40 protein-coding genes, 2 tRNA genes, 3 rRNA genes, 7 pseudogenes and 2 riboswitches are annotated in these 57671 nt (G+C 38.6%); of the genes and pseudogenes, 3 read left to right on the plus strand and 49 right to left on the minus strand.

The features are described from left to right. Nucleotides 1-378 precede the first annotated feature (378 nt). The 32 genes and pseudogenes from rrf to BK574_RS16315 form a co-directional block, all read right to left on the minus strand. Nucleotides 379-494: ribosomal RNA gene (gene rrf / locus BK574_RS16165) — 5S ribosomal RNA — on the minus strand. A gap of 414 nt (nt 495-908) precedes the next feature. Further along, a 23S ribosomal RNA gene (locus tag BK574_RS16170) occupies nt 909-3839 on the minus strand. A 423-nt stretch (nt 3840-4262) separates the two neighbouring features. Further along, nucleotides 4263-4338 (minus strand) — tRNA-Ala (locus BK574_RS16175). 30 nt (nt 4339-4368) lie between these two features. Then, nucleotides 4369-4445 (minus strand) — tRNA-Ile (locus BK574_RS16180). A gap of 265 nt (nt 4446-4710) precedes the next feature. Further along, nucleotides 4711-6262 (minus strand): 16S ribosomal RNA (locus tag BK574_RS16185). Together the 16S, 23S and 5S rRNA genes with 2 tRNA genes alongside form the textbook arrangement of a ribosomal RNA operon. A 575-nt stretch (nt 6263-6837) precedes the next feature. Further along, nucleotides 6838-8151 carry an NCS2 family permease gene (locus BK574_RS16190; RefSeq protein ID WP_078429314.1) on the minus strand — a complete coding sequence of 438 codons (1314 nt, stop codon included), beginning with the start codon at nt 8149-8151 and terminating at the stop codon, nt 6838-6840. A 154-nt stretch (nt 8152-8305) separates the two neighbouring features. Beyond that, nucleotides 8306-8407, minus strand: a riboswitch (purine riboswitch). A gap of 83 nt (nt 8408-8490) precedes the next feature. Further along, entirely contained in the window at nt 8491-10029 is a 1539-nt protein-coding gene (gene guaA, locus BK574_RS16195) for a glutamine-hydrolyzing GMP synthase (RefSeq protein WP_078429315.1), read from the minus strand. 155 nt (nt 10030-10184) lie between these two features. Further along, nucleotides 10185-10287, minus strand: a riboswitch (purine riboswitch). Nucleotides 10288-10320: 33 nt separating this feature from the next. Further along, nucleotides 10321-12480 (minus strand): transglutaminase TgpA family protein, encoded by a 2160-nt coding sequence (locus tag BK574_RS16200; RefSeq protein WP_078430894.1) that lies wholly within the window; start codon nt 12478-12480, stop codon nt 10321-10323. Nucleotides 12481-12500: 20 nt separating this feature from the next. Further along, complete coding sequence (locus BK574_RS16205; protein ID WP_078429316.1) at nt 12501-13700, minus strand: DUF58 domain-containing protein; 1200 nt, start codon at nt 13698-13700, stop codon at nt 12501-12503. Beyond that, complete coding sequence (locus BK574_RS16210) at nt 13697-14653, minus strand: AAA family ATPase (RefSeq protein WP_078429317.1); 957 nt, start codon at nt 14651-14653, stop codon at nt 13697-13699. Before BK574_RS16210 ends, BK574_RS16205 begins: the two co-directional genes overlap by 4 nt. A gap of 241 nt (nt 14654-14894) precedes the next feature. Next, complete coding sequence (locus BK574_RS16215) at nt 14895-15077, minus strand: hypothetical protein (protein ID WP_075388835.1); 183 nt, start codon at nt 15075-15077, stop codon at nt 14895-14897. Between the two features lie 609 nt (nt 15078-15686). Continuing rightward, a complete protein-coding gene (locus BK574_RS16220; protein ID WP_218970584.1) occupies nt 15687-15845 on the minus strand; it encodes a CoA transferase in 159 nt (52 codons plus the stop codon). Between the two features lie 58 nt (nt 15846-15903). Then, nucleotides 15904-16668: pseudogene (locus BK574_RS28470) on the minus strand (acyl-CoA dehydrogenase family protein). Continuing rightward, the gene (locus BK574_RS28475) at nt 16647-17021 is read right to left on the minus strand and encodes an acyl-CoA dehydrogenase family protein (protein WP_238458034.1); all 375 of its coding nucleotides are present in this window, start codon (nt 17019-17021) and stop codon (nt 16647-16649) included. The pseudogene BK574_RS28470 and the gene BK574_RS28475 overlap by 22 nt, the downstream one beginning before the upstream one ends. Before the next feature lie 403 nt (nt 17022-17424). Further along, entirely contained in the window at nt 17425-17970 is a 546-nt protein-coding gene (locus tag BK574_RS16230) for an aromatic-ring-hydroxylating dioxygenase subunit beta (RefSeq protein WP_238458035.1), read from the minus strand. Continuing rightward, on the minus strand, nt 17971-19335 hold the full coding sequence (locus BK574_RS16235) for an aromatic ring-hydroxylating oxygenase subunit alpha (RefSeq protein WP_078429318.1): 1365 nt from the start codon (nt 19333-19335) through the stop codon (nt 17971-17973). It lies immediately after the preceding gene. A 598-nt stretch (nt 19336-19933) separates the two neighbouring features. Further along, on the minus strand, nt 19934-20911 hold the full coding sequence (locus BK574_RS16240; protein ID WP_142247983.1) for a catechol 2,3-dioxygenase: 978 nt from the start codon (nt 20909-20911) through the stop codon (nt 19934-19936). A gap of 405 nt (nt 20912-21316) precedes the next feature. Further along, nucleotides 21317-21838 (minus strand): TRAP transporter large permease subunit, encoded by a 522-nt coding sequence (locus BK574_RS16245; protein WP_218970585.1) that lies wholly within the window; start codon nt 21836-21838, stop codon nt 21317-21319. Between the two features lie 11 nt (nt 21839-21849). Continuing rightward, on the minus strand, nt 21850-22185 hold the full coding sequence (locus tag BK574_RS16250) for a sulfatase-like hydrolase/transferase (RefSeq protein WP_078429320.1): 336 nt from the start codon (nt 22183-22185) through the stop codon (nt 21850-21852). A 661-nt stretch (nt 22186-22846) separates the two neighbouring features. Beyond that, complete coding sequence (locus tag BK574_RS16255) at nt 22847-24307, minus strand: aldehyde dehydrogenase (RefSeq protein WP_078429321.1); 1461 nt, start codon at nt 24305-24307, stop codon at nt 22847-22849. After that, on the minus strand, nt 24304-24504 hold the full coding sequence (locus tag BK574_RS16260; RefSeq protein WP_078429322.1) for a 2-hydroxymuconate tautomerase: 201 nt from the start codon (nt 24502-24504) through the stop codon (nt 24304-24306). Before BK574_RS16260 ends, BK574_RS16255 begins: the two co-directional genes overlap by 4 nt. Before the next feature lie 55 nt (nt 24505-24559). Beyond that, on the minus strand, nt 24560-25360 hold the full coding sequence (locus BK574_RS16265; RefSeq protein WP_078429323.1) for a 2-keto-4-pentenoate hydratase: 801 nt from the start codon (nt 25358-25360) through the stop codon (nt 24560-24562). 21 nt (nt 25361-25381) lie between these two features. Next, nucleotides 25382-26158 (minus strand): 2-keto-4-pentenoate hydratase, encoded by a 777-nt coding sequence (locus BK574_RS16270; protein ID WP_078429324.1) that lies wholly within the window; start codon nt 26156-26158, stop codon nt 25382-25384. Between the two features lie 171 nt (nt 26159-26329). Next, nucleotides 26330-27340 (minus strand): 4-hydroxy-2-oxovalerate aldolase, encoded by a 1011-nt coding sequence (gene dmpG / locus BK574_RS16275; protein WP_078429325.1) that lies wholly within the window; start codon nt 27338-27340, stop codon nt 26330-26332. Next, a complete protein-coding gene (locus tag BK574_RS16280; RefSeq protein WP_078429326.1) occupies nt 27337-28251 on the minus strand; it encodes an acetaldehyde dehydrogenase (acetylating) in 915 nt (304 codons plus the stop codon). Before BK574_RS16280 ends, dmpG begins: the two co-directional genes overlap by 4 nt. A 400-nt stretch (nt 28252-28651) precedes the next feature. Beyond that, nucleotides 28652-29533, minus strand: a complete 882-nt coding sequence (locus BK574_RS16285) for an adenylyltransferase/cytidyltransferase family protein (RefSeq protein ID WP_078429327.1) — start codon at nt 29531-29533, stop codon at nt 28652-28654. A gap of 138 nt (nt 29534-29671) precedes the next feature. Then, entirely contained in the window at nt 29672-30652 is a 981-nt protein-coding gene (locus BK574_RS16290; protein WP_078429328.1) for a catechol 2,3-dioxygenase, read from the minus strand. 44 nt (nt 30653-30696) lie between these two features. Beyond that, nucleotides 30697-31179, minus strand: a complete 483-nt coding sequence (locus BK574_RS16295; protein WP_169917353.1) for a flavin reductase family protein — start codon at nt 31177-31179, stop codon at nt 30697-30699. 20 nt (nt 31180-31199) lie between these two features. Further along, a complete protein-coding gene (locus BK574_RS16300; RefSeq protein WP_078429330.1) occupies nt 31200-32711 on the minus strand; it encodes a 4-hydroxyphenylacetate 3-hydroxylase family protein in 1512 nt (503 codons plus the stop codon). A 202-nt stretch (nt 32712-32913) separates the two neighbouring features. Then, nucleotides 32914-34803: a XylR N-terminal domain-containing protein gene (locus tag BK574_RS16305; RefSeq protein WP_078429331.1), complete on the minus strand. Its 1890-nt coding sequence runs from the start codon at nt 34801-34803 to the stop codon at nt 32914-32916. 32 nt (nt 34804-34835) lie between these two features. Then, nucleotides 34836-35681, minus strand: a complete 846-nt coding sequence (locus tag BK574_RS16310) for a fumarylacetoacetate hydrolase family protein (protein WP_078429332.1) — start codon at nt 35679-35681, stop codon at nt 34836-34838. 46 nt (nt 35682-35727) lie between these two features. Then, nucleotides 35728-36504, minus strand: coding sequence for an IclR family transcriptional regulator (locus tag BK574_RS16315; RefSeq protein WP_078429333.1), 777 nt, complete (start codon nt 36502-36504; stop codon nt 35728-35730). 567 nt (nt 36505-37071) lie between these two features. On the opposite strand from BK574_RS16315, the gene BK574_RS16320 reads away from it, so the two are divergent. Continuing rightward, nucleotides 37072-37302 (plus strand): hypothetical protein, encoded by a 231-nt coding sequence (locus tag BK574_RS16320; protein ID WP_078429334.1) that lies wholly within the window; start codon nt 37072-37074, stop codon nt 37300-37302. A 387-nt stretch (nt 37303-37689) separates the two neighbouring features. Here the strand turns inward: BK574_RS16320 and BK574_RS16330 are convergent, their stop codons facing one another. From BK574_RS16330 to BK574_RS16370, 9 genes and pseudogenes are all read right to left on the minus strand, one after another. Further along, the gene (locus tag BK574_RS16330; RefSeq protein WP_078429335.1) at nt 37690-38490 is read right to left on the minus strand and encodes a (2Fe-2S)-binding protein; all 801 of its coding nucleotides are present in this window, start codon (nt 38488-38490) and stop codon (nt 37690-37692) included. A 79-nt stretch (nt 38491-38569) separates the two neighbouring features. Then, the gene (locus tag BK574_RS16335) at nt 38570-40318 is read right to left on the minus strand and encodes an ABC transporter ATP-binding protein (RefSeq protein ID WP_078429336.1); all 1749 of its coding nucleotides are present in this window, start codon (nt 40316-40318) and stop codon (nt 38570-38572) included. Continuing rightward, nucleotides 40311-41972: an ABC transporter ATP-binding protein gene (locus BK574_RS16340; protein WP_078429337.1), complete on the minus strand. Its 1662-nt coding sequence runs from the start codon at nt 41970-41972 to the stop codon at nt 40311-40313. Before BK574_RS16340 ends, BK574_RS16335 begins: the two co-directional genes overlap by 8 nt. A gap of 285 nt (nt 41973-42257) precedes the next feature. Continuing rightward, entirely contained in the window at nt 42258-43079 is an 822-nt protein-coding gene (locus BK574_RS16345; protein WP_078429338.1) for an ABC transporter ATP-binding protein, read from the minus strand. A gap of 35 nt (nt 43080-43114) precedes the next feature. Next, a complete protein-coding gene (locus tag BK574_RS16350; RefSeq protein ID WP_078429339.1) occupies nt 43115-44155 on the minus strand; it encodes a FecCD family ABC transporter permease in 1041 nt (346 codons plus the stop codon). Next, nucleotides 44148-45161, minus strand: a complete 1014-nt coding sequence (locus BK574_RS16355; protein ID WP_078429340.1) for a FecCD family ABC transporter permease — start codon at nt 45159-45161, stop codon at nt 44148-44150. The genes BK574_RS16350 and BK574_RS16355 overlap by 8 nt, the downstream gene beginning before the upstream one ends. Nucleotides 45162-45254: 93 nt before the next feature. Then, nucleotides 45255-46262: an ABC transporter substrate-binding protein gene (locus BK574_RS16360; protein WP_078429341.1), complete on the minus strand. Its 1008-nt coding sequence runs from the start codon at nt 46260-46262 to the stop codon at nt 45255-45257. Nucleotides 46263-46369: 107 nt separating this feature from the next. Further along, a complete protein-coding gene (locus BK574_RS16365; protein WP_238458036.1) occupies nt 46370-47932 on the minus strand; it encodes an AraC family transcriptional regulator in 1563 nt (520 codons plus the stop codon). Nucleotides 47933-48881: 949 nt separating this feature from the next. Beyond that, nucleotides 48882-49325, minus strand: a pseudogene (locus BK574_RS16370) (ABC transporter ATP-binding protein); the annotation flags it as partial. A 383-nt stretch (nt 49326-49708) separates the two neighbouring features. On the opposite strand from BK574_RS16370, the pseudogene BK574_RS16375 reads away from it, so the two are divergent. Then, nucleotides 49709-50176, plus strand: a pseudogene (locus BK574_RS16375) (Ger(x)C family spore germination C-terminal domain-containing protein); the annotation flags it as partial. 61 nt (nt 50177-50237) lie between these two features. Here BK574_RS16375 and hxlR read toward each other — a convergent pair. Then, nucleotides 50238-50603 (minus strand): transcriptional activator HxlR, encoded by a 366-nt coding sequence (hxlR, locus tag BK574_RS16380; RefSeq protein ID WP_078429343.1) that lies wholly within the window; start codon nt 50601-50603, stop codon nt 50238-50240. Nucleotides 50604-50751: 148 nt separating this feature from the next. On the opposite strand from hxlR, the pseudogene BK574_RS16385 reads away from it, so the two are divergent. After that, nucleotides 50752-51570, plus strand: a pseudogene (locus BK574_RS16385) (acrylyl-CoA reductase family protein); the annotation flags it as partial. On the opposite strand, the pseudogene BK574_RS29255 reads toward BK574_RS16385, so the two are convergent. The 7 genes and pseudogenes from BK574_RS29255 to BK574_RS16410 form a co-directional block, all read right to left on the minus strand. Beyond that, nucleotides 51571-51666 (minus strand): annotated as a pseudogene (locus BK574_RS29255) (ribose 5-phosphate isomerase A); the annotation flags it as partial. A gap of 57 nt (nt 51667-51723) precedes the next feature. Then, nucleotides 51724-52731 carry a DUF3231 family protein gene (locus tag BK574_RS16390; RefSeq protein ID WP_078429344.1) on the minus strand — a complete coding sequence of 336 codons (1008 nt, stop codon included), beginning with the start codon at nt 52729-52731 and terminating at the stop codon, nt 51724-51726. 530 nt (nt 52732-53261) lie between these two features. Next, on the minus strand, nt 53262-53507 hold the full coding sequence (locus BK574_RS28480) for a hypothetical protein (RefSeq protein WP_238458037.1): 246 nt from the start codon (nt 53505-53507) through the stop codon (nt 53262-53264). 82 nt (nt 53508-53589) lie between these two features. Beyond that, a pseudogene (gene gnd, locus BK574_RS16400) lies at nt 53590-54483 on the minus strand (phosphogluconate dehydrogenase (NAD(+)-dependent, decarboxylating)). 47 nt (nt 54484-54530) lie between these two features. Then, nucleotides 54531-55988, minus strand: coding sequence for a glucose-6-phosphate dehydrogenase (zwf, locus tag BK574_RS16405; RefSeq protein ID WP_078429345.1), 1458 nt, complete (start codon nt 55986-55988; stop codon nt 54531-54533). A 52-nt stretch (nt 55989-56040) separates the two neighbouring features. Continuing rightward, on the minus strand, nt 56041-56217 hold the full coding sequence (locus tag BK574_RS27605) for a hypothetical protein (RefSeq protein ID WP_154670430.1): 177 nt from the start codon (nt 56215-56217) through the stop codon (nt 56041-56043). A gap of 336 nt (nt 56218-56553) precedes the next feature. Further along, nucleotides 56554-57354, minus strand: a pseudogene (locus BK574_RS16410) (YitT family protein); the annotation flags it as partial. Between the last annotated feature and the right edge of the window lie 317 nt (nt 57355-57671).

Here is a 57671-nt window from a genome sequence, read left to right on the forward strand (position 1 = left end):
GTCTGCTGACTTCTGACTGTTCAGCTATATTTATCGCTAAATAGGTTACCGAGTGTGCTCGGCTTATCAGTCAGACCTCCCCAGGTAAGAGTACAATCTTTCCTTCCATCTATCTGCTTCATTTACTCTGTATCACCTTTGGCAGAAAGGACTTTGTCTTGTTTAGCAGACTCACCCAATGATACCTAGCCTTATATGAAGTTCGTGTTCCTCAGACCGGAAGTTTGCCGCTCGCTTCCTTCAGATCCTGCGTCACCACAGGCACCCTTGCGTTAAGCTACTGCTACTTCTGCCTTCACAGTTCGGGACTTTCACCCTATAGATTGCACCCATGCTGAGCGCACTAAAAAAGCATAATCCAAATGGATTATGCTTAATGCCTAGCGACGTCCTACTCTCACAGGGGGAAGCCCCCAACTACCATCGGCGCTGAAGAGCTTAACTTCCGTGTTCGGCATGGGAACGGGTGTGACCTCTTCGCTATCGCCACTAGACTTATAAAATTGTGATAAGCTTCGCATTTCTTCGTTGGCTACGCTCCCTGCGTTGCTCATGTACCCTTCAAACGTACATTCCGCTACTCGTGAACTTGCCGCCTCGAACTACTCGCTTCTAACAATTTTCTATTAGGATTTTTGATAAGCTGCGAATTTCTTCGTCAGTTTCAATTCTTGCGGTGCTCCGACGTACAGGATGTACTAGTGCCGACGTTGTCACAGGACGTGACGAACTTAGTCGGTTACCTTTCCGATACGCTCCACTCCTCAGAATTTCACTTCCTCGAACTTCTTGCTTCTGAAAACCCTTTTTAAAATTATGATAAGCTTCGCATTTCTACGATGCTTATGATGGAGAGTCATTCTCTCAAAACTGGATAATGTACTAGAAGAATATCAACGCTTTATGTTTTGGATAAGCCCTCGACCGATTAGTATCTCTCAGCTCCACGTGTCACCACGCTTCCACCCGAGACCTATCAACCTCATCATCTCTAAGGGGTCTTACTTACTTAACGTAATGGGAAATCTCATCTTGAGGGGGGCTTCACGCTTAGATGCTTTCAGCGCTTATCCCGTCCACACGTAGCTACCCAGCTATGCTCCTGGCGGAACAACTGGTACACCAGCGGTGTGTCCATCCCGGTCCTCTCGTACTAAGGACAGCTCCTCTCAAATTTCCTACGCCCACGACGGATAGGGACCGAACTGTCTCACGACGTTCTGAACCCAGCTCGCGTACCGCTTTAATGGGCGAACAGCCCAACCCTTGGGACCTACTTCAGCCCCAGGATGCGATGAGCCGACATCGAGGTGCCAAACCTCCCCGTCGATGTGGACTCTTGGGGGAGATAAGCCTGTTATCCCCAGGGTAGCTTTTATCCGTTGAGCGATGGCCCTTCCATGCGGAACCACCGGATCACTAAGCCCGACTTTCGTCCCTGCTCGACTTGTAGGTCTCGCAGTCAAGCTCCCTTATGCCTTTGCACTCTACGAATGATTTCCAACCATTCTGAGGGAACCTTTGGGCGCCTCCGTTACTGTTTAGGAGGCGACCGCCCCAGTCAAACTGCCCACCTGACACTGTCCCTGAACCGGATCACGGTTCGAGGTTAGAACTTCAATACAGCCAGGGTAGTATCCCACCGACGCCTCCACGTAAGCTGGCGCTCACGCTTCCAAGGCTCCTACCTATCCTGTACAAGCTGTACCAAAATCCAATATCAAGCTACAGTAAAGCTCCATGGGGTCTTTCCGTCCTGTCGCGGGTAACCTGCATCTTCACAGGTAATATAATTTCACCGGGTCTCTCGTTGAGACAGTGTCCAAGTCGTTACACCATTCGTGCGGGTCGGAACTTACCCGACAAGGAATTTCGCTACCTTAGGACCGTTATAGTTACGGCCGCCGTTTACTGGGGCTTCGGTTCACAGCTTCGGCTTGCGCCTAACCACTCCCCTTAACCTTCCAGCACCGGGCAGGTGTCAGCCCCTATACTTCGCCTTGCGGCTTCGCAGAGACCTGTGTTTTTGCTAAACAGTCGCTTGGACCTATTCACTGCGGCTCTCTCGGGCATACACCCTAACAGAGCACCCCTTCTCCCGAAGTTACGGGGTCATTTTGCCGAGTTCCTTAACGAGAGTTCTCCCGAGCGTCTTAGAATTCTCTTCCCGCCTACCTGTGTCGGTTTGCGGTACGGGCACCTCTCACCTCGCTAGAGGCTTTTCTTGGCAGTGTAGGATCAGGAACTTCGGTACTTAATTCCCTCGCTATCACAGCTCAGCCTTTATGGTAAGCGGATTTGCCTACTTACCAGCCTAACTGCTTAGACGCGCATCCATCAGCGCGCTTACCCTACCTTACTGCGTCGCCCCATTGCTCAAACGGTGAGGAGGTGGTACAGGAATTTCAACCTGTTGTCCATCGCCTACGCCTTTCGGCCTCGGCTTAGGTCCCGACTTACCCTGAGCGGACGAGCCTTCCTCAGGAAACCTTAGGCTTTCGACGGAGGGGATTCTCACCCCTCTTTTCGCTACTCATACCGGCATTCTCACTTCTAAGCGCTCCACCAGTCCTTCCGGTCTGACTTCGCTGCACTTAGAACGCTCCCCTACCCCTGTCCGTAAGGACAAGCCGTAGCTTCGGTGATACGTTTAGCCCCGGTACATTTTCGGCGCAGAGTCACTCGACCAGTGAGCTATTACGCACTCTTTAAATGGTGGCTGCTTCTAAGCCAACATCCTGGTTGTCTGGGCAACTCCACATCCTTTACCACTTAACGTATACTTGGGGACCTTAGCTGACGGTCTGGGCTGTTTCCCTCTTGACTACGGATCTTAGCACTCGCAGTCTGACTCCCGAGGATAAGTATTTGGCATTCGGAGTTTGACTGAGTTCGGTAATCCTGTGGGGACCCCTAGCCCAATCAGTGCTCTACCTCCAATACTCTTCCCTCGAGGCTAGCCCTAAAGCTATTTCGGGGAGAACCAGCTATTTCCGAGTTCGATTGGCATTTCACCCCTACCCACACCTCATCCCCGCATTTTTCAACATGCGTGGGTTCGGGCCTCCATTCAGTGTTACCTGAACTTCACCCTGGACATGGGTAGATCACACGGTTTCGGGTCTACGACCACGTACTTATTCGCCCTATTCAGACTCGCTTTCGCTGCGGCTCCGCCTTATCAGCTTAACCTTGCACGGGATCGTAACTCGCCGGTTCATTCTACAAAAGGCACGCCATCACCCGTAAATGGGCTCTGACTACTTGTAGGCACACGGTTTCAGGATCTCTTTCACTCCCCTTCCGGGGTGCTTTTCACCTTTCCCTCACGGTACTGGTTCACTATCGGTCACTAGGGAGTATTTAGCCTTGGGAGATGGTCCTCCCTGCTTCCGACGGGGTTTCACGTGTCCCGCCGTACTCAGGATCCGTCTCGGAGAGACGATCATTTTGGCTACAGGGTTGTTACCTTCTCTGACGGGTCTTTCCAGACCGCTTCGCCTATGATCGTCTTTTCTTACTCCATGTGAGACGTCCTACAACCCCAAGAGGCAAGCCTCTTGGTTTGGGCTAATTCCGTTTCGCTCGCCGCTACTCAGGAAATCGCATTTGCTTTCTCTTCCTCTGGGTACTTAGATGTTTCAGTTCCCCAGGTCTGCCTCCTCATACCCTATGTATTCAGGTATGGGTACCATCCCATTACGGATGGTGGGTTCCCCCATTCGGATACCCCCGGATCAAAGCTTACTTACAGCTCCCCGAGGCATTTCGGTGTTCGTCCCGTCCTTCTTCGGCTCCTAGTGCCAAGGCATTCACCGTGCGCCCTTCATAACTTAACCATTGGATGAATGATAAACGTCGAATCTCTTCGTCAACTTCGCTTTTTGCCCTACTCACGTATCCTTTAAACATACGCTCCATTGCTCAAAAACTCGTTTCCTCGATCTTCTCGTTTCTAATTCATCTCTTTGTGTCTCCTGAATTTAAATCAGGAAATTTATAAAGGTTGTTGAATTCTTGACGACTCAAGTTACTCTTGGTTACACAATGTGCAACCCAGTGAAATCTTGATGTCATTTCTAGTCATTATCCAGTTTTCAAAGAACGAAGTTAGTAACTTCATTTACCTTATACTACCTTGCTACGAAAAAATGCAAATACAAGGGCAAATGATTAATACTATTAGATAGCAAAGACACTTCTAAGCGGACTCAAAAGCGGCTCTTATACTGTAAAATAGAATTATATTGTTAAAAGCATATTGGTGGAGCCTAGCGGGATCGAACCGCTGACCTCCTGCGTGCAAGGCAGGCGCTCTCCCAGCTGAGCTAAGGCCCCGAATTTTCATATAATGATAAGTTGAAGCTATGGTGGGCCTAAGTGGACTCGAACCACCGACCTCACGCTTATCAGGCGTGCGCTCTAACCAGCTGAGCTATAGGCCCTTATTCAACCTGTCATTAAATTTAATTATAGAGAGTTTTGAGTTCTCTCAAAACTGAACAAGGCGACTGATTTCAATCGCATCTTGTATATCATCATCGATTTACTTCATGCTGCCTTGCACCGAGGACGCTTACTTCGAAGCGTTGCTCGTAGACACAGGTGCAAAAAGTTAATCAGTAAGTTTTGAGTTTTCTCAAAACTGAACAAAAAAGACCAAAGCGTACATACTCGAAGTATGCATCGACTAGAGTAAATACTCCATAGAAAGGAGGTGATCCAGCCGCACCTTCCGATACGGCTACCTTGTTACGACTTCACCCCAATCATCTGTCCCACCTTAGGCGGCTGGCTCCAAAAGGTTACCCCACCGACTTCGGGTGTTACAAACTCTCGTGGTGTGACGGGCGGTGTGTACAAGGCCCGGGAACGTATTCACCGCGGCATGCTGATCCGCGATTACTAGCGATTCCGGCTTCATGTAGGCGAGTTGCAGCCTACAATCCGAACTGAGAATGGTTTTATGGGATTGGCTCGACCTCGCGGTTTCGCTGCCCTTTGTACCATCCATTGTAGCACGTGTGTAGCCCAGGTCATAAGGGGCATGATGATTTGACGTCATCCCCACCTTCCTCCGGTTTGTCACCGGCAGTCACCTTAGAGTGCCCAACTAAATGCTGGCAACTAAGATCAAGGGTTGCGCTCGTTGCGGGACTTAACCCAACATCTCACGACACGAGCTGACGACAACCATGCACCACCTGTCACCTTGTCCCCCGAAGGGGAACGCTCTGTCTCCAGAGGTGTCAAGGGATGTCAAGACCTGGTAAGGTTCTTCGCGTTGCTTCGAATTAAACCACATGCTCCACCGCTTGTGCGGGCCCCCGTCAATTCCTTTGAGTTTCAGCCTTGCGGCCGTACTCCCCAGGCGGAGTGCTTAATGTGTTAACTTCGGCACTAAGGGCATCGAAACCCCTAACACCTAGCACTCATCGTTTACGGCGTGGACTACCAGGGTATCTAATCCTGTTTGCTCCCCACGCTTTCGCGCCTCAGCGTCAGTTACAGACCAGAGAGTCGCCTTCGCCACTGGTGTTCCTCCACATCTCTACGCATTTCACCGCTACACGTGGAATTCCACTCTCCTCTTCTGTACTCAAGTCTTCCAGTTTCCAATGACCCTCCACGGTTGAGCCGTGGGCTTTCACATCAGACTTAAAAGACCGCCTGCGCGCGCTTTACGCCCAATAATTCCGGACAACGCTTGCCACCTACGTATTACCGCGGCTGCTGGCACGTAGTTAGCCGTGGCTTTCTGGTTAGGTACCGTCAAGGTACCGCCCTATTCGAACGGTACTTGTTCTTCCCTAACAACAGAGCTTTACGACCCGAAGGCCTTCATCACTCACGCGGCGTTGCTCCGTCAGACTTTCGTCCATTGCGGAAGATTCCCTACTGCTGCCTCCCGTAGGAGTCTGGGCCGTGTCTCAGTCCCAGTGTGGCCGATCACCCTCTCAGGTCGGCTACGCATCGTCGCCTTGGTGAGCCGTTACCTCACCAACTAGCTAATGCGCCGCGGGCCCATCCCGTAGTGTTAGAATTCCCAACTTTTACAATAACACCATGTGATGTTATTGATTATCTGGTATTAGCTCCGGTTTCCCGAAGTTATCCCAGTCTACAGGGCAGGTTGCCCACGTGTTACTCACCCGTCCGCCGCTAACCTTTCAAGAGCAAGCTCTTGAAAGGTCCGCTCGACTTGCATGTATTAGGCACGCCGCCAGCGTTCGTCCTGAGCCAGGATCAAACTCTCCAATAAAGTGTTTGATTAAGCTCACTGTCACAAACGTGACATTTTTAAAACATTGACGAGATATCATGTATCTCTTTATTTCGCTTGGCTTTTTGTTCAGTTTTCAAAGAACTCCAATCGCTCGTTGGCGACTTTTATATTATAACTAAAAGAAAACCTTTGTGTCAACAACTTTTTTTTTGAGGTTTTTTTCCTTCAAAGTTCCTCGCTGACAACGAATATAAATATACCAAGTATCCAAAAAAAGATCAACTATTATTTAAAGGTAATAAATACCAAATGCGTTTCTTCTATAAATTGACTATCACACAAGGCCACAAGAGCTTACTATAATTTGAACCTTTCATCAATGAAGGTTTTCCTCTTCCCCCACTGATGGTTAGTTGAGGCCATACGACCCTGGTCACACCGTCGTTGTCACAGGACGTGACGCATTTAGTCTGTATTCATTTAGTTACTGGCAGTCTCCCATTTATCCTTCTTTGATTCCTCGAAGTCTTGAAGTTGGGGCTATACCCTAAAAACTAAACCAGGATAAAAAAAAAGAAGGACCACAAAATGCTGCGGTCCTCCCAAAATGTTTATTCTGCTAAAAAGGCAAAGAATAGAACGAATATCACGAATAAAACGTACATAATCGGATGAACCTCTTTACCCTTCCCTTTTACAATCATTGTGATCGGATAGAAAATAAAGCCTAGTGCAATACCATGGGCAATACTGTAAGTTAACGGCATCGTAACAACGGTTAGAAACGCAGGTACCGCAATCTCAAATCTCTTCCAATCGATCAATCCTAATGAAGAAGCCATTAATATCCCAACAATGATCAGTGCTGGCGCTGTAACTTGAGCAGTAACAACTGCAAGTAACGGCGAGAAGAATAATGCTATTAAAAAGAAGCCCGCAGTTACTACCGATGCAAATCCTGTACGTCCTCCTGCAGCAACCCCTGACGAAGACTCAATGTAAGCTGTAGTTGTTGATGTTCCTAAAATTGCACCAATTGAAGTAGCACTTGAATCGGCAAGTAATGCTCTGTTAGCACGTGGAAGTTTATTATCTTTTACAAAACCAGCTTGGTTTGCAACAGCATATAACGTTCCAGCTGTATCGAAGAAATCAACGAATAAGAACGTCAGAATAACTACTAGTAACTGAAGAGTTAAAACTTGGCCCCAACCAACTTCACCGATATATAAGAATGCCTGCCCAAATGTAGGAGCTAGACTTGGAACAGAAGAAACAATTTGTTGTGGTATGTCAATTAACCCAACGACCATCCCAGCAATAGCTGTTAAGATCATTCCATAGAAAATACCACCTTTCACTCCACGAACCATAAAAATGACAGTAACAATCAAACCGAATACCGCTAACAGCGTAGTAGGAGCTGTCATGTCTCCTAGTGTAACTGCTGTTGCTTCATAAGGTACGACAATCCCCGCATTTTTCAAACCAATAAAAGCAATGAACAAACCGATACCTGCACCAGCTGCGTATTTCAATTCTGCTGGAATAGCATTAATGATAATTTCACGAATACCAGATAGAGTAATTAATATAAAGATAATACCTGAAATAAATACACCAAATAATGCAATTTGCCAATCAATTCCCATACCAATAACAACAGAAAAAGCAAAAAACGCATTTAAACCCATTCCTGGCGCTAAAGCAATCGGATAATTCGCAACAACCCCCATAATAAGCGTACCAATTGCTGCCGCCAATGCTGTAGCAACAAAAACAGCTCCTATATCCATACCCGTGGCACTCAAAAGATCTGGGTTAACAAAAAGAATATAGGCCATTGATAAGAACGTCGTTACTCCTGCAATTGTCTCTTTTTTATAACTCGTTCCGTTTTCTTTAAAGCGAAAAAAACGATCCATTGAAAATAACCCTCCTCAAAATATATAAAATTATCTTCCCCAGATTTTCAATAAAACATTTGAGACTGGCTCAAAAGCAAAAAAGCCCTAGGTTTCCTACCTAGGGCTTAATCAACAAAAAATCTGGAAGCAACACATACGAAACTTTCGTCTATGTTAACATCCGATCTTTCGTAGTTAAGCCATTTACGGTAGCTTGGTAGAGACTCACGGGCCATATTCCCGCGATTATACGAATGACGGTCTACTGCTTTTCAATAGCATTAGTTTATCAACATAGTATTAATGTGTCAATATAAATTCCGAACATTTTTTTGTTTTATTTCAATATCGTTCGTGTTACTCCCACTCAATTGTTGCAGGTGGTTTGGAAGTAATATCATAAACTACACGATTAACATGTTTCACTTCATTAACAATACGAGTAGAGATAATCTCTAGCACATCATATGGGATACGTGCCCAATCAGACGTCATTCCATCAATCGACGTAACCGCACGAATACCGACTGTGTAATCATACGTTCTCGCATCACCCATAACTCCAACACTTCTCATATCAGGAAGTGCAGTGAAGTACTGCCAAATTTCGCGATCTAATCCAGCCTTTTGGATTTCATCTCGAAGGATAGCATCAGATTCGCGAACAATCTCTAACTTATCTTCGGTAATCTCACCAAGGACACGAATACCTAATCCTGGACCTGGGAAAGGTTGTCTCCAAACGATCTCTTCAGCAATCCCCAGTTCAGTTCCTAGCTTACGTACTTCGTCTTTAAATAATGTGTTTAATGGTTCAATCAACTCAAATTTCATATCTTCTGGTAGCCCGCCAACATTATGGTGCGATTTGATTGTCTGTGCTGTTGCTGTTCCACTTTCAATAATATCAGTATAAAGTGTTCCTTGGGCTAAGAAATCCATGTCAGTTAATTTTGAGGCTTCTTCTTCAAACACATAAATAAATTCATTTCCAATAATCTTACGTTTTTGTTCAGGATCTTTAACGCCAGCTAATTTTGAAAGGAAACGTTCTTGTGCATCAATTTTTATCACGTTCATATTAAACCCTTCACTAAATGTTTGCATCACACTTTCTGCTTCACCTTTACGAAGAAGTCCGTGATCAATGAACATACACGTTAATTGATCTCCAATTGCTTTATGAATAAGAACCGCAACAACTGAGGAATCAACGCCGCCACTAAGTGCACATAATACTTTTTTATCTCCAACAAGGTCACGAATTTTTTGCATTTCAACTTCGATAAAGTTCTCCATTGACCAGTTACCTTCACATTCACAAACTTTGTTCACGAAATTCTCTAACAGTTCATTTCCGTACTGTGAATGACGAACTTCTGGATGAAACTGTACTCCATAAAGTTTTCTCGAAACATCACTCATCGCCGCCACTGGACATGATGGATTTTGAGCATCCACTACAAAGCCTTGAGGAGGAGCAATAATTTTATCACCATGACTCATCCATACCGTTTGTTCTAGCGGTAGCCCGTCATATAACTTTGAAGGGTTTTCTATTTTAATAACAGCTTTTCCGTATTCACGATGTTCGGCAGCTTCTACTTTTCCACCAAAATGTTGTGTCATCAATTGCATACCATAACAAATCCCTAAGATCGGAACTCCTAATTCATAAATTGCTTCATCACATTTAGGTGCACCTTCTACATAAGCGCTATTTGGCCCACCTGAAAAAATGATTCCTTTTGGGTTCATTTTTTTAATTTCTTCTGCTGTGATTGTATTAGGATGTAACTCACTATATACACCTAAATCTCGAATACGTCTTGCAATTAGCTGGTTATATTGACCACCAAAGTCTAATACTACAATCATTTCATTGACGTTCTCCATCATTTCATCCACCTTTTATTATGATTTGCTCATAGACCCTATTAACAAGTCTACATGCCGACTACGAGAAATCGAGTTCCCTTATGTAGTAAAAACTATAGAAAAAGCTAGAATTCCTTCGTTGCTTTTGCTGCGAAGACAGAATCCTAGCTTACTCTCTAATATCCCGCCTTCATAGTCAGATTATTTACGGTAATCTGGTAGAAACACTTAGGCCCTATTCCTAAGGATATTATGAAGGTATAAATTATTAAAATTACGGATATATTTTATCAATGACCTGCAGCATGGTCAAGAACCGATCTTTTTAATTAAATTTTCCCACAATTCTCGATTGTGATTCCAAACCTCTTTGGAGAGCTTATTACCATAAGATACTTTTTCATAGTTTAACGTAATTTCCACCATATCATTCATCGAATAAAAAGAATCAATTCGAGCTGCAAATTCACGTAATGTTTCACTACGTCTTTTAACAATGCCTTTATAACCTAAAAGCCAAATGAGGGAATGGAATGCTAATTCAAACGATCGCTCATTATTTTGTTTTCCATAGCGAAACAATAAATATCGTACTAATATTTTCTTTCTTAAAATAAAGCTAACCATCGCTACTATAATTAATGTACCGAAAACAACAAACCAGAAGGTATAATCAAAGAAAATTCCGTTTCTATTGCCTCCTCCTGCTGCATTTTCATCTTCCTGAACTTCTGCCATTGTCTCTTCGACTTCAGGCTCTATAGTTGGGTTTTCCATTTCACGTTCCCACTGAGCTTCTAATTCAGGTGTTTCAAAAACAAAGTTTGATGCATTATTAAATCCTTGGGTCGGTTCAAACGGTACCCACCCATGCCCTGGAAAATAAACCTCGACCCAAGAATGCGCATTTGCATTTGTCACTTGGTACTGACGGTTTCCATCTCCAAGATCTTGAATTCTTTCTCCTTGCGTAAAACCTTTAACCCATCTTGCTGGTATATCGAGTGTTCGTAACATCACGACCATTGAAGTTGAGTAATTATCACAGTACCCTACCTTTGTTTCAAATAAAAATTGATCCACATAATCCTCGTCAGGACCTGGTACCGCTACGTTTTTCGTCTCGTATCGAAAACCCGCCATACGATAATACCGCTCAATGGCTTTTACTTGATCGTAACGATTACTGAAGTTTCCCGTTATCTCTTCTGCTAATTCTCCTACACGATCTGGCAGTGTATCAGGGAGCTGTAAATAGATGCTTTCGATCCTCTCTGGGTCTCCTCCTGTAACTTCTCTTAACTTCGATACTGAAAACTTCGGTTCTAAAAAAGTTAAATTATAGGACTCAAGATGAATAGGGTCGTTTCCATAATAAGTATTACCTCTTCCTGTATGAGCATCAAAATATACAGAAACATCGATAATGGACCCTACAGAGACATCAAGCGGTTCACCTGCATAAAAAATATGTTGAAAGTTTTGATACGGTTCAAAAGCAACCGAGGCATTCACCCTATTTACATCCACCTCATATCCAAAAAGAGGATAGGACCTTTCTAATTGTTCTTCAGGAGTTGTTACTTCCCAACCTTTCCCTGTGTAAAAGTCTTTAGATTCCCCGCGCCAATACTGACCTTGAGGTGTAACGACTTGAAACACAGGAGTATCATCATCTTCAAATCCTCCACCGAGCCTCCCATCGTTATCTCCATAACCAATTCGCTGATGCAACACTCCCCTGCCTTGACCTGTATTCATCCCAATAGCAGCTTTCATATAAGGAACAGGGTCTTCCCATTGGGGTTCATACTTTGGAGCTGCATAACCAAAGCTACTCGCTAATAAAAGCACGACACATAGAGAAGCGATTAAACGTACGGGTAACACACTTGAGTACGTATTTACCTTTTCACGTTCAATCGTACGATATAACGTCATTAACCCTAAAAGCAAGAAACCAACCATAAAGATTCTGACAATTGAATAACTAGCATCATATGGTGTGAAGGTGTCAATAACTGTAATGTAAATAATCGTAAAAAGTAAGAAAAACAGAATACGTTTCGCATACACAGTCCAAAAGTAGAGCAGATAGCTCATCACAGCTAATAAAATAAAGAACAATAGACTTCGAAACATATCCGTTAGTCCTGTCCAATTTCCTGAAAACATCATCGAAAGATTATGGCCAAAGTCACTTAATAGAAGTTCAAACCATCGAAAAGACAAAAACGATCCTTCTAAAAACATTAAATGTAAACCATATAAAATGATACCTAGTTTTAGCGGAAATGAGATCCATACATTTACTTGCAAAAAAGTTAATAAGAAAAACAACAAGGTAACCCCAATAAAAAAAGAGATAAAACCAGTATCTGTAATATAAGGTAAAGGAAGTAACCATTCTAATAGAAGGACATAACTTAACATATACAGAAAGAAATGCCTTCCTTTATGAGTTTTCATAGTAGTCGTAACCAAAGTCATCACCTGCTTTTCATCAGTTCCATATTAAACTTTTCATCTGTAAACTGATACACTTTCACACTCTGCATTCGAAGCAACTGTAAATAGCTTTGCTCTTCCGTCTGACTAGAGACCCAACAAACGATAACTTGAATATTCATCGCTCTTAAATACTGAAACCACTCATAGTCTTGAAGATTTAAAGAAACGGTTACCACGATAATCGTCCCATTACGGTAAGCTTCCAACAAACTTCCTTCAGTTGGGAGGAATTGGTCCTTTTCACCTTTAACTTTTGCTAGATGATAGTAAAGTGACTGATAGTGTTCTAGAGTTGTGTCTGGAAATAACACTTCAGACTCCTTCCCAATGCTAACAAAGCTCAGCGCATTATGACTTTCATAACAATGTTCTGCAATTGAAGCGGTAAGTTCGACTGCTCTTTCAAACGCTTCTTTAGAATTTTTTCCAATAAATCGGTTAAAAAATAAATGGAAAGCTTCTCCCTGTGATGCTTCAAACTCTTTCGTCATCAATTTCTCACTTCGAGCAGAATGTTTCCAATCAATACTCGTTAAACGATCTCCAGGAATATAGTGACGCACACCAGCAATCGAAAGCTCTTCCTCTAATGAATGTGCAAAAGACATGCTTTCTCCAAAACCACCACTAGAGTGAACATTCCAACTCTTTAAAGATTGATAACTAGGAAAAACTAGTACTGTTGTATCAACTATTATTGTTTTCTTCCGTTCAAAAAAGCCGAACATATCCCCAATGAAAACCTCTACCTCACGAAATCGATGTTCTCCTCTTGGTAAATGACGAATCGTATAGTGGTAGGACAATGTTTTTTTTAATGATAAGAAAAATAGAGCGCTATTATTCATATGATCGCTCATTTCTAGTTCTCGAGGAAGAACATCCTTTACTCTAAGAAAACAAAACGGGTGGATCAATTTATTCTTTACATCTATTACTACTTCTACTTCATCATTAGCCCTTAAGGTATTAGCACTTAATGTTCGTTGCACTTCAATTCGTTGAAAAGTAAAAAGAACAACACTAATCGATAATAAACTAATCACAACAATACTATAAAATAAAAACCAACTAACAAACCCACCTTGAAACATAGCATAGACGAAGAGCGTGATATTCAATAGTAATAAAAACAAAGGCTTCATTGCCTTTTTCATCACAGAAAAGAACAACTTCATCGAGCCGCTTCCTTTTTAGCAGTAGGAACAGGAATTTTCTCTAACATATTTTTTATCACTTGTTCAGATGTCATTTTCGCCATACTCATATCTGTTTTTAGTAGAATCCGATGAGAGAAAGTAAATGGCGCTAAAAATTTAATATCATCAGGAATGACATAGTCTCTTCCTTGTATATAAGCATAAGCTTGCGCTGCTTTCATAATCGCTATGGAACCACGTGGACTAACACCTAAACGAATTCCCGGATTCGTACGTGTTTCGTTTACAATACTCAAAATATAGTTTTTGACTAATTCATCTACATAAATCTCTTTCACTTTATGTTGAATTTCAATCACTTCTTCTAGTGAGATGACGGTTTCGAGTTTTTCAATGGGATGACCTTTTTCGATCCGTTCTAGAACATCTAGCTCTTCAGCAAAGGAAGGATACCCTAACTTTAACTTAAACAAAAAACGATCAAGCTGTGCTTCTGGTAACGGATACGTCCCCGAATACTCTATTGGATTTTGAGTAGCCATAACGAAAAAAGGTTTTCTTAAAGGAATGGTATCCCCATCAATCGTAACATGCCCCTCTTCTAGCGATTCAAGTAATGCTGCTTGTGTTTTCGGAGACGTACGGTTAATCTCATCTGCCAGAACGATATTTGCCATAATCGGCCCTGGGCGAAATTCAAAACTCATCGTTTTCTGATTATATATGGATACGCCAGTAACATCTGACGGTAATAAATCAGGGGTAAATTGTATTCTCTTAAATTCTGCTCCGAGTGTTTTAGCGATCGCTTTTACCATCATTGTTTTTCCGACCCCTGGAACATCCTCTAATAGAACATGCCCACCAGACAGAAGTGCAACAATACTTAGTTCGACTTCTTTTCGTTTTCCTACTACAACTTTTTCAATATTATCTATCGCTCCTGAAAGTCGCTCTCTCACGTTAGCCATACAAGAATACCTCCATTTTCAATAAAACCAGTCTACTATCATCTTAGCATGATAAAACAGGCACGCTACTATCTTATATTTCCAATTTTACTACAGTCTCAATTATATAGGCGAATAATAGTTTAATATTATTGTTAATTTTAAAAAAATTGATAATAACCGATTTTAAAACATAGAGCTAGTGAAAAAGAGCATCTGTAAAAAAAGAAAAAAGCCGTTGATATACAACAGCTTGCAAAAGTTACGTACGTTGAATCCCAGAAGAATAACTTTGGATTAACTTTTGTAAATTTTTGTGTGACTCTCTTAACTTAATCGTTTCATCCATTATCTTTTGAAACCCTTCCAAATCTTTGTCAGATGCGTTTAAAACAGACTTTGGAATTCCTTCGGCGATTTGTTGTAAGGATATGTCCCGACTCACGACAATGACCACCTTCCTGTTCGATAGTTGGACAGTATTTTGTCCTCTATACATATTTACTGAAAGAAAGGATATTTTCCTGCTAGTAGCGACGTAAAATTTATCTACAAGTATCAGCAGTAACGTACAAATTCAGCCGATTTCTAAAAATTATTAGCAAATAACGACGGAAAAACCAAAGAAATTAGAAAAACTTTGAGAAGAACCAATATAATAGTTTTTACTTTATACCTGACACCCCATTGCATATACTATTAAAAAGTTTGATTGTGGAAGTAGCTCTTTAATAAAAATGTTCATATCTTACTGAATGCACATTATCCTTTACTAGCTCTGGCCATTAATGTTCATATAGAACGCATTGACTTTATTGTTGATCTTCAGATATCTCAACTATTTAGCCCTTATTATAAGGTACTAACTACTCCGCAACTTAATCAACCACTCTCTCAACAACTCAAAAATGAATTGAACCCTGCTGAGATGAAACAAATCGCCTATTGGCACCTATAAGCATTAGAGAAATTATGTTTAACTATTGGGATTTATCCTGGTTCAGTTTTTTAGGGTATAGACCGCCCCCAGCGTAGCGTAGGTGGGAAGTTCTAATCAGGTGGAGTCGAGACTTGAATACTCGATTTTCCATCTTACTGGAAGCGTTTCAACTTTAACAGCTTCCGCTCCCATATCAGCAAGCATCATCGTAGCAAAAGTCCCTGGCAAAAGCGTTGAAAAATCTAAAATTTTTAATCCTGATAAAATTCCCACATTCCAACCTCCTGCTTACTTTCCTAAAATGTCCTTACTAATAATTTCTTTCATAATTTCAGAAGTTCCACCAGCGTTGCACCCTTGCATCTACATACGCTCTTGACATAGGGTATTCTTCCATATACCCATAACCGCCAAACAACTGCACACATCCGTCAACCACTCTGCCTTGTGCTTCAGTCGTTGATAATTTGGCAATACTAGCATCAGCTGTAGACAATTGATTTTTCTCAAGCAGAGCTAGACACTGATTGACGTAAGCACGATTCACTTTGTATTCCGTCGTCATTTAAGCCATTTTGTGACGAAGGGCTTGCATCTTACTAAGTGGCTTTTCGAATGCCTCCCGTTCATTTAGATACCTCACCGTGATCTCTAACGCCCCTTCCATTGCGCCACATGCACCAACAGCCAGAGTCGTCCTTTCGCGAGGCAATTCGTTCATCAGCGTAATGAACCCATTATCTAGTCCTCCAAGAATATGACTAGAAGAAACAACCACATCTTCTAAAAATAATTCTGAAGTATCAGCAGAAGCTAATCCCATTTTCTTTAATTTTTTTCCTTTTATTAACCCTTGCATGTTAGCATCCACAATAAAAAGTGTCGTTCCTTTTGAAGCAGGTACATTCTGGTTCGCCTTTGCGACAACGATGACAAAATCGAAATGTTGGCCGTTGGAAATAAATGTTTTCGAACCATTAATGACAAACTGATCAGTTATTTTATCTTTAATTGCCGTTGTTTTTATTCCTTGTAAATCACTACCCGCACCAGGTTCAGTCATGGCGATGGCACCTACAAATTCTCCAGCAGCCATTTTTGGTAAGTAATGAGCCTTTTGTTCTTCCGTACCAGAGTTAAAAGATAATGGGCAACGATGTTCGAGTGAACAGATAAATTACCAGAAATAGAATGATATCCAAGTCTGCTGAATTCATCTACGATACTAGCTGAAAAATGCAATGATGCTCCTAAACCACCGTATTTCTCTGGAATATCAACAAAAGAAATCCTGCTTTTCCTAACTTTCTCCACAGCTCTCTCGGAAGAAGCCCATCCTCTTCCCACTTGCTGTAATCGTCTTCTATTTCTTTTTTTTGCAAAAGCTTCAATAGATACTCTGAATAACGTAATTTCTTCTTCACATTTGTAAGGAGTTTTTTTAGGCAAAGAGATTATTTGCTCTGAAGAAGTTTAAACCCGTAATCTGATGCCCCTTAACTTATACCAATTGTTCAATAAATTTGATTACTCAATCGTTTTCATTAATTTTGCTGATTTTTCTCTGCTTCATCAGTCCATAATCCTTCTTCTTTGAATCGCCCCTGGGTGGTATGTCGCTGGGGGATTTGCTGTAAAGATTTCGTCACGATTCACGGTTTGGAACCAGTTAAGGGCATTTGGAAAAAACTCCTAAAAGTTCCAAACCAAATACCCTTAAAGTTAAGTTGCTATCGCTTCACACTAGTTTGACTGATAGATAAACATTTTTCCTAATCTATTGAAGGAATAGTCTATAACGTATTCATTACAAAGTTTTCATTCAACGTCTCCTTATTAATTGGGAGTACTATTACAAAAACATACTTAAATTGATCGTTCCTAAAACCACCTGATCAGGATAGATAATTCGAGAGGCGATCTTCAATTCTCCATTTTCTCTTCTTATGATATCTTCACGCCCACCAAATAATTCTTCAGAAGTAGTAGCAGAGCCCCTATTGCGCTTGTATAAGAAGTTGCTTCTAACAAAGTACTCCTCATATCCGTCATAAACAATTCCTTTTTCAATAAGAATGTTACTGATAAAATGGCGCTGACGTGGTCCCGAGACTTCTGCCCATGCAGAAGAGGTATCCAAACGCTTTACTCTTGTGCTCAGTGATAACTTTGTTTCGTCAAAAAATTTAGAATCATAATCAATATTTGGTGTATTATGTTTACCTTCATTTGTCAAACGTGCAGGCATTCGATAAACGATATCATCAGCTAGCAAATCAAGCCATTCATGGTAGTTACGGATATCCAGTAAATGGGCTTCCCGATAGAGAAAATTTGAAATTTCCAACTGTACTTCCATGTTCACCGACTGAGTAAGAACCCCTTCTTTTTGACTCATTTAGCGTACCTCCTTTTGAACTGGCTTTTCTTGAAGTAAAAGATCAATCCATCTTTTATGCATACTTCTCGATAATGTATCTAAGAAACAAAGTGGATAGGCTACTCCAGGCCCAGGGAAATCTTCGTCTGGCTGAACCCGGTCAAGACCCATCAAATAATTTAAGAAACTATTGTAACTTAACTCTTTATCTTGAGCCATTAGACCATTACTTGCTTGAGATACTCTGCTCCAAATTTCTGCGTCGTCTTGCTCAAGCATCCCAGATGGACCAAAGGTACTTAAAAAGGCGAAATATGATTTTTCTTTATATTCTTTCGGAGCAGCCTTATCGATCAGATGCCAGCTCCAAACTTCTACCTTATCTGGAGCCAATGGTCTCCATAATCTAAAATTCAAGAAGTTGTATAATTGAGGTTCCCCTTCTAAAGGAGGGAAACTAAATTGCAAAAACCCTAAGTTAGGATAAACTCCACCTACAAAAAAGGAATCTTTTAAAATACCAAGTTGTTCTTTCGTTAAGTTTTTCTCAAACATCGGCCACATGGATTCTGGCATCCCTTGGTATGGAAATGGAGAAATTCCCGTTTCATCTAATGCAACAAGATTAATTCCATGACCATTATCTAAGACAACTTGGTAACCGTGCCCTGGGAAGAAAGGATCATTGGGAGCAATGCCCATTTCTTTAGAGGATTTATGCGTATATTGAACATGGTATGGATCCGACTCGAAATTTTCAGCGGTCACTTTCCAATTTGCTTCAACGACATATCGCTGCGGAGAGCCCTGTACCTCCATTCCCCCATCGCTTCTGCCCAACATAATGTCTAAATACCACTTCAAATTTCCAAGAGATTCATCCAAAGATTCTGCATCTTTATCCAAGTTTCCAAAAATCATCCCTTGATAACTATCAACTTTCGGTATAGGACGCAGATTCCAATCTTCTTTGTTCATTTCCTCCCCGTAAACTTTATTGCCTACAGCGATACCAACTAGGCACCCTTCATTATTATAGGTCCAACCATGAAATGGACAGGTGAAGGATTTTTGTTTCCCTGAATCTGCAGTACATAATAAGGTGCCCCGGTGCGTACAAGAATTAAGAAAAGCTTTAATTTTCCCTGTCTTTGTTTTAGTAACTAGTACTGGGTCATTAGCAATCCATCTTGTAACAAATGAGCCGGGTTCCTTCAACTCAGATTCATGGGCTAGAAATTGCCAAGTGTGTCCAAATACGTTTTTTAGTTCTAATTCAAACATGTCTCGGTCGGCTAGAACCCATTGTGGCAACACACCGTCTTTTAATTTTTCCTTTACTGTCAAGAGTGTTTCTTTAGTGATACCGCTGTGCTTCTCCATTTTTCAAACCTCCAACTTAGTTATTAATACCTTCGGCGTCTTTTCTCTCCGTTACACACAAAAGAGAATACATTGAGATACAAAAAGAAAATATGAGAGCTAATGTTCAATGTCACATAAAATAAAACGCTTTCATAATTTTTGATAGGTTTTGAGGCCTCTTTCATTTTCTATTATTTATCTACTAATATGGAAAACTATAAGCTCAAACTTATTACATGAAAACACCATCTTCCCTATATATGGGACAAATGTATAGAAAATTCTGAATTTTATGGATGTTATTTGACAACGGTCTATAAATTTTGGTATTCCCCCTTTTTTAGACCTTATATGTTATTTATAAATTTTAGAAAAACTGATTGAATAAAACTACTTCACCCAGCCCCTTTTGTGTTCATAACACATCAAACAAACTTCTCTGACCCTATAAGGCATAACCTACATTTTTGAAAGGTGTTTTTTTCTCTTGTTTAGCTTCTAGGGTAAGGCCCACCACCTCTTTGCGTAGATGGTAAGTTCTCTTCAGATGGAGCCCTGGGCTCCATCTGATCCCAATGATCCAATGATCCCAGCTTGCTGGAGCGAGTTCGCTTGCTTATTTAGAAGTTTCAGGAATGGTTACTGGAGTTCCACGTAACCACCATGATTCAGGGAACGCGCTACCAATCCACGCATCTCCGTTTCCAGGTACATCCTTCATATCCCAAATAACTGGTTCGTGCGTTGGGTCTAAGATCAGGTAACCTGCATCTCCGAAAAGTTCCACACGATTGCCACCTGGCTCGTATACATACATACAGAACGCTTGGCTAATGCCGTGTTTGTTCGGTGGTACTTCAACAAAATAGCCATGATCTTTTAATAAATCAGCTAAATCATACAAGTTTTGCGGAATTCCATACCAGTAGCAAAGGTGATGCATTTTCCCTGAAATTTGATTAGGTTCCGGCATGAAAGCGATCTCATGAACAAGGTTAGAAACACTAATCCAGCTTCCGATCACATTTCCGTTATCTTGAATTTGTTCTCTAACACGGAAACCTAACGCATCTGTCATAAATTGCGTGTCTCTTCCTGGGTTTGATGACATAAGGTTCAGATGATCTAAGCGACGTACAGGTACACCAATTTCAGGACGTTTCGTAGTACGGTTTAATAGTTTTGATTTTTCGTTTTCTTTTGGTTGGTAGTATTCGACATCGTAGAATAGTTCCATCAAATGGCCATCAGGTGTCGTAAACTGGAACGCTTCACCATGTCCGATATCTCCATCAATCCAGCCTTTACCAAGACCTGTTTTCATAACCGCTTCGACTCTACGATGAAGCGCTTGCGGAGAAACCGTACGCCATCCAGCATGGCCGAGCCCCGCTTGTTTAGATTCTGTTACTTTTAATGAGTTATGGTAAGACTCTTCATATGCTCTTAAATAAACAGATTGTCCAGAGCGAGCAGTTTCATTCATTCCTAAAAATCTCTTAAAAAAATCTACTGTCTCTTCTGGTTTTGGTGAAAAAATCTCCAAATGACCAAGCTGAGCAACATCAAAAATTGGTTCTTGAATTTTTGTCATAATAAATCTCTCCCTTTTTTTTATGTTTTATTACGATAGTGGAAACATTAATCAATTTATCAATGGGGCTTTGTTTACCCCTAGTGATGGTTAGTTGAACTTAGCATGATCCATCTAAATGTCTTGTAACTTACTGGTGATAACCTACTAGTCTAATATCGATAAAATAAATAGAAGGTCTCTTTTGGATATTGAGCTTCACCTCCTTAAGCTTAAAGTATAAGGTGATACTAGTTATTCAACCGTTTAAAGTTTAATAATAGACATTGCTTTACCTAGGTACAAGATCATACTATCTTAGCCTTAAAAGCTTTTGTAGTGCCTTGTCCCTTTATAATATACAATTCTAATTTTTTTAATTTTCAATTATCCTATTACCTAAAGTGATTTTCTCTATCTTGCAAATTAGCCAATGTCATACGCCTGTTTTTGACTTTCCGTATCACGATCAGAAACTTTACGTTTTGCCAGCCATTCTTGCATGAATACTGCTAGCGCTAAAATACATGCAACTGTATTAATAAGCCAACCTGCTTCGCTATTGATTGAGACCATAATGACAGCGGATAAAATTGTGAGAATCGCTCGTTTCATCCAGCTCAAATCTTTAAATAAATACGCTGCGACTGCGACAGATAAAATATTAATTCCAATGATTACATATAAAATAGAAATTACGACATCCATCATTCCAGCTTCAGGACTAGTTCCTAATAAAATTGCAGAATTATAGACAAAAATAAATGGAAGAACATAGCCCATAATTCCTAATTTTGTTGCTGCAAACCCGATTTTATGTGGGTTGTCTCTTGCAATTGGTGCAGCGGCAAAACATGCTAGAGCAATCGGTGGTGTAAAGTTAGAAACCGTTGCAAAGAATAGAACAAACATATGAGCAGCCATTGGTGTTACGCCTAAATCAATCATTGCTGGAGCTATCAACAATTGGGGAAGCCACTGTCAAACTCGGTAACAAAAGAAACCCCTGTTGAATGAGGATTTCGCCCTGTTAATAGTGATGCTCGTGTTGGCGAACACATCTCTGTTGTATGAAAGTTATTGTAACGTACCCCTTCATCCGCTAGCTGATCAATATTCGGTGTGTTAATATCCGACCCATAACAGCCTAACTGAGCAAATCCTAAATCATCTAACATAATGACGACAACATTCGGTGCACCTTTTTCAGGTGTTGTTGGTTCTGGCCAATGTGGAACCGATTCCTCAACTGTTTTTCCAATAACACCTTGAAATTCTGGTTCTTGAAAAGTCATTGCGATTTACCCCTTGATTATTTTGGCTTAATCATTTGCAATAATGATTCAATACCGCTCATTATCTCCTCTTGAATTTGTCATTACCCTAAACTAGAAAAAAACACTTACAAAAAATATCATTAATTGAATATACAAGCGGGTAACTCCTATTCATATTGTGAGGTGCTTGTTTAGCTCTTCTACTACTCTTCTTGGATCCCTAAAAATGTGACAACGAGTGGTGGCTGGTATTCCTTTACTATAAAAGTTTGATTTAACTATTAGAGTTTCAAACAATTAAAAACATGGCTCTCCATGCTTTAATGTAAGGTTCAACATCCATTAGTAGGTGAAGAGATAAATTACAAAATCCTTTCAATAACAACAAATTTTGCAAATTAAATAAATTAAAGTGACACAGTTCCTTCTAATGATGGTGGAAGCCGATGTCACGTCAAACAGTTCACTCCATTAAAGAAGTTTTATAGTGTAAAAAAGTGCTGTTCTTAGAGCTATTTATTTAAATTTCCTTTACTCTCTGGCATGCATTTGTCCTTTGTTTCGTGTTTTCAGTGACAGAAAAAGGCGCACATTTTATGTTTCTTAAACGTACGCCTTTCATCGATAACAAGACAAATTTCTTTCTATCATTCATTCATTTATTTGTTGATAAAAGAGTTTATTTTAAAGCAATGCAAATGTTCTTCGCTTCTGTGAAAAATTCCAAGCTATGTTGACCACCTTCACGGCCCACTCCACTTTTCTTAAATCCACCAAATGGTGCACGTAAATCACGAACAAACCAGCAGTTAACCCAAATCGTTCCTGCTCGCACATTATGGGAAATACGATGAGCGCGTTGCAAGTTTTCTGTCCAAACTACTCCATTTAACCCGTAATCCGTATCATTAGCAATACGAAGAGCTTCTTCTTCTGTATCGAATGGAATGATCGTTACGACGGGACCAAAGATTTCTTCTTGGCATAAACGCGTTGTATGATCTTCCTGAAGATAGACTGTTGGTTCGAGATAAAAGCCCGTTTGCAGGTGTTCAGGACGTTTTCCACCGCAAATCAGCGTGGCATTTTCCTCTTTCGCGATTTCAAGATAGCTCGTGACCTTTTTGTAGTGGGCTTCACTTACAACAGGTCCCATTTTCGTACCTTCTTCTTGCGGATCGCCAACTTTTAATGCCATCGCCGCGTTCTTAAATTTCTCAATAAATTCATCCAAGATGGAACGCTGAACTAAAATTCTTGATCCTGCAAGACAAACTTGCCCTGAATTCATAAATGCGGCACGGATCGATTCTGGGACTGCTTTTTCAAGGTTGGCATCTTCAAAGACGATATTTGCCGCTTTTCCACCAAGCTCAAACGATACTTTCTTTAATGATGCCGATCCGTTTTCCATGATTCTTTTTGCTGTAGCGGTTGAGCCTGTAAAAGATACTAAATCAACTTCAGGATGCTTCGTAAGAGCCGTCCCAACTACGCCACCTAAACCATGGACAACATTGACGACGCCATCAGGAATTCCAGCTTCTTTTGCGATTTCACCAAGAAGCGATACCGATAGTGGTGTCATTTCTGCTGGTTTAATAACCGCTGTATTTCCAGCAGCTAAACATGGCCCTAGCTTCCAAGTTGTTAACATAAATGGTACATTCCACGGAGTAATTAATGATGCCACCCCTACTGGTTCATACCGTGTATAGTTTAGGTACTCATCTTCCATCGGGTAAGCTTCTCCACCTTGCTGCTCGAAGAAATCGGCGAAAAAGCTAATGTTTTTTGCGGCACGCGGGATCATCCCAAGTGCCATCTCATATGGTTTACCGACGTCCGCTGCATCTAACCGTGCAATTTCTTCTTTTCTTTCTAAAATAATTTCCGCCATGCGGCGCAGCTTATTGCAACGATCTGCGACTGTCATCGTACGCCAAGGTCCATTTTCAAACGCCTCACGAGCGGCTTGACATGCTTTATCAACATCTTCTTCAGATGCTTGACTTACATAGGCAATGACCTCTTGTGTAGCTGGATTTTTGACTTCAAAGATTGCTTGATTACTAGATTGAACGTATTCTCCATTAATATATAGTTCAACTTGTTTAAGCTCTGTCTTTAGCTTGGTCATTTCGAAGTCTCCTTCTGTTTTTTTACTGATTCTCCTGCAATGCCCCAATGCTCAGGTTCCAGTTCTTGGATCATCACACGTACGGCTTGTTCAGGTGCATCAAGTACATCCATCGCAACATTGGTCATTTCTCGAATTAATTTTTCCTTTTGTTCAGGGGATCTCCCTTTTAAAATATTAACTTGAATAAATGGCATAAGTTTCGCTCCTTTCTATTTATCTTTTTTTATGAGTCCAAAAAGCTAGTCTGTTTTATTCCGTGAAAACCGCTTCTACCGTTCCAATTCCGTCAAAGCTTGCAGAGAAATGGTCACCAGGTTCAATCTTCTCAGCACCTGATAGTGAACCACTTAACACAACTTCACCTGGTTGAATGCTTTGGCAAACCTTATAAAGTTTATTCGCAAGCCAAGCAATCGCCCTTGCAGGATGCCCCATGACTGCAGCGCCAGCCCCCGTAGAAATGATTTCACCGTTTTTCTTGAAGACCATTCCCATGAGTTTTAAGTCAAATTTCTCTGGTGAGTAAAAACGGTCACCGATAATAAACTTCGAGGACGAGGAATTATCAGCAACGGCATCAGCCAATGTAAAACTAAAGCCTTGAAAGCGACTGTCGATAATTTCAACGGCTGGTGCAATAAATTCCGTCGCCGCTAACACGTCAGCAACCGTGACATGTGGCCCCTTCAGCTCTTTCTTAAAGACGAACGCAATTTCTGGTTCTAATTTCGCATGGATAAACGGCGCAATGGAGATTTTCTCGCCTTCGTAAAGCTGCATGCTTTCAAGTAAAACTCCGTAAGATGGTTCATGAACGCCCATCATTACTTGTTTTGCTTTACTTGTTAAACCAAGCTTACGTCCGATTCTTACCGTGTTTTCTGCTTCACATTTTAACTCGACCAATTTTTCTTGAACTTGATAAGCTAAAGTTTCATCTAGCTCAGGAAAACGATCGACAAACTTATTGACCGACGTTTTATTTTTTTCCGCTTCAAACAATTCATTTGCGATTTGATCAATTACGTTGACTACATTTGTATTTGCCATTTCTTATCACCTAGTTTCCTTTTATTCTTTAAACGAAACAGACACTGAACCGATATGAGCAAACTCAGCAGTAAATGTATCTTTCGCTTCAATTGGCACTGCACTTGTGAGTGCTCCAGATAGTACGATCTCACCCGCTTTTAACGAAACATCATACTTCGCTAATGAGTTTGCCAGCCACGCCACTGAACGAAGTGGGTTCCCTAAAACAGCTGCACCTGCGGCAGAGTCAAGGATTTCACCGTTTTTATAAGCGACCATTCCGATATTCGTAAGATCAATACCATCTAGCTTTGTCGGCTTTCCACCAATGATCGCGCTTGCCGATGACCCATTGTCTGCGACCGTATCTTCAAATTTAATCTTCCAATCTTCAATGCGACTATCGATAATTTCAATCGCAGGAACAATATAATCGGTTGCTTCAATAACATCCAATGTCGTCACTTTATGACCTTTTAAATCTTTCTTTAAAATAAAGGCAATCTCAAACTCTACTTTTGGTTGAATATACTGAGAAAGCGAAATAGTTTCTCCTTCGACAAACATCATGTCGTCGAGAAGGTGACCATAATCAGGGACATTTACACCAAACATATTCTGGATCGCTTTACTTGTCGCCCCAATTTTCTTCCCAACTATGATCGCACCATTTTCAACTTTTTGACGGATGATCTCTAATTGAGCGTGGTACGCCTCATCGACGGTTATTTCAGGAAAAGTTACCGTTAACGGTTCAATGACATTTTTCGTTTTTTCTGCTTCTAATAAGCGACTTGCCGATTCTTGAACGATCACGTTTGTCACTCCTTTAATATTTATCCTGGTTAAATTTTTAGGGTAGTGACCCCCACCTCTTAGCGTAGCTTAGGTGGGAAGTTCTAATTAGGTTGAGCCTGGACTCCACCTGTTCCCCCAACGTTCCAACTTGCTAGAACGTGTCGCCGCTCACTTTACCCAGCGATTCTCTTAAACTTTTAGTCTTTTTTTCTCAGCTAGCTCGACAGCTACATCTAAAATCCAGTCTTCCTGACCAGCGATTGCTTGACGTTTTCCTAACTCTTCCATAATTTCTGAAGGGCTAACCCCAAACTTCTCAGCGGCATGGCGAACATGTAATAGGAAACTATTGTAAACGCCAGCGTATCCACTTGATAAGTTATCGCGGTCGATAATGATCGGACCAGGCATTAATGGTGCCACAACATCTTCGGCAACATCCATGAGTACCGCTAAATTAATTCCTGTATCGACTTCCATCTTATTTAATGCTGCGACTAATGCTTCAGTTGGTGCATTCCCTGCGCCTGCCCCAAGGCCGCGTAACGTTCCATCGATTTGATCTGCGCCTGCTTCTAGAGCAGCGATCGAGTTCCCAATCGCTAACCCGAGGTTGTTATGAGCATGGAAACCGACTTCGATGGAAAGTGCTTCTTTTAATGCTGAAACTCTTTCTCTAACTCCTTTGGGTACAAGTGCTCCCGCCGAGTCCACAACATAGACACAATCGGCTCCATACGATTCCATTAATTTTGCTTGTTCCGCAATTACACTTGCTGGTTGCGTATGAGACATCATGAGGAAGCCTACAGCTTCAATGCCTAATTCTTTCGCTAAGCGGAAATATTGTTCTGTTACATCTGCTTCTGTACAATGAACCGCTATTCGAATCGCACCAATCCCCATTTCCACCGCTTGGCGAAGTTCTTCACTCGTTCCAATTCCAGGAACGAATAATGAAGCGATTTTTGAATTCTTGGCAGTTTCAATTGCAGTCTTGATCAAATCAAATTCCGAATGAACAGAAAACCCTTGTTGAATTGTTGATCCGAATAAACCAGCTCCATGGCTAATTTCAATCACTGGTACACCAGCTTCATCTAAGCGACCAACAATCTCTCTTACCTGTTCTGGAGAAAAACTATGGCTTACTGCATGTGATCCATCTCTTAATGTTGTATCTGTAATTCTTGGTTTCATTGGGAGACCTCCTTCGTTCCTAGACAGTGCTGAGCATATAACTCTCCAACTTTGCGTGCAGACGCTGTCATGATATCTAAGTTTCCTGCGTACGACGGGAAGAAATCACCCGTGCTTTCCACTTCATTCATAATAACGACAACTGGTAAGCGTCCCCAAGGCGTGTCACGATAATCAACGAACGGTTCACCTTTTAAGCGATACCCTGGTACATAGCTAGATACTTCTTCTACAATGCTTTTTACCGATTTTTTTACCGCCGTTTCATCAAAATCATTTTCTTTAATGACAGCATAAACCGTATTCGTCATTTTAATTTCTGGCACCGCTGAGTTGAACACCGGAATCGCGCGAGCCATGTGGGCCCCACCGACTTCTTTAATCGCATTCGCCGTTGTGCGTGTAAACTCATCGACATTTTGTCTTGTTCCTGGCCCAATCGCTTTACTTGCTGCTGTCGCAATGACTTCCGCATAGTGAACAGGAACGATTCGGTTAACCGCATGAACAAGTGGTGTTGTTGCTTGGCCGCCACATGAAACCATGTTGACGTTCATCGCTTCAATATGTGCGTTGAGATTGACTGGTGGCACAACATAAGGTCCAACTGCAGCTGGTGTTAAATCAATCATCATTTTTCCTGCGTTGCGGAACTCTTCGGCAATCGCCATATGTGCCTTTGCACTTGTTGCATCAAAGACAATCTTAATGTCTGGATCTTCCAAAATCGCTTTTGCTCCTACATGGCTTGCATGAATTCCCATGTTTTGTGCACGAATTAACCCTTCAGATTCTGGATCAATCCCGACCATCATGGAAAGCTCCATGGTTTCTTCATTTTTTAAAATTTTGTACATTAAATCTGTCCCAATATTTCCTGATCCTAAGATCGCAACTTTAACCTTGGACATATTTGTTACACCTTCCCCTTCTCATCCATTATGATTTACGTTCTGCTGATACATGTTATAAATGAAACACCTCAAGAATTTGGATTTATATTAAAAAATTTACAAAGTTTAATTTTCTTATTTCCTAGTTTAGAAAAGATACAGTTACTCCACAATCTATCTGTCCCTGTATAAAGGACATTATTTAAAATTGGGTTAATTATTAACTACCGTGTTTTCGCTTTGTTCTACTTTCACTGATACAATAAACTTTGATCGTGACTCAGTAGCTTTTTTTCGTCCCTAACAAATAAAAAGCTAACTCTTACTGTTGCTACAAAAAGCGCTTTTTCTGAGTTAGCCTTTCGAGATCTTTCCTACTTCCACAAAAAGCATCATCTGGCGCCAATTTCAGAAGTTATCAAACAACCACACGATTCGATACACGGTCTTTTCGAAATTGAAATGTACGATCTAATTGGCTGCACATCCCATTCGGTAGACGTTTATTCCACTGAATTCTAACCACTTCATTATGTTTAAATGAAAGCAGCTTTCCGCTGAGATTGATCAATTTTAATTTCTCATCATTCACTACTGCTACTAGCTTTGTATTCATCTGTTTACTACATACTGTCACTTCGTAAATTCCTGATGGCGGCAACAAGTAATAAGGATTTACATATAATTCGCCATAAGATGAAAGAATTGTAACCTTACCTTCGATTTGATAGTAACTTCCTAAATAATCGGGAATTTTTTCTACCTCTCCAGAAAATAGTAAACTTCTAATCAGAGTCGAGCTAATTTTTTCACCATTGAACTCAATTTTAGTCACTTTGATTCCAGTGATTTGTCCGTTAGAGTCGTCCTTCATACGATCCATATTTCCTTCGCCGCTGCGGCCGTACGTAAAGTCAAAGCCAGCAACTGCTAGTTCTACTTTAAAATCAAGCAGATATTTTTGAACAAACTCTTTTGGCGACAAGGATGCAAATTCACGATTAAACTCAATAATGTAAAACGTATCGGCCCCCAATTCAGAAAATATCCTCTGTTTATCTGATATTGGCATAAGGTAAGGAACAATTTTTCTTCCATTTGAAAGAACTTCCTTCGGGTGGGGAAAAAAACTCATCATACATAAAGGGAGCTTTTTTTCATCCGCTATTCTTTTTGCCTCCTTGATCACCTGTTGATGCCCGATGTGAACCCCATCGAAAAATCCAAGTGCCATCACACAAGGCTTTGCATTAGTTATCTTCAAGTGGCGGTTGCTGGTTGAGATCTGAATGGTTTCCAAAAAACTCCCTCCTAAATTAGAAAACTACAACTTTATTACTATCGATGGAAACGTTGTTACTAGTAAAAATAACGTGAAACTTCATTCAGTGGGGGACATCTTCCCCCACTGCTATCAAGTTAATATTCTGAACATTAATTAGGATTTAACGACATTAGGATTCGTTACTGGGGTACCGCGTAACCACCATGATTCAGGGAATGCTGTACCGATCCAAGTATCACCGATACCAGGAACATCTTCCATTTGCCAAATAACTGGTTCCCATGCTGGGTCTGTAATAAGATAGCCTGCGTCACCAAATAATTCAATTCGGTTTCCACCTGGCTCATACACATACATACAAAATGCTTGACTGATTCCATGCTTATTAGGCGGAACCTCGACGGAATAGCCATGATCCTTTAGGAGATCAGCAATATCATAGAGGTTTTGCGGAATACCATACCAGTAACAAAGGTGGTGTAGCTTTCCTTTTTCTTGATTCGGCTCCTGCATGAAAGCGATTTCATGAACAAGATTAGAAACACTGATCCAGCTACCTAGCACTTTACCTTGATCTTGTATTTGCTCTCTTAACCGGAACCCTAAATGATCTAACATAAAGTTTGTATCTGCTGCTGGATTAGATGTCATTAAGTTAATATGGTCTAAGCGACGGACTGGAACTCCACGATCAGGTCGTTTGGAAGGACGATTTAACAGCTTCGATTTTTGGTCTATTTCTGCTTTAAAATATTCAACTTCCCAGAAGATTTCCATCTGATGACCATCAGGGGATGTAAACTGATATGCTGGTCCATGACCAATATCTCCATCTATCCAACCGCCTTCTACCCCTGCTTTTTCAAGTTCCTCTACTCGACGTTGAAGTGCTTGAGGCGATGAAGCACGCCAGCCAACATGACCTAAACCAGCTTGATCGGACTCCGTAAGCTTCAATGTGTTATGATAAAAATCCTCATAAGCACGAAGGTATACAGATCCTCCTTGACGAGCTGTTACTTCCATTCCTAAAAATCTTGTAAAAAACTCTACTGACTCTTCCAGTTTCGGTGAGAATAGCTCCACATGTGCTAATTGTGCTACATCATAAATTGGTTCTTGAAAATTGTTCATTTTTTTCCTCCTCATATTTACCTTTTTATTTATATTTTTTTAATTTACTTGTTTGTAAGAGCCTCTTTCGGTACTAATGTACGATATTGGCCATTATAGAAAACAAGTGGTTCTTTTTCATCGAGTTGAATATCTATTACTCTACCAATGAATAACGTATGGTCACCTTCAACATGTTCGTTAGCGACTTCGCATGCTACTTGAGCGATTGCCCCATCTACTACAGGGACTCCCCCTAATCGCCCAAAGCTTATCTCTCTCTTTTCTTTCACTTGCCCTGCAAAAAGCATGGACAGTTCCTGTTGTTCTGCCGATAAAATATTTACCGCAAATGTTTTACTATTTTTTATTCTGTCTAGCATTTGTGCTTTTTCACCAATTGAAATCATAACTAATTTCGGATCAAGTGATACGGACATAAACGCATTCGCTGTCATTCCATGTATCTCGCCATTAACCTCTGTTGTAATTACTGTAACACCAGTAGCAAATTTCCCCATTGCATTGCGAAATTTACGATCATCCATCACTTTTTTACCTCTTTTCGTTATTGTTTTGCTAATACTTTTTGCTCTGGATTAATCCATGTATCATTTGTCCAGCCATTCAAGTCATAATCCTGCATAGTCGACTCAACAAACGCCTTACTTCGATCAGCTACACCAACCGCTTCAGCGTGGAGTAAAGCTTCTATTCTAATATTTTCATGGTTGCCTGCATAGTTGACTTCATATAGCTCATGACGGCCGCCAAATTCTGTACCAATTGCATCCCAAACCATTTTTAATAGTTTCACTTTTTCTTCAGCACCGATACCTGTACCACGGTAATATTGGTCTAAATATGGTTTCAGTTCAGGGTTAAGGAAGTCTTTAGCATTTGATGGCAGTTGAATTAATCCTCCTGCAACCACTTGTTCAAAAATGTTTTTCACTCGCACCCAGCTTTGCGGTGCTAGTGCCCGGTAAGCTGCACTTGAAGCGCCATTTGGTATAGCTAAGCCATTTGGCCCTTGGTCAGGATCCGTTGCCATCGCTGTTGACAGTCCCCAGAACATATTACGAAGAGCTACAACTTCACCAATTTGAGCTTGAACTCCTCTGAATTTGTTTGTTCCAGCTGCTTCTGTTGCTTTTAGTAATAGCCCTGTCATGAAGTCCAACTTCACGGCTAGACGAGTACAACCGTGGAATGTAAAACGGTTAACAAAGCCGCTTTCTGGTACAAAACCATTAGAGATTTTAATGTTTTTATAACAAAGAACATCTTCCCATGGAATAAATACGTTATCTAATACGATGACCGCATCATTTTCATCAAAGCGACTAGATAGCGGGTAATCAAATGGTGTTCCATTTGTCACGGCCTGTAATTCATACGATTGACGGCTAATCATTTTTACCCCAGGAGCATTCATTGGAACAAAAAAGATAAGGGCATGACTATGGTCTCCATCGCCTAAATCCATCGGTCCATAGTTTGCGACAAAGTTATAATGCGTTAAGGCTGCCGCCGTCCCGACCATTTTGGCACCGCTTACAATTATTCCATCGTCTTTTTCAGCAACTGCACGAACATAAACATCTTTATTTTCATGAAGTGGCTTCGAACGGTCGACTTGTGGATTAATCACCGTGTGGTTTACAAAAGGAACATCTTTCGCTGCTTTTTTATACCATGCTTTTGCGTTATTCTCAAAACCTTCATAATAGCCTGAAAGAGCATCTAAATGACCAATAAATGACGCCTTGTAATCAGGAGTTCGTCCCATATAGCCGCAGCTTAATTTAGACCATTCTGCGATCGCATCGCGTGCCCCTAATAAATCTTCTGAGTTTTTCGGCGTGATAAAAAATTTATGTGTTCGATCTCCATATTCATTAATACCCGTTAAGATATCACGTGTTGCTGGATCATGAAGAGCATCATACATTCTTGCATATGAACGCGCTGAGTTTCGATAAGCAGGATGTTTCGTAACATCATCGATTTTCTCACCATTTAAATAAACAACTCGACCGTCGTTTAGACTTTCTAAATATTCTTTTCCTGTATACATTGTCATCAGCTCCATTTCTTGTGATACTTACTAAATTTATTTAGCTTACTTAAAGAATAAATTATCTGAATATTCCGCACAATGACAAGACCTGTTGGAAAGAAACAAAAAAACTAACAGCTGCTGTTAGTAAAATTTCGTAAAGAGAAGTAATGGCAAATAAACATATAAAAAAAAGGTGAAGACACGGACTAGCTGTGCTTCACCTCTCAACTTTACTAACGACTAAATCATAATCTATAATTCTTAACGCTTTTAAAGCGATCAGTAATTGAAATTGCAACTGCGGCTCACGAAGGTCATGGCCAAGGATTTCAGTAATTTTATTCAAGCGGTAACGTAGACCGCTAATTGATAGTGCCAGTTCATCGGCAGTTTGTTCCAAGTTGCCGCCATTCTTAAGAAAATGATACAAAGTATCCATTAAAACTATCTTATTTTCATCAATTTTTTCATATAGTATGCCTAAGGTTTCTTTAATAATTTTACGCAACACATTTTCATTTTTTTCATTAATCAAAACACCAATCATTCCAAGTTCATTAAACGTAGTGATACATTTATCTCTTGAAGAAAGGCGTACGGCAGCACGCGCTTCTTCAAAGGCAACTCCGACTTCCAAAATATTATGATTTAAAGAACTGATTCCGACTAAAAAATGTGCATGTTTCATTTCTTTTTGCATCCAAGATACAAGTGACATCGTTAATTTCTCAATGGTTTGGTTTTTTCGTTGAATTTCAGTTATGAAGAGAATTAAACTATCTGGTTTTTGATCGATTAAAACGTTCATTTTCTTTCGGTTAAAGAAGTCGAAAGCGCTCTCGTAAATATCTTTATAAAGCGTCACTTTCTTTTCTTCACATTGTCTTGTAAATTGATATTTCAGGTAAATCACATTATAGTTATCAGCAAGATCCAGCTGAAAATAGTCGGCTTTTCTCATTATTTCTTGTTCAGAAGAATATTTTCCGCTAATTATCTCTTCAAAGAAATGGCTTTTCGCTCGTTCCATAGAATCCAGTTCTGTTTTTTCTTTCAAAAATATGAGCGAACATACAGAAGCCAACCTCCCAATAAGCATGGAATTAATTTCTTGTTTGGTAATTTCTTCTCTATATAAAAATGAACAATAGCCGACGATTTTTCCTAACAAAATAATCGGCGTCACAAGTCGCGTCCCTTTTTCACTATGAAGAAATATCGTCTTCACGACCGATTGACCTTCCTTCAACCAATCATCAAACTCCTTTTTGAGAGGTTGATAGTCTTCTAGAGTAATTCCGCTGCACACTAACACTTGATGACGTTTATCTTCTACGACAATCGGCAAATTAATTTGTTTATTTACTTTTTTTATAATCGTTTCTAACGTACTGCCTTTAATAATCTCATCCGTTAAATCTTGGTGAATTTTTGTTACAAAGGATAAATTGTTTTTTTCCTGCAATAGCTTTTCATTCGTTTGTTCCAGCTCCTTAAGAATCGGCAACTCTTTGCAATACGAAAAATATTCTTCTGCTTCTTCCTGCCAATCGGAGACAAGGCGTCCCTCCCATATACAGTAAGGTGCCCCTTGACCTTTACATTGTAACTCTTTAAAGAACACTTTCTCACCTAGTAAAAAAGAGACATAACCACTAGCATAACCCGATAAACTATGACAAACAGGGTCATCACTGATACCAAACTTTTCAACATATTGTTCGGCCTCAAATGAATGTTCCCAGATGCCTTTATAAAGAAGCGAGACGACTTTATTCTCATCCATTTTTAATTCAGCTTCTGTAATTCTAGATTTCGCATGTCCTTTTAACGAATGAATAATCGGTCCATATGCTATTTTTTCCATCATTGAAAGCGGGTCCTTTACAGCAACTTCTTTTGCATCTTCTTCCCCTAAATGATATCCATAGTTAAAGAAAAACGCTTTGGTTCGTTTACTGCCAATATTTTTAATTAAATCATGCTGTAATGTACTAAACGCATTTGTTGATGTTACAACCGCTCGTTCATTATTCGTATACAGAAGTCCGTTTTCTTGAGAAATGTGCAACAAATCATTTAATATGATCTCACCATTTGTTTTCATCCGAACGCTCCTTCACTATCCCATTTTAACTATTATTGTAAAATAATCTTTAGCGTTCCTATCTTTTCAATTGTAATCTCTATGACATCACCAGACTTTAACCACTGTTGTTCTTTCTCTGGATAGCCAATAATAACTCCTTCTGGTGTCCCAGTAAAAATAAGATCACCAGGCTTTAAAGTCATATGCTCAGAAATATAGCTAACAATTGTAGCACAATTAAAAATCATATGTTTTGTATTAGATGATTGGCGAATGACACCATTTACTCTCGTCTGGATTTCCAAATTTGTTGGGTCAAGTTCATCTGCTGTTACCACACATGGCCCAACAGGAGCAAAACCATCAAGGGATTTCCCAAGCAACCATTGACTTGTAGTAAACTGTAAGTCTCTTGCAGAAAAATCATTACCCACACTATAACCAAATACGTAAGATAATGCTTCTTCCACCGTAACATTTTTAGCTTCTTTACCAATTACAATAACTAACTTCGCTTCATAATCAAATTTTTCCGCATTTTTAGGAAGGGTAAACGCCTCATTATGAGCTGTCAATGTACTATTAAATTTACTAAATAGAACAGGCGTTTTCGGAATTTCCTTTACTTTTGCTTCCTCTACATGACTAAGGTAATTTAATCCCACGCAAATAATTTTTTCAGGATCTACTACACTAGGTAAATATTCAAGTAATTCTTCATTTTCATATTGAAATGAACTGTTTTCTTTTATACGTTCTACTAACTGTTTTATATTCGTTAGATCACTATTTTGAATTATATCTATCATATTATCAGGAACATCTACTTGTAAATGCTGTCCTGCTTCTTTGAGGTTAATAATACCTTGGTCAATCTTTACAATTTCCAAAACCATTCAAATGCATCGCAACAAATAGAAAATTACAAAAATTAATATCCTTTTAGCGCTTCCAGTATCCAAGCTTTTCTGAAATAAGTTCACCCGCACGGATCAAATCCTTTAATAATATGTTAATTCGTTGATTTGTCATACGTACACTTGGCCCTACAATATTAATTGCAGCTACTACATTTCCTGTGTGATCTCTGATGGGAGCAGAAAAGGATGTGACGCCCTTTCGAAATTCTTCCCTACTGATCGAAAATCCATTTTTACGAATAATCGACAATTGTTTTTTAAATATTTCAGGACTAGTAATGGTATAATCCGTAAATTTATTTAAACCTCCGAGAATGATCTGTTCTACAAAACTTTCACGACTATATGCAAGGAGGAGCTTACCTGAACTTGTACAATGAGCATAATTATGTAAGCCAGGATAAGATACTAAATTAATAGATTGATCACTTTCCTCTTTGCATAAATACACTACCTTATCGCCTTGGAATATAGCAATATGACTTGTTTCTTTGCTTTTTTCTGCTAGACTTTTAATGATAGATTGAGCTTCGGTATATATATCGAGGTTTCCAAGAACGATAGAACTTAATTCTAATACCGAAACACCTAATTCATATTTATTCGTTTCTTCATTCTTTCTAACAAATCCTTCAGAAGCAAGAGTCGCTAAAATTCTTTGAACACTACTTTTCCCCATGTTAAGTTCTGAAGCAAGTTCACGAACTCCTTTTTGAGGCTTTCCCATTTCAAAAGCTCGTAAAATTTTCAACGTATTTTTTACCGAGGAAAGATGATTTGTATTTTCCGTTGTTGGCATATTCTAAACCTCCTCAAAATCCTTACTAGAAAAATTTTTATATAACACTGGGGAGTGCCGTCTACTTTTTTCAAACAGAGCGAGCCCCAATATTATCGCCAATGTCCGTTGCCCAGTGTTAAGGAAACTCCTATCAAGCCACACATTTTCAGCCCCTATTCGTTACACTGAGTTATAAAATATTATATAGCAAAGTCCATGTTAACGCTTTCATTTTATTGAATTACTAAGGGAAACCTAGTTGCTGTTCTCGTTGTTACATGGATTACAGAACTTTTCAATTCCCAAAACCAATGAATCGTTATAACCCCTTAAAAACTAAGTTCTAATCATACAATAAATTATAGAGTCTTGAAAATGATGATACAACTGTTTTGTCCCTTTATAATGGACACTCTAATATTAATTATGATTTAAAAGAAAAAGGCTATGCTGATAACACCCTTGATGGTGTCCATCGATTTTAAAAAGTGATGAAGTTGGAACAAATAAAAAAGATCCTCCTAAATATCTAGAAAAGGAAAACTTGCTCATTTTTTAAATACTGCTCATAAGCAGGTATTTGCCATGGATTACTTAGTTTTTCTCACCTTATCTTATACGGGAATGCGTGTGGATGAATTGGCTAGAAATTGGAAAAAAGTTTACTTTGATCAACATACCACCAATACTATTAACTACCAGCTCGTTACTCCCAAAGACGAAAAAAATTTAAGTGTACCATTTGTAGATCCAGAAGTTATAAACCAGTTCAAAAAACATCTTTTTGCTAAAAATAAAAAAAATGCGTTATCGTGATACTTAGTGTGACAAGGGATTTGTCTTTGCAAAAGACAAACGTAACCCAGGATAAACTGTTGAAAATTGAATGCGAAGATTATTATAGTTAGCAAATTTAAATCAAAGTCTAACACCACATTCACATCGGCATACTCATACGTCTTTACTAGCAGAGGCTAAGTTGGGCTAGAACAATTCATGGAACGGCTCGGTCATTCTGATGATCAAATAACAAAAGACGTATATCTACATGTTACACAAGATGAAAAAAAGAAGCCTCTCTAAAGTTCGTTAAACTTATGAGAAGTCCTCCGTCAATTTACCTCAATGTTAACATTGTTATCAAAAAAAATTTCCACACATAAGTGACAAGGTTTTCTATATTTCGGTATATCTATTTGTATTTTACACCATTCTAGCGACAATTTCTTTTTTACGTTCTGCTCTTTCTTTCTCACTCATTCTAGGGCAACTATAACATTTTGTTGTTACCCCCACTGTTTGATAATATAAACAGCACGATGGCTTCATCCGAATCATCACGCCCTCCTCTCTTGGACTTTCGATCATACGAAATTGGATGTCCAATGGATTCTTCTTTAAACCAAATAGAGAAGGTTCAAGTTCTTTTGTTACATATTTAAAATCTGCTTCTAGTTTCTGTTTTTCTATTATTGTTTTTGATTTTTGTATTACCATATCATGTCCGTAAAATAAGCCAATCGAAAGCTGACCGTATAAGCTAGTTACATTTACTGCAGTTGCATCAGTTAGAAGGTTAATGGTTGGAATTACATTTTCATAATAAAGTTTTTCAGTAACTAAGTTTCTCCAAGTTCCTTTCGTCTTTGGTAACGGTGTTTCTTCTAGATCTAGTAAACGAAAACATATACCATAGGAGTTTTTTACCTTATTATAATACATTTGTAATTCTACATTAGACAACGAACTATTATACGTAGTGTCATAGTTTGCTAAAATGTATTGAAGCCCTGATAAAAACCACCCGTAGGCGCTACAAAAATAGGTTGCTGCTACATCATCAGTTAATGCTTTAATTTTCGGTTTATATAAGTCAATAAACTCACGTAATCGCTCTTTTTCCTGTAACTGTAAAAGCGTAACAGAATATAATTTTCCAGGGTGATCAGAAAACCGTATACAATAAAAGTTTTCTTCAATAAAATTAAAATCAACGGCAACCACAAGCAACATCTCCTTAATGAATGTAAAAATCATTCTTATTTAGAAACTCTTAATAACTATACAGACTTTTTTGATAAAGCTATGGTGCAATGGAACTTACCACTTCTTCTTGTTCATTCACTTTTTGTGCATAAACTAGCTGCTTATATACTCTTCCCTGCTTCATCAATTCCTTGTGACTACCTTGTTCTACAATCTGACCTTTATCCATCACAAAAATAAGATCTGCATTTTTAACTGTTGATAGCCGATGGGCAATAACAATGGTTGTTTTTCCCTCTCTTATCGTATCAATACTGTTTAAAACGCGTCTCTCTGTCTCTAAATCTAGTGCTGATGTTGCTTCATCAAGGAGTAATACCTCTGGGTTATGAAGAATCGATCTTGCTAAAGCGAGGCGCTGTCGTTGTCCCCCAGATAATGTAATTCCTCGCTCCCCAACTTCGGTATCATACCCACATGGAAGAGCTTGAAAAACATGGTCAATATGAAGTGCCTTACATACATCGATTACTTGTTCTTCCGTAATGTCTTCTCGACCTAATGTAATGTTCATTCTAATCGTATCTGGAAATAAATAGGGCTCTTGAAAGACAATATCAACCCGTTTTTGCCAATCCTTTCGTCTTATTTCTGATAAAGTCATTCCGTTTACCGTTATTTGTCCCTCAGTTGGTTCAAAAAAGCGAATTAGGAGCTGAGCAATCGTTGATTTTCCTCCGCCACTCGTCCCGACAAATGCTATTTTTTTCCCCGCAGGAATGTGTATACTTAATTGCTGTAATACATATGGCAATCCTTCACCATAAGAAAAGCTCACCTTCTTAAAGTCTATCTTTTTTATCTCATCATGTAAGACGAATTGTCCGTCATCCATTTGCTCTTTTTCCATCATTGTCCTGATCCGTTCTACATAACCGAGATGTTTTGCAATATCCATTAAGTTTTCAAACAACAACTGATACGATTCCATGAAGCGATTGGTAAACGCATATAAAACTACAAACATCCCGAGTGTCATTTGATCAACGAGTACTAAATAACCACCAAAACCTAGGACAATTAGGATGACTCCCCATTTTATTGGTTCACTGACAAACAACTGCTTATTTAAGAGCTTTCCTTGCCCCATCACTTGGGAAAAATACTGTTCAAACTTCTGATCATAACGCTTTTTTTCCCAGTCCATCTGATGAAAAGCCAGCACCTCTCGCGTCGATGAAATTCCTTCCTCGACAACAACAAGATGTTCACTTTTTTTATCCTGTACCTCTTTACTCACTTTTTGAACCTTTGGCTTAAAATAATAAGCGATAAACCCGTACAACACAGAAACGATACTAATAAATAGAACCAATAACCAATTGGCACTACCGATTAGGTAAATTAAAAAAATCAGTGACGCAATATCTGCCAGGATCGATGGCAGGTTTGTCGTAATAAATTTCGCAAGCGAAGGAATATCACTTGAAAAATAGTGTACATATTTGGCCACGCGTTCTTTTTGTAACTCTTGGATAGGCAGCTTGTGAATAAACTCCATAAAATCACTCGAAAGCTTACTATTTACCCTTTTCGTCGGACCTACATAGGCAAAACCCCCAAACACATGTGCCAACACATGAACGATAACAACAGCACTAAACAGAAGCATAATCGGTAAAAGCAATTCATACTGTTCTGCTACAAAAATTTCGTCAATGATCTTCTGCTGAATACTAATAATACCGATATAGCTTACGTTCATACTGATAAAAATCACTGTCGTAAGAAGTATCGACCGTTTAACATGTTTAGCATATGCCAACAGCCACCTTACATTAGCCAACCTGCTTCCCTCCCTTAACCAACTGATACAGGAAGCCTTGTCTTTCTAGTAACTCCTCATACTTCCCTTCTTCTACGATTTGGCCTTGATCCATGACAACAATACGATCAAAGTCTTCAATTGTCGAAAGGCGGTGGGCCACAGCGACTGTCGTTCGGCCTTGTAACAGATTATCGATCGCACGTTTCACCTTTTGCTCACTTACATTGTCAAGGGCTGAGGTTGCTTCATCGAGTACAATAATCGCAGGATTTTTAATAAACATACGAGCAATCGCAATCCGCTGCCTTTGACCACCCGATAGCTTATACCCACGTTCCCCTACTTCAGTTTCATAGCCATCTGGAAGCGCTGTAATAAACTCATGAGCATGAGCAGCCTTTGAAGCCACATATATTTGCTCGTCTGTAGCTCTAGGATTTCCAAAACGAATATTTTCTTTAATGGACGTTCCAAATAAATACGTCTCTTGAAACACAAAACCAATGGAATGCCGTAATGAACTGAACGACAATTTCTTAAGTGGGATTCCGTCTACTAATACTTCACCGCCTTCTGGATCGTAAAAACGTCCAATTAACTTAAGTACCGTTGTCTTTCCACTTCCACTCTCACCCACAAGTGCAATTTTTTCACCAGGCACCACTATCAGAGAAAAGTTATCGACAACCTTCTCGCAGGTTGGATAACTGAAGGAGACATTGCGAAACACCAATTCACCTCTTGCCTTCTCCATTGGTATAACAGAAGCTACTTCTACCACCTCAGGCTTTAACTGCTCTAATTCATAGAGCCTCCTCGCCTGCACCATAATGATTTTCACCTCAATAAGAAGTGTCATGATGAAGGTAACATCGAAGGTTAAAATACCGTAATACAAAGCAAACGTAACAAATTCACCAACCGTTAACTCTCCTGCAGAAACGAGATGAATGCCGTAATAATAAAGAGCTACTGCACCTCCGTAGACAATTAAACGTCGGGGTACCCCTCGCAGCCACGCATAAATTTCCACTTTTCCCCAACTGTTATTAAATCGGTGCAGCTTCTGATGCATCCTTGATAAATCCCAACCTGTTCGCCCGTGAGCTCTAAGTTCTGTTAGTGAGGACATGCTATCATAGTACTTTTTATTTAACTGAACACGATCTTCGGCGTTTTCAATCGTTGAATGGATCGTTCTTTTTTCAAAAATGGGACCGATAAAATAGTACAAAACAAAAATGGGGAGCATCATGATGACCAACTTCATATTTATCGTTAGTAAAATGCTAAAAATAACAATGACAATAAGACTATGTTTTAAAATAGAAGGAAAATACTCACGATACAATTCTTGAATAGCCGTTACTTCTGTGTTTATTAGTGATAGCGATTCTCCTACAGAATGCTTTTCATAATAAGGGAAGCCTAACTTTCTCAGCTTTTGAAAAATAGTCAGCTGCAAATCACGTGCTGCTTTCTCGGTAATGATCCTCTCTAATAAATGACTCCACGCTTTTAGTAGAATGATCATGACGAATACAACTGCCAAACCGCCCAATAACATCCAAAACAAGTAGAGGTCTTTTTCAGGTAATACATGATCAATGAATAATCCAATAACTATTGGAATCGCCATTTCCCCAGCTGTAATCAGTAATCCGATCAACACAAACAAGACTACCTGAAAACGATAAGGTTTAAGAAAAGATAATGTCCAAAGATAAAGTTTAAAAATGTGGCACCTCCTTACTTACACATACACCAGACTAGTGAAATCGTATGTTACGAGTCCACAATAAACAATGGATAAAATTGATTTAAATCATGGATTTTTTTTAAAAAGAATTTATGATTAATGACAATTAATGATTTCTTCGAAGCTAAAATGATTTCATCTTCATCAACGTTTTGCTATAGTTTCTAGCTTTTTCTTAGCTATGAACTTTGCAATATATTATAATATTTTTTTATACTGTACGTTTTGTCTAACTTTTCTTCCATTACCATATGGAATACATAATGGTGTTCCAAATAATGGGTCTGTTCTAATATCACAATTCATATTAAAAACATCTCTTACCATCTCTACTGTAATCACATCTTCTGGTCTACCTTGTGAATATACATTTTTATTCTTTACCGCGACGATGTTATGAGCATATCGACACGCTAAATTTAAATCGTGTAATACCATAACTACCGTACTTTGCTTCTTTTCATTTAAATCAAAAAGTAAATCTAATACCTCAATCTGATGAGACATATCCAAATACGTTGTCGGTTCATCTAGTAATATCGTGTCTGTTTTTTGAGCTAATATCATAGCTATCCACGCTCTTTGTCGCTGACCTCCCGAGAGAGAATCGACTGTCCTAGCTATAAGCTGTTCCATTCCTGTAGCTTTTAGTGCTTGATTTACAATTTCTTCGTCTTCTTTAGACCATTGCTTTAACCAGCTTTGATGAGGATATCTTCCTTGTTTTACAAGCTGTAAAACCGTGAGACCTTCTGGAGCAATCGGACCTTGAGGAAGAATGGCAAGACGCTTAGCAACTTCTTTTGTTGATAAACTTCTAATGCTATCACCAGATAACAATATTTGACCTGACTTAGGCTTGAGAAGGCGAGCAAGTGATCTTAGTAATGTTGATTTTCCACATCCATTGGCTCCAACAAATACCGTTATTTCTCCAATTGGAATTTCAAGATCAAGATCCTTTATTATATTTGCCTCATTATAGCCTAGTGTAAGAGAGCTTACCTCTAACATACTCATCGTCTCAACCCCTTTTTACTGTTGATATCATGTTCCTACATATTTCGGTTTTTATATAATAAATAAATAAAAAATGGGGCACCGATCCCAGAGGTAAATACACCTGCTGGGATATCCATTGGTAAAAAGGCCGTTCTCGCAACAACATCAGCTATCATAACAATCACGCCACCAATTAGTGCTGAAATAAAAACTAGTCCACCAAATAATCTTCCAACTAGTAATCTTGCAATATGTGGAGCAATTAAACCTACAAAACCAATTCCACCTGCATAGGCAACTGCAGATCCTGCTAATGCTACACTAATGAAAAGTAATAGAAAACGTTGTAACTGTACTTTTACCCCTAGCCCTGTAGCGATATCATCACCTAATTCCATGACATTAACAATCCTTGCTAACATGAGTGTAATTGGGAGCAGTATAAGAACCCATGGCAATAACGACAAAACATCCTGCATATCGGCCCCATAAAGACTCCCCGTTATCCATATGTAAGCTTTTGTTGTTGCAACAGTATCACTTGTGACAATCATAAACAGTACCATCGCCTTCGTTGCTGCAGCAACTCCGATACCGATCAGCACTAATCGTATTGGAGTTACTCCTTCTTTCCATGACAATAGATAAATAATAATAGAGACAATTGCCGCTCCACTAATAGCTGCTAATGGTATCCATTTTATGCTTACAGTTCCCAGTAAGAATACGATAAATAGAAGTACTCCTACAGACGCTCCACCTGTAATACCAATAATGTCTGGGGAGGCAAGTGGATTACGAATAATCCCTTGTAAAATCAAGCCTGAAACACCAAGCGCAGCCCCAACTAGAAAAGCAAGTAATACTCTTGGAAGTCTTACTGTATTAAGAATAAAATCATGCTCTCCATTCCCGTAGCCTAATAGGTGTTTTACTACTGCAAACGGTGATATAAAACTACTCCCAACTGATAAACTTAAAATAAAAAGCATTATGGTAAAGAAAATAAAAACCAATGAAATCGCCAATGCTTTTTTATATAATTGAAAGGATAATGATCCTGACTTATTTCTGATTGTTATAAAATTAGTCATTTTTTGTTAACCCCCTACGTGCAATATAAATAAAAAATGGAGTTCCCAAAAGGGCTGTCATTACACCAATTGGCATTTCTTGAGGCATAATAATAAATCTTGCAGCCACATCTGCTAAAAGTAGCAAGCTTGCTCCAAATAAAGCACTAAAGGGGATTACCCATCTATAGTCCGTTCCTATTAGCCCTCGCACAATGTGCGGTACAATTAACCCGATAAAACCGATCGACCCAGCAACCGCTACTGAACCACCAGCTAAGAAAACAACAACAACACCAATCGTCGTTTTAATTAGTATGGTCCGCTGACCTAAACTTTTGGCAATATCTTCACCTGAAACTAAAATATTAATCGATCTACCTAAAAATAATGTTATAAGTCCTGCACCAATAATAAATGGTAATATTGGTAAAATCATATCCATACTTCTTCCAGCAACTGAACCCGCCAGCCAAAATAGAACACTCTGGAGCCCTTGCTCATTAATGACAAGCAACCCCTGTGTAAAGGAAATAAACAAAGCTGTTATTGCAGCACCAGCTAAGACTATTTTAATTGGCGATAAGCCATCCCTTCCAATTGAACCGAGAAAATATACGATAGTAGCTGCTATGCCTGCTCCAATAAAGCCAATCCACATATAATGAACTAATGAGTTAACTGAAAAAAGCGTAGCAGAAGCAACAATAAAAAAAATAGCACCTGCATTAATCCCAAAAATATCTGGTGCTGCAAGAGGATTTCTAGTTAGTGCTTGCATCAATGCCCCTGCAATGGCAAGACTTGCTCCAATCACTGTAGCAATTACTGCTCTTGACATACGAGACGTTGTAATAATCACATGTTCAGCAATCGTTTCATCGTAGTTGAAAAAAGCTTCCATTACCATACTGATTGAAATCGGCGTTTTTCCAAGCATGATACTTAAAATAAAAGAAATAAAAAATATGCAAAGTGCAAGGATTAAACTTACCGTTTTAGGGACTCTAGAAAGTAGATTCGTCATTTTCTTCCTCACTCTATTTCTAATTAATTTTAAAATGTAAACAAGCAAGGATAAGGAGATGTAACTCCTCTCCTATCCTTGCTTACATATTCTCTACTTCTCTAATCCAAATCGATCGTAAATATCATCTAACATTAAGTTTGCAGCTACAATTCCACCAGCCATATTCCAAGTTACTTCATCTACCATATGCACTTGTTCTTTCTGTACAGCATCAAGTTGATTCCATAGTGGATGACTTGTCCACTCTTCAAATGTTTGCTGAACAGCAGGATCGTCTTCGTTAAAAATGTAGAATACGTCAGCATTCATTTCTGTAATACTTTCTTTATCTGTTAACATTGTTACAGCGTCCTCGATTTGTTGATTTTCAGGACGTGTGAACCCAACTTCTTCTAAAATCGAACCAGCAAAACCTGTGTTATAAATTCGAGCATGGTCTGCTCTAAAGTTAAGAATCGATACGTTTATTGGCCAATCGTTACCTAATTTTTCTTGTAATTTTGCAGAAAGGTCAGCTACACGGTTATCCCAATTAATAAGAATTTCATTTGCTTTTTCTTCTTGATTCATTGCTTGTCCCATTAATTCAACAGTCTCTTTAAACATAAATACTGTTTCATGAGTAACCGTTGGTGCAATCTCTGATAATTGCTCATACACTTCTTCATGACGTAATTTTGAAGCAATAATTAAATCTGGATTTAATTTTGCAATTTCCTCTAAATTTGGTTGAGTTTCTAATCCAACAATTTCAACACCTTCTAGATCACTTCTAAAGTATTCATAAAATGGCTGTTGTACCCATGATTCAACCGCTCCAACTGGAGTTATACCAAATGCTACAGCCGCATCTGTTGCGCCTTGATAAAGCGTAACAATTCTTTCTGGTGTTCCTTCAATAGGTGTTGTCCCCATAGCATGAGTAATTTCTCTAACATTCACTACCTCTGTTTCTTCCGTTTCAGGTTCTTCAGCACCTTCATCCTCAACTGATGCTGCTTCGTTTCCGCAACCAGTTAAAATGAACATAAAAACAAAAAGAATGGCAAGTAATGAAAAAATGTTACTTCTTGTGAATAAGTATGAAGCCTGTGTCATAAAACTTTCCTCCTAGATAATATAAACTGATTTAAATTACTACATTAATGATAAGTATTCTCAATTAAATATACCATGGCTTTTTTTAACTTTTTACATGGACAAATCTAACACTTACACTGATTGAAAAAAGAAACCAGACCTTGCAACATATACTTCCGACCAAGTGGTCCAGAAGGTTCCCAATTCAAGCTGTTAGGATAGTAAACTTCTTCATTTTGTACCGCTTTGAGATATTTCCACTCTTTAGATTTTGTTACTTTTAAAACATCTTCTTCTTTACTCCATATAATAAAAAGCCTATCTGGGTTTATTGTAGCAAGTTCTTCTATAGTTACTACCTGAGTCCCTACTTTGGGAACATTAGGATGAGGTTCAAAGCCTAACTTTTGATAAAACAAATCGAGGCAAGCACGGTTATTATAACCATACAACCGAATTTCGTTTGAACGTATCCATAGAAGAGCCCAACCTCTTTTTTTTGTAATCGGGGTTAGAATATTTCTTACTTGACTTTCAAGTTGATTTATTTCTTCTACAATAGTTTCCACACGATCTTTTTTATTTAGCAAAGTAGCAATCTCCCATAAGTATTCATCCCAAGATGACTTTAGAGAAAGCGAGTGTACTAGTGCGTTATGTGACCATAATACAGATTGTTCTTCACCTTGGTGGAGTTGAGTTTTTATTATATAATCGGGCATTGTATTAAGCACTTCTTCTAATTCGAATCTATTTTCAGCATTCAATAGAATAGATCCCTCTAATTCCCCTGCTAGATAAGAAGGTAAGCCATTAGTAGAAGGGAAAAAATTCGGATACGCTGGTGCCGCTACTGGTTGTATTCCTAAAGACAAGAGATGATCTTGTAAAAATAGTTGACTAACAACAGCTACCCTATTATGAGACCTTTTCATAAAAATAGAAGGTGGTATTCCTACTTTCTTTTTAAAGAATCGACTAAAATAAAACTCATCCTGTAATCCTATGTGTTGTGTTACATCTTTTATATTTATCCCTTTATGCTGTATCATTAATTTTTTTGCAAGCTTTATTCTTTCTTCATTTAAAAATTCTTTTGGTGACATTCCAACTTTTTTTGAAAATGCTCTTGTAAACGAAGAAGGTGCCATTCGAGCTTTAGTAGCAAGCTCTTCTACTGAATAGGACACCGATTCTGAAGGGTTATCACAAATAAATGAGATGACTGACTCAATGTCACCCTCTTGCGAATCTTCTGTCAATAAAGATAGTACATTCCATAGTTCAGACATAAATCGACACTTTTGCGAAACAGACATTTCTTTTTGTAAAAGAAGAATATCATGATATAACGGAACCATTTTTGTAGGTGGTTGGTACGCTAACTGAGCTGAGCTTAACTCTGATAACCAACTATAGTTGCTATCATCAATAATCCAAGCTATCCTATACGCAGATAAAAACTTTTCTGAGGATGATGTCAGCATACTTTTTTCTTTAATCCAATAACTTTCCCCCTCTTTGATATAAACGCACCCTTGTTTTGATGAAAGTTGGCCACTTCCTGAAGCTACGTATAATAAGATATACTCGTTATTACATTCATTCAGGACACTTGAACTTTCTCCCTTAATTGTTAATAAAGATACATTTATAGCATCTAATAATCTTAAATATGTAACAGTCATATATATCCCTTCCATGCACTAACGCCATATGTTTTTTTAACCTGTTAAATAATATCCTTTAAACGTAAGTACGCTATTAAAACGGTAATACTTTTAATCGCTTCACATCAATGGGGCTGTTTGCATACGACAAATGGAAAGTGACTATCTAAGTATCTATCTAATATTTCATCTAAACTCCATTTTCATAGCCTCCTAGAAATTAAATTAATATAAAAAATATAGAATAATAAATACTAATAACAACAAACTTAATAAGCGGATAATATACAAATATTTTTCTCCTGGATACATAAGCTACACTCCTCGAAAAATATAGGTTCACCATAGTTGCGGTCAAAGAAAATGAAAATCATTATCATTAAATACTATATTAATTGATAATGATTTTCAATGTCAATAATTTTAATGACATTAACATGAAAAAAGGAAAAAAATTTAAAGACTATTACAGAACTAAGAAGTTAGGTTAAGTGTTAGCATAAAGTGAAACTTCAGTCAGTGGGGGTTTTCTATCTTCCCCCACTGATTGTCAGTAGGGGTCCACACGAGGTGGATCACACAGACGTTGTCACAGACGGGACGGCCTTAGTCTGTATTCCATCATTTCCCAATTAGTCTTTTTTGTTGCCTCAAAGACTTGTAGTGGGAGGTCTTAGCGCCAGTTAAACGGGATAAATCACTCGGGCAAATCTTGACCAGCTCGGTCATATAACGATTAAATTAACAAAAATATGTACCTCCACATTACGCAAGAAATAATAAAAGAAGCTTCCCACAAGTTCAGTGAACTTATGAGAAGCCTCCGTTAATTTTCTTTAATGTTAGCAAGTTCAAGCAAAACGTCTGTTGACGTTGTTCACATTCAACATGGTCTGAGTAGTACCGACGAGGGGAGCTTTGTCCACAACCCATGAGAAATCTGCTTCGGAGATTCACTAGTCTTTATTTAGGAGTAAATTCTCAATTTATTATGATATCGTCCAATTCGTATCACAGAAGGAGAGCCCGAAATAGGGTCTTTTATTACAGTACAATGAAGACCAAAAATGTCTTCAATTAATATGCTTGTAATCACTTTTGATGGCTCGCCTTCTACGACTAGCTTTCCTTTATGAAGCGCAAAGATATGGTCTGCATAACGTGCGGACAAATTGATATCATGAAGAACCATTACAATTGTTGTTCCACGTTTTCGGTTAAGGTCTGTTAGCAGGTCAAGAATTTCGACTTGATAAGTGATATCTAAATAGGTTGTTGGTTCATCAAGAAACAATATATCAGTTTGTTGAGCCAGAGCCATTGCGATCCATACACGCTGTCTTTGCCCGCCTGAAAGCTCATCAATATTTCGATCAGCAAATTCAGTAATATTCATAATGTCCATTGTTTCATTTGAAACCCTCTTCCATAGCCTTGGACACGAGCGACAAGCAAATGTTCTATCCGATAAAAAGTGTGTTTCTTCAATTCCTTGCAATAGTACACCATAAAACAAAACAGCTAAAATCATTAATGGAGAAAAGAATAAGAGAAATTGATGATCGATCACTCTTTTCTGGAGGGGCTAATAGCAATAGAGTAATCCAAGAAGGGGAAATACTCTTTTTTAAAGATAAGAAAGCATAAAATTTTTTCCTTCTCCCATGAAAGCGTACACTTAACTAAGCAAACTGTTGAAGTAATTCTGGTGTTACCATTTTCAGATCCCGTTCTTCCTGTTTTCAAAGTAGCGAAAGATAACTTTACTTACGAGGGGACTGCTTTTTTAGCAATGATAAATTAATAGAAACAGTCACAAGTACCGAAGATCAAATATTTCAACTTCTTGACAATGATCACTATTTGAATTTTTTTCCAATACCCGAATTAGATGTGGTGATTGGACATCTACGCTCAAGAGTAAATGTGGATTTAGATAAAAATCTTTCCCTAGTTACAATAAACGTGAAACTAACTGGAAAAATTGCGGAATATCAAGGTAATAAAAATATACTCAACGGAAATGAACTGATGCAGCTTCATCAGGGAATTGAAACTGAATTAGAAATGAAAACTACGGATCTCATAAAAATAATGCACGAGCTGAATGTGGATCCTCTTCAAATCGGGACACACACCCTTAGCCCCTTTTCCAAACCCATCAGCGAAAAGGTATGGTTAGCCGCTTGGGGAAAAATGAAAATAAAAGTTAATTATCAGCTTTATTTTGAGTCATTACAAAATACTAAAAATAATTATTAAATTATCATGAAAAGAGGATGACCCCCTTGGCCGGAGTCAACCTTAGATTACCAGTTAAAATTTACCTAATCGACTCTTGTTTTACTAAAGGATTCAACCCAGCAGTTTCCATATAATCTTTTCCCCAGTTATACATAGCATCGAGAATCGGCATCAAGCTTCTTCCTTGTTCAGTAAGGGAGTATTCTACTTTTGGAGGAACCACGGGATAGACTTCGCGTTTTACAATCAAGTCTTCTTCCAGTTCTCGCAATTGATTAACTAGCATTCTCTGCGTGATCCCTGGCATAAGAGCTTTCAATTCACCAAATCGCTTCGTCCCCTCTTTTCCTAGATGCCATAGTATAAGCATCTTCCATTTACCACCGATAACGGAAAGAGTTAATTCTTTTTCACAATTAAACATCTTTTCCTGCATTCGTGACATTTCACATCACCTCCATATTTATTATAACCCACAGTATACTTTTTTCACTATATAAAATATAAGTCTGTACTTGTGATATCCTTCCATACATTATATATTAGCAGTGAATATATAATTCTATTCTGCTGTTCAAGAAAGGAGTTAAAGAATGATGGAACAATTTAAAGCATTGATTGTAGATAAAAATGAAAAAGATTTTTCTGTTCAAGTCAAGAATATTACTTTAAATGAGTTACCTCAAGGTGATTTTTTAATCAAGGTTTATTATTCTGCGATTAACTATAAAGACGGTTTAGCTAGTATTCCTAATGGAAAAATCGTCACAACCTATCCCTTTATTCCAGGTATTGATTTAGCAGGTGTAGTCGTATCGTCTCAAGATCCACGCTTCCGCGAAGGAGATGAGATCATAGCAACAAGCTATGAAATTGGGGTATCCCATTATGGTGGTTATAGTGAATATGCCTGCATTCCTGGTGATTGGATTGTCCCTTTACCTGAAAATTTAACGTTGATGGAATCAATGATTTTAGGGACAGCAGGTATTACTGCAGCCCTCTCCATTCAAAGGTTAGAAGATAACGGTTTATCGCCAGAAAAGGGCAAAGTCCTTGTCACTGGAGCTACTGGTGGGGGAGGAAGTTTAGCTGTTTCGATGCTATCGAAAAGAGGATACGAAGTTGTCGCTAGTACGGGTAAAATTTATGAGTATAGCTTTTTACATAAGCTTGGTGCAAAAGAGATTATCTCTCGTGAAGATGTCTTTAACGGTAAAATTAAACCCCTTGATAAACAAATTTGGGCTGCGGCGGTTGATCCAGTAGGGGGAGAGACACTTGCATCCATCTTAAGTAAAATCCAATACAATGGTTCTGTTGCGGTGAGTGGCTTAACTGGTGGAGGAAGCGTTCCAACCACTGTATTTCCATTTATTTCACGTGGCATAAACCTTCTCGGAATCGATTCTGGTATAAAAAACTGTCGAACCCGTACCAAGCCCCAAACCCATGCCATCTTTAACAAACTCTGCTGCTTTTTCACCGACTATTTTTTTATCAACCATTTTGACCCCCATCATAACTAGGTCCTTTCTTTTTCATAAAGCATACTTATCATTGATCTAATTCTTTGCCAAACTTTCATGATCAGTGGCAGAGGGAGGTTGTTCCATCCATCCCTTTTCTATTAATAGATTTAGACCATCTTCAGCAATTAAGGCAATTTCGGTATTCATTCGTGCGTAATTTGCCGTTAAGTCTCTTCTTTGTCCCATTGATAATGCCTCACTATAATAAGCAATTGCTGCAGAAAGCAGTGTCACTATATGAAATAGCATAAGTTTATCTGAAAAGGGTGGAACTGTTGAATCTGTTACTTCTGTTTCAAATAACTTTGGAACATGAAGATTCTCCTCTTTTAACATTGCACTTAGAATATCAAAGTGTTTAATACAAAGCTTACGAGCACGTTCCATATAATCTCGTACCTCTTTAGATTGACAAACTTGACTGAATCCTAACTCCAATACCATTTTCACCATTGTTTTCTGCATATTAAGATGCACACCACTGATTTCAATTGCGTTAATAGGTCTACGTTTCCCGAACAAACCAGTTAAATAATTTTGCTTCCTAACAAAATCAATCTTTTGTTGATTGTTTAAAGTAGGAGGTTTGTTAATAATTCCCTTATTTAAGGAAACACTAGTTACCCTATCATATAGTTCCAATGATTGCGAAGTACATTCAATAAAGTATTTTCTGACATCCTCTCGTATACAAACACTAGTGGCAAAAGCATATCTCGTCAAACCATGAATTGTAATAATATGTAAATAAACAATCTTAAATGTATCAGTAAATAAACAAGGAGCGTCTACTATGACATCTTCGTCTGTAAAGCCTATTGGAATTGGAAGATTTTCTAAGGATAAGAATTGCTTCGTTTTTTCTAAATGAGTTTCTGATAATTCTAAGGCAAATTCCAGTAAATCGCGAATATCTTCATCCTTTACGTCATGTAACATATAGCGAAGAATACATCGTGACAAACTGTCATTAACATACTGTGACCAAATGACAGCATTTTCTGATGCATTAATTTTTGTATGGTGATTAACTTGTTCCATTTTATCATCCCTCCTAGCTATTATAGATTAGGATAACCATTTACATTAATTTTATTTGTTAAATGTTCCTGGCAAGATATATATATTATCGTTTTCTTACTCATGTTTATTAGGGAATCTTATATGATTGGAAAAGTTAAACATATTTTCTTGATAGGAAGATGCATTATAGAAATAGAAGCAGATGTTAAATAGGAAATTCATACCGTTTGAGATTCCCTATTTAACTTTTCTAAAAAACATACTCTTTCGGAAACTAGTGAGTCTCTCAACACGAGCACTTATGTCTTCTGTTGTGATTTCAAGTAATTTCTCCAGGAACCTTATTGTTCCTATTATATTTTCCTCCGTTTTAACGTTTTCCATTTTCTTATCAGCTATCAAATCATTAAGAACTTTTCTGAAAGCATTGCTTTTTATTAGTCACTCTCCAATCAGTTCCTTTGTTGCAGATCTTTCAAATTCATTTTTCACAGCAAATAAACTTTCTCTTTTTGTTTCTATTATAGTAATAGCATTTAAATCAAAATTCATACGCATCTTAAAATATCTCTTTTCACATTATAATAATTTTCATTTCTTAACCGAAAATACTCTACATCTATAGTGATTTCGTAAAAAGAAGCTGTCTCTGTAACATATTGAATGTCTTTCACTTCAACATTTTTCAATAGATCTAGATAAGTTTCTATACCATACTGAGTATTTATCATTTTTGCATCCAATACATTCATGAACTTCACATCCTTTTCTACCATCATATTCATTGTTTTCATTACCATTTCACAAATAATGAGCTATTTTTCTTTCCTATTTTTACTGACTCTTTTTCTATTAAATGTGACAGATGTATTTCTGTTAGTTCTTTTCAACAACATGTCCACCAAATTCGTTTCTTAATGCAGCTACCACTTTACCTGTAAAAGTATCGCTGTCTAATGAACGGTAACGCATCAAAAGAGACATTGCGATAACAGGAGTGGCTGCTTGTAAATCTAAAGCTGTTTCAACTGTCCATTTCCCTTCACCAGAAGAGTGCATAATCCCTTTAATTTCATCTAGCTTTGCATCTTTTGAAAATGCACGTTCAGTCAACTCCATGAGCCATGAACGAATAACTGAGCCGTTATTCCACACTCTAGCCACTTTTTCGTAGTCAAAATCGAACTTGCTTTTTTCTAATACCTCGAATCCTTCACCAATCGCTGCCATCATACCGTATTCAATTCCATTGTGAACCATTTTTAAAAAATGACCGCTCCCTGCTTTACCAGCATAGATAAATCCGTTTTCGACAGCTGTATCCTTGAAAATAGGTTCCACGATGCTCCAGGCTTCAGGGTCTCCACCAATCATATAACATGCTCCATTACGAGCACCTTCCATTCCACCAGAAGTACCGGCATCCATAAAGTGAATTCCTACTTCCTTTAGCTGGTTATATCGGCGAATGGATTCCTTATAGTGAGAATTTCCAGCTTCAATTACGATATCTCCAGTGCCTAATAATGGTGTCATTTCATCAATTACTGAATCTACCACAGCATGAGGAACCATAATCCATACAACTCTTGGTTTTTCTAATGATTCAACAAGTTCTTATAAATCAGATGTACTTTGAGCACCGTATTTCTTCATTTCTTCAACGGCACTTCCATTTACATCGAAAGCTACTACTTCGTGCTTGTTTTCAATTAAATTTTGACCTAAGTTTAATCCCATTTTTCCTAAACCAATTAATCCAACTTTCATGTTCATTTCCTCCTTAATAATCTAAAAATATTCTTCACCTTTTATTACTACCACCATTTATATCCTTCCTCTGCCAATAATTGATGGGAAGCATCTGGTCCCATTGACCCGGATGGATATAATTGAAGGGGAATTGTATTTTCCTCAAAAGCCTCTAAGATAGGCTGTACCCATTTCCAAGACAACTCCACTTCTTTCCAATGTGCAAAGAATGTTGAGTCGCCACGCATTGCATCGTAAATTAAAAGCTCATACGCTTCAGGAACATCCGTTTGCTTAGCAGAAAAATCAACATTGACTGGTTCGATTTTTCCATTGTTTAATGGGTTTTTACTATTTAATTGTAATGTAACACTTTCGTTTGGATTGATTTCAATCACTAAAAGATTTGGCGCAGTTTCTTCTTCTTGAGTCCTATACAAATCCTTTAAAGTATTTTTGAATTCAATCACAATTCGGGTGGATTTCTCTGTCATTCTTTTTCCTGTACGGATATAGAAAGGAACCCCTCTCCAAAAATCATCATCCACACATAGACGGGCAGCCACAAATGTGTCATTTAAAGAAGAAGGAGCAACTTCAGGTTCTCCTGTATACCCAACAACTGGTTTACCTTGGATTTCACCAGGACCATATTGACCTCGAATCACATGATGCACCACATCCTCTTTCTTTAATGGACGAAGTGATTCTATTACTTTTCTCTTTTCATTGCGGATCTCTTCTGCACTAATTTGTTTTGGCAGCTGCATTGCTGTCATCATCAACATTTGCAGCATATGATTTTGAAACATGTCGCGAATAGCCCCAGCTTGATCATAATAACCAGCTCTCTCTTCAACCCCAACTGTTTCGCTTGCAGTAATTTGCACATTTGCAATGTATTGGTTGTTCCATAATGCTTGAAGCACTGGATTTGCAAATCCTAACGCTTCCAGGTTTTGTACCATCGGCTTTCCAAGATAGTGGTCGATGCGAAAAATTTCTTCTTCATCAAAAGCTTTACTTAGTTTATCGTTTAATTCTTGAGCTGATTTTAAGTCATGTCCAAACGGTTTTTCGATAATTAGACGTTTCCAACCTTTAGTAGAACCTAGACCACTCTCTTTAATGTTGAAAGCAATCACATTAAAAAACTCTGGAGCAACAGATAGGTAGAACATACGATTTTCTGGAATATTCAATTCTTCTTCACGTTGTTTAACGAGTTCAAGTAATCCTTTATATCCTTCAGCCTTGATAGCATCTACTTGGCTATACCGAAAGGCACGGATAAACACTTCAAGGTTTGAATCGTCATTTAGTGATCGTCTAGAAAATGTTTTTAAGGAATCTTCCACATGGTTTTGGAAATCAGTATCTGATAAATCTCCTCTGCCCACCCCAATAATTGAGATGGGCAGAGGTAATTTTTGATCCAAAAATAAATTATATAGAGCTGGGAATATTTTTCTTTTTGCTAAGTCCCCTGTCGCCCCAAATAAGACAAATGTCATTGCCTCCATTTTACATACCTCCAAAATTAAAAATTTCACTTATGCCTTTCTTAAAAAACTACTATAACTCTTGATAGCCAATCCCTGGCTTAGCCATATTTTTATTTGAACCTGCTTGGACCGTAATAATGATGTCCCTAAAATGCGAATGACCACATTTTGGACAATAACCATTATTCGATGTGAAGGTTAGGCATCTTGAACAAACTTTGTGATGCTTTGCATGTAACCCGAACATACTATTCACCCTTACAATCTAGTAAACTGAATGCGGAAGAACAGATGACTGATCAATAACCACAGTATTTCGTGAATCCAATGTTTCAACAAGATGTAAGTATAATACCTACATTTTTTAAATGGAAGTACGCACTTTTTATTTAAATAGTGATAAAAAAATAACATAATAACAAAATGTATACTATAGGAAATAAACTCATCTATTTTTGTGTTAAATAAATTAAAAAGCCAGGGTGAGCTTCCTCTCCCTGGCCACAAAAATATATGTGATATAAATTTGTTGAGAACAGTATTCTTTATGTGTTGCAGCTTTTGGCGTAATAATCGAGCTATCTAAACCGGATGTCTCACAAACATAAGAAGCCTCCATAATTGCATTAGGATCAACTGACAATATAATCCTTTTTAATTTCGAATAAATTAATGGATTGGTTATACAATAGATTATTTTCTTCTTTTTACTTAAAAATCCACCTTCACCATAATACTCATATTTAATTCTTTGATTATCCTTTCACCAATTTCGTCCGATTTTTCTGTAATGATCATGACAGATTTCCCATGATTAAATCCATCCAAAACATAATTATGCATTTTTGCAACAATATAATACACGGCAAGTGACAGCATGTCTTTTTCTAGTGAAAAGACACAAGCGGCAATATTAATAATTACAACATTAACAGCTAATAAGAATGTGTCAATCTGTATTCGATGATGCCGGTTAAACCATATAGCCAGCATTTCAATTCCATCGATGGCCCCTCCGCTTTTTACAACAATTCCTACCCCTACACCTAAAATTACTCCACCGTAAATAACAAGAAACACATCCGATTGTGTAATAACAGGCATGGATTCAAAAAGAACTAATCTAAAAGAAGTAATGATGTTTGCATACGATGTTCTAATCACAAATGTTTTTCCGACTACTTTAGCTGTAAAGAGTAAGATAGGGATATATAAACCTAATAAAAAGTGCAAATATTGGTAAGCCCCACATGGCATTTGCCATAATTGATAAGGCAGTTACCCCATCATCTACCAGCCCATTTGGCGCTAATAACATTTCTAATCCCATTGCTACAATAGCCGCTTCTACTGTTAAAAGAATATAATCAAAAAATTTATTCATTCAATCCCCCAGTTAGAAATGTCTTTATTAATAAGAGATTTTTATAAACAACATCAACAATGACAATTTGGGCAAGTATCAAGCAACTTATACAGAAAATTGGCCATGCGAATTGGTGCATTGTTTCTTTTAAAGTTAATAGTAAGACTATATAAGCGGTTTGTCTTATAGTATACTTTTTAACACTATGTAAAATAAAAGTGCGTACTTTTAATGTTAAAACATACGTTGTATACTTGCAATTGTTCAGTGAGAGGACATGATATTCCTTATGGCTCGCAGGTACTGATAAAGCACTATAAGGATTATATTACCGT

This window comes from Alkalihalobacterium alkalinitrilicum (assembly GCF_002019605.1).
Lineage (GTDB): Bacteria > Bacillota > Bacilli > Bacillales > Bacillaceae_F > Alkalihalobacterium > Alkalihalobacterium alkalinitrilicum.

Coding starts and splice junctions, on each gene's coding strand:
- BK574_RS16190 (WP_078429314.1), bottom strand. CDS start 8,151: ATGGATCGTTTTTTTCGCTTTAAAGAAAACGGAACGAGTTATAAAAAA.
- guaA (WP_078429315.1), bottom strand. CDS start 10,029: ATGGAGAACGTCAATGAAATGATTGTAGTATTAGACTTTGGTGGTCAA.
- BK574_RS16200 (WP_078430894.1), bottom strand. CDS start 12,480: ATGAAAACTCATAAAGGAAGGCATTTCTTTCTGTATATGTTAAGTTAT.
- BK574_RS16205 (WP_078429316.1), bottom strand. CDS start 13,700: ATGAAGTTGTTCTTTTCTGTGATGAAAAAGGCAATGAAGCCTTTGTTT.
- BK574_RS16210 (WP_078429317.1), bottom strand. CDS start 14,653: ATGGCTAACGTGAGAGAGCGACTTTCAGGAGCGATAGATAATATTGAA.
- BK574_RS16230 (WP_238458035.1), bottom strand. CDS start 17,970: ATGAGTCAAAAAGAAGGGGTTCTTACTCAGTCGGTGAACATGGAAGTA.
- BK574_RS16235 (WP_078429318.1), bottom strand. CDS start 19,335: ATGGAGAAGCACAGCGGTATCACTAAAGAAACACTCTTGACAGTAAAG.
- BK574_RS16240 (WP_142247983.1), bottom strand. CDS start 20,911: ATGACAAAAATTCAAGAACCAATTTTTGATGTTGCTCAGCTTGGTCAT.
- BK574_RS16245 (WP_218970585.1), bottom strand. CDS start 21,838: ATGATTGATTTAGGCGTAACACCAATGGCTGCTCATATGTTTGTTCTA.
- BK574_RS16250 (WP_078429320.1), bottom strand. CDS start 22,185: ATGACTTTTCAAGAACCAGAATTTCAAGGTGTTATTGGAAAAACAGTT.
- BK574_RS16255 (WP_078429321.1), bottom strand. CDS start 24,307: ATGACCAAGCTAAAGACAGAGCTTAAACAAGTTGAACTATATATTAAT.
- BK574_RS16260 (WP_078429322.1), bottom strand. CDS start 24,504: ATGCCATTTATTCAAGTTAATATTTTAAAAGGGAGATCCCCTGAACAA.
- BK574_RS16265 (WP_078429323.1), bottom strand. CDS start 25,360: ATGGCAAATACAAATGTAGTCAACGTAATTGATCAAATCGCAAATGAA.
- dmpG (WP_078429325.1), bottom strand. CDS start 27,340: ATGAAACCAAGAATTACAGATACAACATTAAGAGATGGATCACATGCA.
- BK574_RS16280 (WP_078429326.1), bottom strand. CDS start 28,251: ATGTCCAAGGTTAAAGTTGCGATCTTAGGATCAGGAAATATTGGGACA.
- BK574_RS16290 (WP_078429328.1), bottom strand. CDS start 30,652: ATGAACAATTTTCAAGAACCAATTTATGATGTAGCACAATTAGCACAT.
- BK574_RS16295 (WP_169917353.1), bottom strand. CDS start 31,179: ATGGATGATCGTAAATTTCGCAATGCAATGGGGAAATTTGCTACTGGT.
- BK574_RS16300 (WP_078429330.1), bottom strand. CDS start 32,711: ATGTATACAGGAAAAGAATATTTAGAAAGTCTAAACGACGGTCGAGTT.
- BK574_RS16305 (WP_078429331.1), bottom strand. CDS start 34,803: ATGAAAACAAATGGTGAGATCATATTAAATGATTTGTTGCACATTTCT.
- BK574_RS16310 (WP_078429332.1), bottom strand. CDS start 35,681: ATGGTTTTGGAAATTGTAAAGATTGACCAAGGTATTATTAACCTCAAA.
- BK574_RS16315 (WP_078429333.1), bottom strand. CDS start 36,504: ATGCCAACAACGGAAAATACAAATCATCTTTCCTCGGTAAAAAATACG.
- BK574_RS16320 (WP_078429334.1), top strand. CDS start 37,072: ATGGATTACTTAGTTTTTCTCACCTTATCTTATACGGGAATGCGTGTG.
- BK574_RS16345 (WP_078429338.1), bottom strand. CDS start 43,079: ATGAGTATGTTAGAGGTAAGCTCTCTTACACTAGGCTATAATGAGGCA.
- BK574_RS16350 (WP_078429339.1), bottom strand. CDS start 44,155: ATGACTAATTTTATAACAATCAGAAATAAGTCAGGATCATTATCCTTT.
- BK574_RS16355 (WP_078429340.1), bottom strand. CDS start 45,161: ATGACGAATCTACTTTCTAGAGTCCCTAAAACGGTAAGTTTAATCCTT.
- BK574_RS16360 (WP_078429341.1), bottom strand. CDS start 46,262: ATGACACAGGCTTCATACTTATTCACAAGAAGTAACATTTTTTCATTA.
- BK574_RS16365 (WP_238458036.1), bottom strand. CDS start 47,932: ATGACTGTTACATATTTAAGATTATTAGATGCTATAAATGTATCTTTA.
- hxlR (WP_078429343.1), bottom strand. CDS start 50,603: ATGTCACGAATGCAGGAAAAGATGTTTAATTGTGAAAAAGAATTAACT.
- BK574_RS16390 (WP_078429344.1), bottom strand. CDS start 52,731: ATGGAACAAGTTAATCACCATACAAAAATTAATGCATCAGAAAATGCT.
- BK574_RS28480 (WP_238458037.1), bottom strand. CDS start 53,507: ATGAAAACAATGAATATGATGGTAGAAAAGGATGTGAAGTTCATGAAT.
- zwf (WP_078429345.1), bottom strand. CDS start 55,988: ATGGAGGCAATGACATTTGTCTTATTTGGGGCGACAGGGGACTTAGCA.
- BK574_RS27605 (WP_154670430.1), bottom strand. CDS start 56,217: ATGTTCGGGTTACATGCAAAGCATCACAAAGTTTGTTCAAGATGCCTA.